The sequence below is a fragment of the Bacillus sp. CIS52 genome, assembly GCF_053545315.1.
Window position 1 is genome coordinate 57,672 of sequence record NZ_JBIUFR010000003.1, and the last position, 56,284, is coordinate 113,955.

At 46.1% G+C, this 56,284-nt stretch carries 65 protein-coding genes and 2 riboswitches (2 of these 67 only partly in view); of the genes, 59 read left to right on the top strand and 6 right to left on the bottom strand.

What is annotated here, in order from left to right; translation table 11 throughout:
• From ACH32G_RS13030 to lysA, 12 genes are all read left to right on the top strand, one after another.
• On the top strand, nt 1-807 hold the 3' portion of the coding sequence (locus ACH32G_RS13030; RefSeq protein ID WP_045925499.1) for a D-alanyl-D-alanine carboxypeptidase family protein. 363 nt of this gene lie to the left of the window's left edge; the window shows 807 of its 1,170 coding nt (coding positions 364-1,170); its start codon lies beyond the left edge, outside the window; it ends in the stop codon at nt 805-807.
• A 95-nt stretch (nt 808-902) separates the two neighbouring features.
• Nucleotides 903-1,256, top strand: coding sequence for an anti-sigma F factor antagonist (gene spoIIAA / locus ACH32G_RS13035; RefSeq protein ID WP_016939160.1), 354 nt, complete (start codon nt 903-905; stop codon nt 1,254-1,256).
• Nucleotides 1,253-1,693: an anti-sigma F factor gene (gene spoIIAB / locus ACH32G_RS13040; RefSeq protein WP_448814428.1), complete on the top strand. Its 441-nt coding sequence runs from the start codon at nt 1,253-1,255 to the stop codon at nt 1,691-1,693. Before spoIIAA ends, spoIIAB begins: the two co-directional genes overlap by 4 nt.
• A gap of 11 nt (nt 1,694-1,704) precedes the next feature.
• A complete protein-coding gene (sigF, locus tag ACH32G_RS13045; protein WP_003153348.1) occupies nt 1,705-2,472 on the top strand; it encodes an RNA polymerase sporulation sigma factor SigF in 768 nt (255 codons plus the stop codon).
• Between the two features lie 126 nt (nt 2,473-2,598).
• On the top strand, nt 2,599-3,219 hold the full coding sequence (locus ACH32G_RS13050) for a stage V sporulation protein AA (RefSeq protein ID WP_016939157.1): 621 nt from the start codon (nt 2,599-2,601) through the stop codon (nt 3,217-3,219).
• A complete protein-coding gene (locus ACH32G_RS13055) occupies nt 3,209-3,634 on the top strand; it encodes a stage V sporulation protein AB (protein ID WP_007409413.1) in 426 nt (141 codons plus the stop codon). Before ACH32G_RS13050 ends, ACH32G_RS13055 begins: the two co-directional genes overlap by 11 nt.
• Before the next feature lie 12 nt (nt 3,635-3,646).
• Nucleotides 3,647-4,099 carry a stage V sporulation protein AC gene (spoVAC, locus tag ACH32G_RS13060; RefSeq protein ID WP_007612334.1) on the top strand — a complete coding sequence of 151 codons (453 nt, stop codon included), beginning with the start codon at nt 3,647-3,649 and terminating at the stop codon, nt 4,097-4,099.
• Nucleotides 4,100-4,110: 11 nt separating this feature from the next.
• Nucleotides 4,111-5,127 carry a stage V sporulation protein AD gene (spoVAD, locus tag ACH32G_RS13065; RefSeq protein WP_016939156.1) on the top strand — a complete coding sequence of 339 codons (1,017 nt, stop codon included), beginning with the start codon at nt 4,111-4,113 and terminating at the stop codon, nt 5,125-5,127.
• Entirely contained in the window at nt 5,128-5,478 is a 351-nt protein-coding gene (gene spoVAE, locus ACH32G_RS13070; protein ID WP_007409415.1) for a stage V sporulation protein AE, read from the top strand. It abuts the gene before it with no gap.
• Nucleotides 5,479-5,481: 3 nt separating this feature from the next.
• Entirely contained in the window at nt 5,482-6,090 is a 609-nt protein-coding gene (locus ACH32G_RS13075) for a stage V sporulation protein AE (RefSeq protein ID WP_095241744.1), read from the top strand.
• Nucleotides 6,044-7,525 carry a spore germination protein gene (locus ACH32G_RS13080; protein WP_045925497.1) on the top strand — a complete coding sequence of 494 codons (1,482 nt, stop codon included), beginning with the start codon at nt 6,044-6,046 and terminating at the stop codon, nt 7,523-7,525. Before ACH32G_RS13075 ends, ACH32G_RS13080 begins: the two co-directional genes overlap by 47 nt.
• 124 nt (nt 7,526-7,649) lie before the next feature.
• Nucleotides 7,650-8,969, top strand: coding sequence for a diaminopimelate decarboxylase (lysA, locus tag ACH32G_RS13085; protein ID WP_047475694.1), 1,320 nt, complete (start codon nt 7,650-7,652; stop codon nt 8,967-8,969).
• 45 nt (nt 8,970-9,014) lie between these two features.
• Here the strand turns inward: lysA and ACH32G_RS13090 are convergent, their stop codons facing one another.
• Nucleotides 9,015-9,917 carry a DUF1002 domain-containing protein gene (locus ACH32G_RS13090; RefSeq protein ID WP_448814429.1) on the bottom strand — a complete coding sequence of 301 codons (903 nt, stop codon included), beginning with the start codon at nt 9,915-9,917 and terminating at the stop codon, nt 9,015-9,017.
• Between the two features lie 283 nt (nt 9,918-10,200).
• Here ACH32G_RS13090 and ACH32G_RS13095 point away from each other — a divergent pair, with 283 nt between their 5' ends.
• From ACH32G_RS13095 to ribT, 9 genes are all read left to right on the top strand, one after another.
• Nucleotides 10,201-10,632 (top strand): peptidylprolyl isomerase, encoded by a 432-nt coding sequence (locus ACH32G_RS13095; protein ID WP_038463262.1) that lies wholly within the window; start codon nt 10,201-10,203, stop codon nt 10,630-10,632.
• 150 nt (nt 10,633-10,782) lie between these two features.
• Complete coding sequence (locus ACH32G_RS13100; protein ID WP_016939148.1) at nt 10,783-11,274, top strand: CcdC protein domain-containing protein; 492 nt, start codon at nt 10,783-10,785, stop codon at nt 11,272-11,274.
• An 80-nt stretch (nt 11,275-11,354) separates the two neighbouring features.
• A complete protein-coding gene (gene lepB, locus ACH32G_RS13105) occupies nt 11,355-11,930 on the top strand; it encodes a signal peptidase I (RefSeq protein WP_032864909.1) in 576 nt (191 codons plus the stop codon).
• 245 nt (nt 11,931-12,175) lie between these two features.
• Nucleotides 12,176-12,520: a hypothetical protein gene (locus ACH32G_RS13110; RefSeq protein WP_016939146.1), complete on the top strand. Its 345-nt coding sequence runs from the start codon at nt 12,176-12,178 to the stop codon at nt 12,518-12,520.
• Between the two features lie 120 nt (nt 12,521-12,640).
• Nucleotides 12,641-12,787: riboswitch (FMN riboswitch) on the top strand.
• Between the two features lie 130 nt (nt 12,788-12,917).
• Nucleotides 12,918-14,033: a bifunctional diaminohydroxyphosphoribosylaminopyrimidine deaminase/5-amino-6-(5-phosphoribosylamino)uracil reductase RibD gene (gene ribD / locus ACH32G_RS13115; RefSeq protein WP_016939145.1), complete on the top strand. Its 1,116-nt coding sequence runs from the start codon at nt 12,918-12,920 to the stop codon at nt 14,031-14,033.
• Nucleotides 14,014-14,661, top strand: a complete 648-nt coding sequence (ribE, locus tag ACH32G_RS13120) for a riboflavin synthase (protein ID WP_045925494.1) — start codon at nt 14,014-14,016, stop codon at nt 14,659-14,661. Before ribD ends, ribE begins: the two co-directional genes overlap by 20 nt.
• 14 nt (nt 14,662-14,675) lie before the next feature.
• Nucleotides 14,676-15,872, top strand: coding sequence for a bifunctional 3,4-dihydroxy-2-butanone-4-phosphate synthase/GTP cyclohydrolase II (locus ACH32G_RS13125; protein ID WP_045925493.1), 1,197 nt, complete (start codon nt 14,676-14,678; stop codon nt 15,870-15,872).
• A gap of 32 nt (nt 15,873-15,904) precedes the next feature.
• Nucleotides 15,905-16,369: a 6,7-dimethyl-8-ribityllumazine synthase gene (ribH, locus tag ACH32G_RS13130; RefSeq protein ID WP_003153372.1), complete on the top strand. Its 465-nt coding sequence runs from the start codon at nt 15,905-15,907 to the stop codon at nt 16,367-16,369.
• 116 nt (nt 16,370-16,485) lie between these two features.
• On the top strand, nt 16,486-16,860 hold the full coding sequence (ribT, locus tag ACH32G_RS13135; protein ID WP_003153373.1) for a GNAT family N-acetyltransferase RibT: 375 nt from the start codon (nt 16,486-16,488) through the stop codon (nt 16,858-16,860).
• A 65-nt stretch (nt 16,861-16,925) separates the two neighbouring features.
• Here ribT and ACH32G_RS13140 read toward each other — a convergent pair whose 3' ends face one another.
• Together ACH32G_RS13140 and ACH32G_RS13145 are read right to left on the bottom strand one after the other, a co-directional pair.
• Nucleotides 16,926-17,447: a DUF309 domain-containing protein gene (locus ACH32G_RS13140; protein WP_045925492.1), complete on the bottom strand. Its 522-nt coding sequence runs from the start codon at nt 17,445-17,447 to the stop codon at nt 16,926-16,928.
• 86 nt (nt 17,448-17,533) lie between these two features.
• Entirely contained in the window at nt 17,534-17,623 is a 90-nt protein-coding gene (locus tag ACH32G_RS13145) for a YjcZ family sporulation protein (RefSeq protein ID WP_016939141.1), read from the bottom strand.
• A gap of 207 nt (nt 17,624-17,830) precedes the next feature.
• On the opposite strand from ACH32G_RS13145, the gene ACH32G_RS13150 reads away from it, so the two are divergent.
• The 14 genes from ACH32G_RS13150 to ACH32G_RS13215 all read left to right on the top strand — a co-directional run bounded on the left by ACH32G_RS13150 (nt 17,831) and on the right by ACH32G_RS13215 (nt 30,794).
• Nucleotides 17,831-18,586 (top strand): segregation/condensation protein A, encoded by a 756-nt coding sequence (locus ACH32G_RS13150; RefSeq protein WP_016939140.1) that lies wholly within the window; start codon nt 17,831-17,833, stop codon nt 18,584-18,586.
• Entirely contained in the window at nt 18,576-19,169 is a 594-nt protein-coding gene (scpB, locus tag ACH32G_RS13155; protein WP_016939139.1) for an SMC-Scp complex subunit ScpB, read from the top strand. Before ACH32G_RS13150 ends, scpB begins: the two co-directional genes overlap by 11 nt.
• Nucleotides 19,170-19,259: 90 nt before the next feature.
• Complete coding sequence (locus ACH32G_RS13160; protein ID WP_045925491.1) at nt 19,260-19,745, top strand: DUF3907 family protein; 486 nt, start codon at nt 19,260-19,262, stop codon at nt 19,743-19,745.
• Nucleotides 19,746-19,858: 113 nt separating this feature from the next.
• A complete protein-coding gene (locus ACH32G_RS13165; protein ID WP_448814430.1) occupies nt 19,859-21,010 on the top strand; it encodes a D-alanyl-D-alanine carboxypeptidase family protein in 1,152 nt (383 codons plus the stop codon).
• Nucleotides 20,998-21,588 (top strand): nucleoside recognition domain-containing protein, encoded by a 591-nt coding sequence (locus ACH32G_RS13170; protein ID WP_003153385.1) that lies wholly within the window; start codon nt 20,998-21,000, stop codon nt 21,586-21,588. The genes ACH32G_RS13165 and ACH32G_RS13170 overlap by 13 nt, the downstream gene beginning before the upstream one ends.
• Nucleotides 21,589-21,592: 4 nt before the next feature.
• Nucleotides 21,593-22,129, top strand: coding sequence for a spore maturation protein SpmB (gene spmB, locus ACH32G_RS13175; RefSeq protein WP_003153387.1), 537 nt, complete (start codon nt 21,593-21,595; stop codon nt 22,127-22,129).
• A gap of 92 nt (nt 22,130-22,221) precedes the next feature.
• Nucleotides 22,222-22,956 carry a 23S rRNA pseudouridine(2605) synthase RluB gene (gene rluB, locus ACH32G_RS13180; RefSeq protein ID WP_016939136.1) on the top strand — a complete coding sequence of 245 codons (735 nt, stop codon included), beginning with the start codon at nt 22,222-22,224 and terminating at the stop codon, nt 22,954-22,956.
• An 84-nt stretch (nt 22,957-23,040) separates the two neighbouring features.
• Nucleotides 23,041-23,580: a thiol-disulfide oxidoreductase ResA gene (gene resA / locus ACH32G_RS13185; RefSeq protein WP_448814431.1), complete on the top strand. Its 540-nt coding sequence runs from the start codon at nt 23,041-23,043 to the stop codon at nt 23,578-23,580.
• Nucleotides 23,577-25,205, top strand: coding sequence for a cytochrome c biogenesis protein ResB (gene resB / locus ACH32G_RS13190; RefSeq protein WP_448814432.1), 1,629 nt, complete (start codon nt 23,577-23,579; stop codon nt 25,203-25,205). Before resA ends, resB begins: the two co-directional genes overlap by 4 nt.
• 18 nt (nt 25,206-25,223) lie before the next feature.
• Nucleotides 25,224-26,399 (top strand): c-type cytochrome biogenesis protein CcsB, encoded by a 1,176-nt coding sequence (gene ccsB / locus ACH32G_RS13195; protein ID WP_049628712.1) that lies wholly within the window; start codon nt 25,224-25,226, stop codon nt 26,397-26,399.
• Between the two features lie 80 nt (nt 26,400-26,479).
• Nucleotides 26,480-27,202 carry a DNA-binding response regulator ResD gene (gene resD / locus ACH32G_RS13200; protein ID WP_003153397.1) on the top strand — a complete coding sequence of 241 codons (723 nt, stop codon included), beginning with the start codon at nt 26,480-26,482 and terminating at the stop codon, nt 27,200-27,202.
• Nucleotides 27,199-28,980 (top strand): ATP-binding protein, encoded by a 1,782-nt coding sequence (locus ACH32G_RS13205; RefSeq protein WP_016939132.1) that lies wholly within the window; start codon nt 27,199-27,201, stop codon nt 28,978-28,980. The genes resD and ACH32G_RS13205 overlap by 4 nt, the downstream gene beginning before the upstream one ends.
• Nucleotides 28,981-29,170: 190 nt before the next feature.
• Nucleotides 29,171-29,755 carry an RNA polymerase sigma factor SigX gene (sigX, locus tag ACH32G_RS13210; RefSeq protein ID WP_016939131.1) on the top strand — a complete coding sequence of 195 codons (585 nt, stop codon included), beginning with the start codon at nt 29,171-29,173 and terminating at the stop codon, nt 29,753-29,755.
• Nucleotides 29,730-30,794 (top strand): sugar dehydratase, encoded by a 1,065-nt coding sequence (locus ACH32G_RS13215; RefSeq protein ID WP_448814482.1) that lies wholly within the window; start codon nt 29,730-29,732, stop codon nt 30,792-30,794. Before sigX ends, ACH32G_RS13215 begins: the two co-directional genes overlap by 26 nt.
• A gap of 45 nt (nt 30,795-30,839) precedes the next feature.
• On the opposite strand, the gene serA is transcribed toward ACH32G_RS13215, so the two are convergent.
• Nucleotides 30,840-32,417 (bottom strand): phosphoglycerate dehydrogenase, encoded by a 1,578-nt coding sequence (gene serA / locus ACH32G_RS13220; protein WP_016939129.1) that lies wholly within the window; start codon nt 32,415-32,417, stop codon nt 30,840-30,842.
• Nucleotides 32,418-32,622: 205 nt separating this feature from the next.
• Nucleotides 32,623-32,757, top strand: a riboswitch (FMN riboswitch).
• A gap of 147 nt (nt 32,758-32,904) precedes the next feature.
• On the opposite strand from serA, the gene ACH32G_RS13225 reads away from it, so the two are divergent.
• Complete coding sequence (locus ACH32G_RS13225; protein WP_015240114.1) at nt 32,905-33,477, top strand: ECF transporter S component; 573 nt, start codon at nt 32,905-32,907, stop codon at nt 33,475-33,477.
• Between the two features lie 132 nt (nt 33,478-33,609).
• On the opposite strand, the gene ACH32G_RS13230 is transcribed toward ACH32G_RS13225, so the two are convergent.
• Nucleotides 33,610-33,858 (bottom strand): ferredoxin, encoded by a 249-nt coding sequence (locus ACH32G_RS13230; RefSeq protein WP_003153403.1) that lies wholly within the window; start codon nt 33,856-33,858, stop codon nt 33,610-33,612.
• A 269-nt stretch (nt 33,859-34,127) separates the two neighbouring features.
• Between ACH32G_RS13230 and ACH32G_RS13235 the strand changes: the two genes are divergently transcribed.
• The 17 genes from ACH32G_RS13235 to fni all read left to right on the top strand — a co-directional run bounded on the left by ACH32G_RS13235 (nt 34,128) and on the right by fni (nt 49,977).
• Entirely contained in the window at nt 34,128-35,186 is a 1,059-nt protein-coding gene (locus tag ACH32G_RS13235) for a helix-turn-helix domain-containing protein (RefSeq protein WP_327815354.1), read from the top strand.
• Nucleotides 35,179-36,669, top strand: a complete 1,491-nt coding sequence (locus ACH32G_RS13240; RefSeq protein WP_095241738.1) for a RecQ family ATP-dependent DNA helicase — start codon at nt 35,179-35,181, stop codon at nt 36,667-36,669. Before ACH32G_RS13235 ends, ACH32G_RS13240 begins: the two co-directional genes overlap by 8 nt.
• Before the next feature lie 14 nt (nt 36,670-36,683).
• Entirely contained in the window at nt 36,684-37,271 is a 588-nt protein-coding gene (locus tag ACH32G_RS13245) for a CPBP family intramembrane glutamic endopeptidase (RefSeq protein ID WP_047475711.1), read from the top strand.
• Nucleotides 37,249-38,037 (top strand): LysM peptidoglycan-binding domain-containing protein, encoded by a 789-nt coding sequence (locus ACH32G_RS13250; RefSeq protein WP_095241737.1) that lies wholly within the window; start codon nt 37,249-37,251, stop codon nt 38,035-38,037. The genes ACH32G_RS13245 and ACH32G_RS13250 overlap by 23 nt, the downstream gene beginning before the upstream one ends.
• A gap of 63 nt (nt 38,038-38,100) precedes the next feature.
• Complete coding sequence (locus ACH32G_RS13255) at nt 38,101-38,559, top strand: YpbF family protein (protein WP_327815358.1); 459 nt, start codon at nt 38,101-38,103, stop codon at nt 38,557-38,559.
• A gap of 86 nt (nt 38,560-38,645) precedes the next feature.
• A complete protein-coding gene (locus tag ACH32G_RS13260) occupies nt 38,646-39,434 on the top strand; it encodes a metallophosphoesterase (RefSeq protein WP_448814433.1) in 789 nt (262 codons plus the stop codon).
• A 151-nt stretch (nt 39,435-39,585) separates the two neighbouring features.
• A complete protein-coding gene (locus ACH32G_RS13265; protein ID WP_016939122.1) occupies nt 39,586-40,170 on the top strand; it encodes a genetic competence negative regulator in 585 nt (194 codons plus the stop codon).
• A gap of 158 nt (nt 40,171-40,328) precedes the next feature.
• Nucleotides 40,329-41,603 carry an NAD-specific glutamate dehydrogenase gene (gene gudB / locus ACH32G_RS13270; protein ID WP_016939121.1) on the top strand — a complete coding sequence of 425 codons (1,275 nt, stop codon included), beginning with the start codon at nt 40,329-40,331 and terminating at the stop codon, nt 41,601-41,603.
• Nucleotides 41,604-41,709: 106 nt separating this feature from the next.
• Nucleotides 41,710-42,693 (top strand): YpdA family putative bacillithiol disulfide reductase, encoded by a 984-nt coding sequence (locus ACH32G_RS13275; RefSeq protein WP_016939120.1) that lies wholly within the window; start codon nt 41,710-41,712, stop codon nt 42,691-42,693.
• 95 nt (nt 42,694-42,788) lie between these two features.
• Nucleotides 42,789-43,445 carry a glutamic-type intramembrane protease PrsW gene (gene prsW / locus ACH32G_RS13280; RefSeq protein WP_045925478.1) on the top strand — a complete coding sequence of 219 codons (657 nt, stop codon included), beginning with the start codon at nt 42,789-42,791 and terminating at the stop codon, nt 43,443-43,445.
• 130 nt (nt 43,446-43,575) lie between these two features.
• On the top strand, nt 43,576-44,442 hold the full coding sequence (gene sleB / locus ACH32G_RS13285; protein WP_016939118.1) for a spore cortex-lytic enzyme: 867 nt from the start codon (nt 43,576-43,578) through the stop codon (nt 44,440-44,442).
• A gap of 24 nt (nt 44,443-44,466) precedes the next feature.
• Entirely contained in the window at nt 44,467-45,816 is a 1,350-nt protein-coding gene (ypeB, locus tag ACH32G_RS13290) for a germination protein YpeB (RefSeq protein WP_016939117.1), read from the top strand.
• An 87-nt stretch (nt 45,817-45,903) separates the two neighbouring features.
• A complete protein-coding gene (locus ACH32G_RS13295) occupies nt 45,904-46,560 on the top strand; it encodes a flagellar brake protein (RefSeq protein WP_049628703.1) in 657 nt (218 codons plus the stop codon).
• A gap of 46 nt (nt 46,561-46,606) precedes the next feature.
• Nucleotides 46,607-46,783, top strand: a complete 177-nt coding sequence (locus ACH32G_RS13300; RefSeq protein WP_016939115.1) for a YpfB family protein — start codon at nt 46,607-46,609, stop codon at nt 46,781-46,783.
• Nucleotides 46,784-46,861: 78 nt separating this feature from the next.
• Nucleotides 46,862-47,536: a (d)CMP kinase gene (cmk, locus tag ACH32G_RS13305; RefSeq protein ID WP_448814434.1), complete on the top strand. Its 675-nt coding sequence runs from the start codon at nt 46,862-46,864 to the stop codon at nt 47,534-47,536.
• 228 nt (nt 47,537-47,764) lie between these two features.
• The gene (rpsA, locus tag ACH32G_RS13310; RefSeq protein WP_045925476.1) at nt 47,765-48,913 is read left to right on the top strand and encodes a 30S ribosomal protein S1; all 1,149 of its coding nucleotides are present in this window, start codon (nt 47,765-47,767) and stop codon (nt 48,911-48,913) included.
• A gap of 14 nt (nt 48,914-48,927) precedes the next feature.
• A complete protein-coding gene (gene fni / locus ACH32G_RS13315; protein WP_095241733.1) occupies nt 48,928-49,977 on the top strand; it encodes a type 2 isopentenyl-diphosphate Delta-isomerase in 1,050 nt (349 codons plus the stop codon).
• 30 nt (nt 49,978-50,007) lie between these two features.
• Here the strand turns inward: fni and ACH32G_RS13320 are convergent, their stop codons facing one another.
• The gene (locus ACH32G_RS13320) at nt 50,008-50,139 is read right to left on the bottom strand and encodes a YpzI family protein (protein ID WP_003153429.1); all 132 of its coding nucleotides are present in this window, start codon (nt 50,137-50,139) and stop codon (nt 50,008-50,010) included.
• Nucleotides 50,140-50,215: 76 nt separating this feature from the next.
• Between ACH32G_RS13320 and ACH32G_RS13325 the strand changes: the two genes are divergently transcribed.
• From ACH32G_RS13325 to spoIVA, 6 genes are all read left to right on the top strand, one after another.
• Nucleotides 50,216-50,818 carry a YphA family membrane protein gene (locus tag ACH32G_RS13325; RefSeq protein ID WP_045925474.1) on the top strand — a complete coding sequence of 201 codons (603 nt, stop codon included), beginning with the start codon at nt 50,216-50,218 and terminating at the stop codon, nt 50,816-50,818.
• 190 nt (nt 50,819-51,008) lie between these two features.
• Nucleotides 51,009-52,319: a ribosome biogenesis GTPase Der gene (der, locus tag ACH32G_RS13330; protein ID WP_016939109.1), complete on the top strand. Its 1,311-nt coding sequence runs from the start codon at nt 51,009-51,011 to the stop codon at nt 52,317-52,319.
• Between the two features lie 17 nt (nt 52,320-52,336).
• Nucleotides 52,337-53,374, top strand: coding sequence for an NAD(P)H-dependent glycerol-3-phosphate dehydrogenase (locus ACH32G_RS13335; protein WP_049628700.1), 1,038 nt, complete (start codon nt 52,337-52,339; stop codon nt 53,372-53,374).
• Between the two features lie 318 nt (nt 53,375-53,692).
• Nucleotides 53,693-53,896 (top strand): DUF2768 domain-containing protein, encoded by a 204-nt coding sequence (locus ACH32G_RS13340; protein ID WP_003153435.1) that lies wholly within the window; start codon nt 53,693-53,695, stop codon nt 53,894-53,896.
• Nucleotides 53,897-53,915: 19 nt separating this feature from the next.
• Nucleotides 53,916-54,650 carry a hypothetical protein gene (locus tag ACH32G_RS13345; protein WP_448814435.1) on the top strand — a complete coding sequence of 245 codons (735 nt, stop codon included), beginning with the start codon at nt 53,916-53,918 and terminating at the stop codon, nt 54,648-54,650.
• A 185-nt stretch (nt 54,651-54,835) separates the two neighbouring features.
• On the top strand, nt 54,836-56,284 hold the 5' portion of the coding sequence (spoIVA, locus tag ACH32G_RS13350) for a stage IV sporulation protein A (RefSeq protein ID WP_003153438.1). 30 nt of this gene lie beyond the right edge of the window; the window shows 1,449 of its 1,479 coding nt (coding positions 1-1,449); it begins with the start codon at nt 54,836-54,838; its stop codon lies off the right edge, out of view.

Sequence of the window (56,284 nt, forward strand, 5' to 3'; positions counted from 1 at the left end):
ATAGCTTCCGGAAATGACGCATCCGTCGCGATGGCAGAGTATATCGCCGGTTCGGAAGAGGATTTCGTCAATCAGATGAACAAAAAAGCAAAAGAATTGGGATTGAAAGATACCTCCTTCAAAAACCCGACGGGATTGCCTGAAAAAGGCCACTACAGCTCTGCTTATGACATGGCGAAAATGGCGAAGGAATTATTGAAGTATGATAAAATCACTCAATTTACGGGAACGTATGAAGATTATTTAAGAGAAAACACAGACAAAAAGTTCTGGCTCGTCAATACAAACCGGCTGATCAAATTTTATCCGGGTGTTGACGGTGTGAAAACGGGTTTTACAGGTGAAGCAAAGTATTGTTTAACCGCCACCGCTAAAAAAGGAAATATGAGGGTCATCGCAGTTGTTTTCGGAGCCAGCACTCCGAAAGAAAGAAATGCCCAAGTGACAAAAATGCTTGATTATGCTTTCAGCCAGTTCAAAACACACCCGCTGTATAAACGGAATCAAATCATCGGAACGGTAAAAGTGAAAAAAGGAAAACAGAAACTGATCAAGCTGACCACATCTGAACCGATTTCCCTCCTGGCCAAAAAGGGAGAGAACATGGACAAAGTAAAAAAAGAAGTGAAAATCAACAGCAATATAACGGCCCCGGTTAAAAAAGGGGAGGTGCTTGGCAGCCTCGTGCTGAAAAAAGACGGAAAAGTGCTCGTTGAAAGCCCGGTCACGGCAAAAGACGACATGGAAAAAGCGGGTTTTCTCACTTTTCTGAAGCGGACGATGGGAGATTGGACAAAATTTAAATAATCGTGGCGAACGGGCACTAGTTTTGTCATAGTGAAGGAATTGCATTCCCGAAAATCGAAACACTCATTATCCGATCATATCAAGGAGGAATGAGCATGAGCCTTGGAATTGACTTGCATGTCAAAGAATCCGTGCTTTGTATTCGATTAACTGGTGAACTCGACCACCATACGGCAGAATCATTAAAACAAAAGGTTGCTGAATCGCTGGAGGCTGACGGCATCCGTCACATCGTGCTGAACCTTGAAGATCTTTCCTTCATGGACAGCTCCGGCCTCGGCGTGATTTTAGGGCGTTATAAACAAATTAAACAGCTCGGCGGAGAGATGGTCGTGTGCGCGATTTCGCCTGCGGTGAGACGTCTGTTTGACATGTCGGGCCTGTTTAAAATCATCAGGTTCGAACAATCAGAACAAAAAGCGCTTTTAACGCTGGGGGTGGCATCATGAAAAACGAGATGCATCTTGAATTTTCAGCCCTCAGTCAGAATGAATCGTTTGCACGTGTAACGGTTGCTTCTTTTATCGCGCAGCTCGACCCGACGATGGACGAGCTGACAGAAATCAAAACCGTCGTATCAGAAGCGGTAACAAACGCAATCATCCACGGCTATGAAGAAAACTGCGACGGAAAGGTGTACATCTCCGTTACCCTGGAGGATCATGTCGTCTATCTGACCATACGTGACGAAGGCCTCGGGATCACGGATCTTGATGAAGCGCGCCAGCCGCTCTTTACGACAAAACCCGAGCTTGAGCGCTCCGGAATGGGCTTTACCATTATGGAAAACTTCATGGATGATGTCTCGATTGATTCCTCGCCAGAGATGGGGACGACGATACGCTTAACAAAACACCTATCAAAAAGCAAAGCGCTTTGTAATTAAGGAGATTTGTTATGGATGTGGAGGTTAAGAAAAACAGCAAAAACGCGCAGCTCAAGGACCATGAAGTCAAAGAATTGATCAAAAAGAGCCAAGAGGGCGACCAGCAGGCAAGAGACCTCCTCATAGAAAAAAACATGCGTCTTGTATGGTCCGTCGTGCAAAGGTTCTTAAACAGAGGCTATGAGCCGGACGATCTGTTTCAGATCGGCTGTATCGGGTTGTTAAAATCCGTTGATAAATTCGATTTGTCCTATGATGTCCGTTTTTCAACTTATGCCGTGCCGATGATTATCGGAGAAATCCAGCGCTTCATCCGGGATGACGGAACCGTCAAAGTATCAAGATCTTTGAAAGAGCTCGGCAATAAAATCCGCCGGGCGAAAGATGAACTGTCAAAAACATACGGAAGAGTGCCGACAGTCCAGGAAATCGCTGACCACCTGGAAATTGACGCGGAGGACGTGGTGCTTGCGCAGGAAGCAGTGCGGGCGCCTTCGTCCATTCATGAAACGGTGTATGAAAATGACGGAGACCCGATCACCCTGCTCGATCAGATCGCCGATCATTCAGAAGAGAAGTGGTTTGACAAAATCGCTCTCAAGGAAGCGATCAGTGATTTGGAAGAACGGGAAAAGCTCATTGTCTATCTGAGGTATTACAAGGATCAGACGCAGTCGGAAGTAGCCGAACGGCTCGGGATTTCACAAGTGCAGGTATCGAGGCTGGAGAAAAAAATATTAAAGCAGATTAAAGTGCAGATGGATCATACGGAAAGCTGACCTTTTACAGGCCGGCTTTTTTTATTTGCGCCTGAATGGTAATTTATGGTCTTTTGCTGCTGATGAATGAGAACAAAAGTGAACCACATACTACATATATAACCACCCGAAAGATGGTGATGCAAGATGGAAAGGCGAATATTTCTCAGACTTCGCCACCGCGTGAAGGCTCATACCGGAGATATCATCACAGTCGGTGACGCCGCCCAGATCGCAGGACAGCAAAAGCTGAAAAAAAAACTGTCGGCACTGCCGCTGTATCAGATCACGAAAAAAGACAAAAATATCGTCGTGCTGGACATCATAAAAGTGCTGAAGGCCATTCATACCGCTTTTCCCGCTCTTGATGTGCAGACCGTCGGCGGCGCTGAAACGATAGTGGAAATCCATTACCAGAAAAAGCAGCTGTCAGCCGTTTTGTTTGTCGGTGTCTGGCTGCTGCTTTTTATCGGTTCATGTCTCGCCATTATGAATTTTCATGAAGATGTCAGCATGAGAGAAGTTCATATTGCCTTATATGAAATCATCACGGGCAGGCGCAATGAGTATCCGTACCTGCTTCAGATTCCGTACAGCATCGGCCTCGGTCTCGGGATGATCGTCTTTTTTAATCACATCTTTAAAAAACGCCTGAATGAAGAGCCAAGTCCGCTGGAGGTCGAGATGTTTAATTATCAGCTTGATCTCGATCATTATGTCGCAATACACGAAAACGAAGAGACGATGAAAGATCTGCATGATCGTTAGCATTCTTTTCGTTATGTTTGTCGGGCTTGGCGGCGGGCTGACCGTGGGAGCGGGCTTTGTGGCTTTTTTAACCGTTATGGGAATCATCCCCCGCCTTATGCAGCTGACAAAAACCATGCGCTTTGTACAGGCCTACGAAGGGGCTGTTATTTCCGGGGCGGTGTTCGGCGGCTGGGAAACCTTAAATATGAATCATTTTTTTTTATCTGAATGGCTTGCCGTTCCGGTCGGGCTTCTGGCCGGCATGTTTGTCGGCATGCTGGCCGCGGCGCTTACAGAAGTGCTGAACGTGCTTCCCATTCTTGCCAAACGGATCGGTTTCGGGAGCAAAATCATCATTTTGCTGATGGCCATCGTGTTCGGCAAAATAGCCGGCTCATTATTTCATTGGCTGTATTTTATCCATCATTCATAAGGAGGAACAGACGTGACAAACTTAAAAGAAAATTACAAAACAAAAGTGAAAGACTATCAGCCGAAACCGCCATACGTCTGGAATTGTGTCAAAGCCTTTCTGATCGGCGGTTTGATTTGTCTGATCGGGCAGGCTCTTCAAGACTTTTACATCCATTTTTTTAATTTTAATGAAAAAACAGCGGGAAACCCGACGTCCGCCACTCTTATTTTAATTTCCGCCCTCTTGACCGGATTCGGCATTTATGACAGGCTCGGTCAGTTTGCCGGAGCGGGTTCAGCCGTGCCGGTGACGGGGTTTGCAAACAGTATGACAAGCGCGGCTCTGGAACACAGAAGTGAAGGGCTTGTGCTCGGTGTAGCGACAAACATGTTTAAACTGGCGGGAAACGTCATTGTATTCGGCGTCGTGGCGGCCTATATCGTAGGCCTGATACGGTTTGCTTGTGAAAAACTGTTTTCATAGGAGGAGAAAAAATGAAATTGACCGGAAAGCAAACCTGGGTGTTTGAAAACCCGTTATTTATAAATGCGGCGGGAACGGCAGCCGGACCGAAAGAAAAAGACGGCCCGCTCGGCTCGCTGTTTGATAAAACATACGATGAAATGCATTGCAATCAGAAAAACTGGGAAATGGCGGAACGTCAATTAATGGAAGATGCCATCAACTCCGCTTTGCAAAAACAGAATTTGAAAAAGAGCGACATCGATTTGTTACTTGCTGGCGATCTTTTAAATCAAAATGTGACGGCCAATTACGTCGCAAGACATCTGAAAATTCCGTTCCTCTGCCTGTTCGGCGCCTGCTCGACGTCAATGGAAACGGTCGCCGTCGCATCCGCGCTTATTGACGGCGGTTTTGCGAACCGGGCGATTGCAGCGACGAGCAGCCATAATGCGACGGCTGAAAGACAATTCCGTAATCCGACGGAGTATGGCGGGCAAAAGCCGGATACTGCCACTTCGACGGTCACGGGGGGCGGGGCGGTCATCATCAGCCAAAACCCTTCAGATATCCGGATTACAAGCGCGACAGTGGGAAAAGTAAGCGACCTCGGAATTACAGACCCGTTTGATATGGGCTCAGCCATGGCGCCCGCTGCCGCCGATACAATCAAACAGCACCTGAAGGATTTGAACCGCACGGCGGATGATTACGATCTGATTTTAACGGGAGATCTTTCAGGCGTAGGCTCGCCGATCTTAAAAGATTTGCTTAAGGAAGAAGGCTATCCCGCCGGAACGAAACACGATGACTGCGGTCTTCTCATCTATACGCCGGATCAGCAGGTGTTTGCGGGCGGAAGCGGCTGCGCCTGCTCCGCGCTCGTTACGTACACACATATCTTTAATCAACTGAAATCGGGCTCTCTTAACAGGGTTCTCGTTGTCGCGACAGGAGCACTTTTAAGTCCGACAATGATTCAGCAGAAGGAAACCATTCCGACCATCGCGCACGGTGTGGTATTTGAGCGGGCGGGAGGTGCATCATAAATGGAATATCTGTTGGCTTTTGTTTGCGGGGGAATCATATGCATTATCGGTCAGCTGCTGCTTGACATTTTTAAACTGACACCCGCCCATGTGATGACAACTTTTGTCGTCATCGGCGCCTTGTTGGATGGGTTCGGAATATATGACAAATTTATCGAATTCGCAGGTGCGGGCGCGACGGTGCCCATCGTCAGCTTCGGTCACAGCTTATTGCACGGCGCCATGCATCAGGCTCACGAGCATGGATTTATCGGGATCGCCATGGGGATTTTTGAACTGACCTCCGCCGGTATATCTTCAGCGATTTTATTCGCATTTCTTGTTGCCGTTATTTTTAAACCGAAAGGATAATGTCTGATGACGAAACGGAAGGTCATCCTTGTGACAGACGGAGACGTATACGCCGCTAAAACGATTGAATATGCCGCGGAAAAAGCAGGCGGACGATGTATTTCCCAATCAAAAGGCAATCCGTCAACCAGAACCGGCCCGGAACTCGTTCAGCTGATTAAAGCCGCGCCGCATGACCCGGTGTTTGTCATGTTTGACGATTCCGGCCTGCAAGGGGAAGGGCCGGGCGAAACGGCGCTGAAATATGTCGCCTCACATCAAGACATTGAAGTGCTTGGGGTGATTGCCGTCGCTTCTAAAACCCATCAGGCTGAATGGACAAAAGTCGATGTCTCCATTGACCGTGATGGAGAAGTGACGGAGTTTGGCGTCGATAAAACCGGAATGAGAGAAATGGATGAGCACAGAATGAACGGAGATACGGTGTATTGTCTTGACAAACTGGACGTTCCCCTCGTTGTGGGCATCGGCGATATAGGAAAAATGGGAAGAAAAGATGACATATCCAAAGGCTCGCCGATCACGATGAAGGCTGTCGAATTCATTTTAGAAAGGAGCGAATATCATGCCGGAAAAACCGGAAAACATGATAAAAGTATACCGGGATCCTAGAAAAAATGAACAATTTTTTAAAGACCGCGTCGGTATGGGGACGAGCTACGATATCGGAGTCCGCAAAGTTCAAGTATTAGACCGGGAAGTCCAGATTTACTTTGTCAATGGGTTAACCGATACATTGTTTATCATTCATTTAATAGAACAACTCGTCGATGTCAATAATTATGACGAGAACGCGGATGAAGCGCTTGATGTTGTTGAAAACAGGCTTGTGAACCAGCAGGTCCAAAAAGTCAAAACGCTCGACGAAGCGACGGATCAAGTGCTTTCCGGACTTGTGGCCGTTATCGTAGAAGACGCCGGTTTCGCCTTCGTCGTTGATGTCAGAAATTACCCCGGACGCACACCCGAAGAACCGGATACAGAGAAAGTCGTTCGCGGGGCAAGAGACGGATTTATCGAAAGTATCGTCATTAATACAGCGTTAATCAGAAGAAGGATCAGAGACGAAAGGCTCCGCGTCAAAATTACGAAAGTCGGCGAGCGTTCTAAAACGGATCTTGCCATTGTGTATATAGAGGACATCGCGGATCCGGACCTTGTCAGCATCGTTGAAAACGAAGTGAATGCGATTGACATTGACGGACTGACGATGGCGGATAAAACGGTGGAAGAATTTATCGTCAAACAAGGCTATAACCCGTTTCCGATGGTCAGATACACGGAGCGTCCTGATGTGGCCGCCAATCATATATTAGAAGGGCACGTCATTATCGTCGTTGATACGTCACCGAGCGTAATCATAACGCCCACAACGATTTTTCACCACGTTCAGCATGCGGAAGAATACAGACAGGCGCCTTCTGTCGGAACATTTTTAAGATGGATCAGGTTTTTCGGTATTATCGCTTCAACTGTTCTGCTTCCGATCTGGTTCCTCTTTGTTCTCGACCCGTCACTTTTGCCTGAAAGATTGGATTTTATCGGCTTAAATAAAAATACGCACATTCCGATCATTCTGCAGATCTTTCTGGCTGATTTGGGGATTGAGTTTCTCAGGATGGCCGCGATCCATACGCCGACCGCCTTATCGACTGCCATGGGCCTGATAGCGGCAGTGCTGATCGGACAAATTGCCATAGCGGTGGGGCTGTTTTCCGCCGAAGTCATTCTGTACGTATCGATCGCCGCCATCGGATCATTTACCACGCCGAGCTATGAACTCAGCCTCGCTAATAAAATGATACGTCTCATCTTAATGGTGCTCGTGGCCATTTTTAAAGTAAAAGGTTTTGTTATCGGCTTTACATTGCTGCTGATTTTAATGGCGGGTATCCGCTCGTTTCATACACCGTATTTATGGCCGTTTTTACCGTTTAACGGAAAGGCGCTGTGGCAGGTGCTCGTCAGGACGACAGTGCCGGGAGCGAAAGTCAGACCGAGCATTGTTCACCCGAAAGACCGTCAAAGACAGCCAAGCGGTTCATAATCGCATTGAAACCGACAGAAGATTATGATATTGTATGTCTTAACTTATGCGGGACTTGTATAAGGACAGCTCAAAAAAAGCTGTCCTTTTCACCCATATGCGGATCAGAAAGAGGGAATGAGCATTGTTCTTACATGGCACAAGCAGACAAAACAAACTAGGTCATCTGGAAATCGGAGGTGTGGATGCCCTGTATTTAGCTGAGCATTATGGCACGCCTCTTTATGTTTATGACGTGGCTTTAATACGTGAGCGCGCTAAAAGCTTTAAACAGGCATTCATTGACGCGGATTTAAAAGCGCAGGTCGCATACGCGAGCAAGGCGTTTTCCTCCGTTGCAATGATACAGCTTGCTGAGCAGGAGGGGCTCTCACTGGACGTTGTATCCGGCGGAGAGCTGTTTACGGCGGTTTCGGCTGGTTTTCCGGCTGAACGGATTCATTTTCACGGCAATAACAAAAGCAGAGAAGAATTGAAAATGGCGCTCGATCATCAAATCGGCTGCATCGTCGTTGATAATTTTTATGAAATATCCTTACTCGCGGAACTGTGCAGCAAATCAGGGCGCACCATGGATGTGCTTCTGCGGATCACCCCGGGGGTAGAGGCGCACACGCATGATTATATTACGACCGGACAGGAAGATTCCAAATTCGGCTTTGATCTGCATAACGGGCAAATAGAAAAGGCGATTGAGCAAGTGCTGCAGTCAGACCATATCCATCTTCTCGGTGTTCACTGCCACATCGGATCACAAATTTTTGATACGGCGGGCTTTGTGCTGGCCGCAGAAAAAATCTTCGCAAAACTGAGTGAATGGAGAGAATCTTTCGGCTTCGTCTCTGAAGTGCTGAATTTAGGGGGCGGCTTCGGCATCCGTTACACGGAAGAGGATGAACCTCTTCATCCTGCCGTCTACGTTGAAAAAATAATCGAAGCGGTAAAAGAAAACGCAGCGCTGCATGCTTTTGACATTCCGGAAATTTGGATTGAACCGGGGCGCTCGCTCGTCGGCGACGCCGGAACGACGCTTTATACCATCGGCTCGCAAAAAGAAGTTCCCGGCACCCGTAAATATGCAGCGGTTGACGGAGGCATGAGCGACAATATCCGTCCTGCGCTTTATCAGGCCAAATATGAAGCCGTTTCGGCAAACAGAATCGGAGAACACCACGACACGACGGTGTCCATTGCGGGTAAGTGCTGTGAAAGCGGGGATATGCTCATCTGGGATATAGATCTTCCGGAAGTGAAAGAAGGCGATCTTCTCGCCGTCTTCTGCACGGGGGCATACGGGTACAGCATGGCTAACAACTACAACCGCATTCCGCGGCCTGCCGTCGTATTTGTGGAAGACGGCGAAGCGCATCTTGTCATTAAAAGGGAAACTTATGAAGACATCGTAAAGCTGGATCTGCCGTTTAAGACGGGGGTCAAACAATAAATAGAAAAAGAGACCGGGACAATGGAGTCCGGTCTCTTTTTTGTCTCAGCTGTTTGAAGAACTTGATCCGCTGTCTCCTGTAAATACAGACACGATCGCATTCCAAATTGAAGCGAAGAAATCAATGACTTTTTGAATAAAGCTTTTGCCTTCATCGGATTGAATGAATTTTGTGATTTTGTCTTTTGCCTTATCGAGCTGATTGCCGACTTGGCCCCAATCAATCTTGGCATTTTTCATTTTATTAAACAATGAAACTAACTGGTCTTTTTGAGCGTCAGTCAGTGTAATGTTAAGGTTTGATGCCGCATCATCGACTTTTTTCTCGATTCCTTCTTTTGTATCGGGCACACCGTTTTTCGCGAAATCGTCTTTAATGTTTGCGATAAGCGCGGAGGCGTTTTTATCTCCGATTTTTTCCCCGAGATTTGAAGTTGTGACAAGCTCTTGGTTGGCGACCTGTTTTACGTCTTCTGAAATCGCTTTGTCTGATGACACTTCATACGCCTTAATGATTCCTGTCAATGCGGCGGTTCCTGATACCTCAAACGGCGCCGTCACGTATACTTTTGCATCTTTCACGCCTGCTGTCATCAGGGCGTTTAAGTACATCTCATCCGTAATGGAATCAATATTATGGGTTTGGACGTCAAGTCCGGACCCTTTCTTTTCCACCGTGATGGATGATGAAGAAATGGCTCTTGTGCCGATTTGGGCATTCGATATATATTTTCCCAGATATTCATGTTCTTCTTTATTCGTGACCGTCACCTTTGTCGCGTTATCAGGGACATTTAATTCGTCAAGCACTTTCTGACGGTCTGCGTTTGACAGATCTGCCCCCAGTGTGACGATAACATCTCCGACTGCGGCATCGGCCAGGCTGATTTTCGGTATTGTGCACAATACTGCGGCCGCCGCCAGCAATCCAATCCACATTTTTTTCAAAGCGGTTAACCTCCTTCTTTTCACAAATGCCGTTTTGAAGCGGTTTGTGAGGGACTGCGTGAAGCAGTTCCGTTACATAGACGGCTGTGATGCTGTTCTGGTTTCATTTTCTTTCTTTGGAAGCGGGGAGATTCGTTTTCCGGCTGAAGGTGTGGTATAATAGCCGCGAAAAGAAGAGCAGACGCATCTTCCTTCAAAAGAATATCAAAAAGAAAGCCGGCTTACAATTGAAATTCATATTGAAGAAGGCTTTGACAAAAAACATATGGAAGTAGGAATGAGAATGAAAACTGGTTACATCGAAATGGAGAACGGCAGCAGAATCGAATTTGAACTTTATCCGAATGAAGCGCCTAATACAGTCGCTAACTTTGAAAACCTGGCGAATACAGGCTTCTACGACGGCGTTATTTTCCACCGTGTGATTCCGGGCTTTGTCAGCCAAGGCGGAGATCCGACTGGGACAGGCATGGGAGGAAGCGGAAAAACGATCAAATGTGAAACAGAAGGCAATCCGCATAAGCACGAAGCCGGTTCTTTATCAATGGCGCATGCCGGTAAAGACACGGGTTCAAGCCAATTCTTCATCGTACATGAGCCGCAGCCGCATTTAAACGGCGTTCATACTGTATTTGGAAAAGTGACAAGCGGTTTAGAGCACGCGAAAAACATGTCTAACGGAGACAAAATGAAAGAAGTCCGTGTAGAAGGTTAATGACGGAAAAACCCGCCTTATGGAGGCGGGTTTTTTTATGTATATGAAAATTCTCATGTGTAAATCATGAAAAAATACATATATGAACTTCGGCAGTCACTCTGGTATAGTGTAAAAGACCGATTACAAGAATGAAAAGAGGTAAAAACGTTGGTTCAATTGGCAACCGTTTTATTTGTCATTATCATTATCGCACTTATTTTTTGGTTCAGGCTGAAAAAAGGAAACAGGCCGATTAAAGGCGGCGGCTTCGGCATCATTCTCCCGCTTTTGATTATCGCCGTCATTTTTTCATTGAGCATCAGCCAGCTCATGAATATCCCCGGAAAGCCGTTTCATCTTCCCGCTGTTTGGGAGCTCGCCATCGCCGGGCTGTTAGGCGCAGTATTTGGCTTCATCATGCTGTCGCAAACCGCATATGAAATCCGGGAAGACGGCTTTGTGTACTCTAAGCGGAATAAAAACTTTAAATATGTCATTATCGCGATTATTGCGATCCGTATCGTACTCAGTCAATATTTCAAAAACATTGACGCGACGGAATTTGCCGTTTTAACAATGGAGCTTGCTTTTGTGTATTTGTGCATTTGGCGGATCGGAAGCTTCGTAAAATACCGTAAAATCAGCAGATCCGGCTTATAAAATGAAAAAAATGGATGAGGTGCGGGGCTTATTTGCCCTCTGTGCAGGGATTCATGGTAAAATAAAAACGACCATGGCTAATGGGAGGAAATCACTTGAAATCAGAAAAAGAAAAAACTTCTAAAAAAAGCGCCGTACTTGATTGGGCGAAAGCCATTATCATCGCTGTCGTTCTCGCATTGCTCATCCGCAACTTTTTGTTTGCTCCTTATCTCGTTGACGGAAGATCAATGGAACCGACGCTGCATGACCGCGAGAGAATCTTTGTCAATATGACGGTCAAATACATAAGCGACTTCAAACGCGGCCAGATCGTCGTTCTGAACGGAGAAAACGAACACTATGTCAAACGGATTATCGGACTTCCCGGCGACACGGTGCAAATGAAAAACGACCAGCTGTACATCAACGGCAAAAAAGTGTCCGAACCGTATTTAGCGGCAAACAAGAAAAAAGCGAAGCAAGGCGGCTATGACCGGCTGACGGAAGACTTCGGCCCGGTGAAAGTGCCGGACGACAAATATTTCGTCATGGGTGATAACCGCAGAGAATCTATGGACAGCCGCAACGGCCTCGGTCTTTTTACGAAAAAACAAATCGCGGGCACATCAAAATTCGTCTTCTTCCCGTTTAACGAAATCCGCAAGACGAAATAAACCGTACGGCAGTTTTCTTTATGAGAAAACTGCTTTTTTTATATAAATTAATCTCCCTACCCACAAAAACAGAACATAAATTCGTATATCTATTTAATAGATAGAAAGTTTTACAGATACATGAAACATCTCCCCTTGACGAAACGTTATATGAATAACTCACGCAGGGAAGAACGGTTTTCTATTCATGAAAAAAAGGAATATGACATAGTAATGAATAGATTGATACGGCTGGAGGTAGAAAAATGGGAAGAATTAAAACAAAAGCAGCCATTTTACTTGTACTGCTGCTATTATTGGCGGGCGGTTTTATGGTCATAAACGATATTGAGCTGAAAGACGTGCCGACGGCTATCGGACAAACCCTGTCTCAGGAAAAAGAAGAATATACAGTGAAAACATATAAAATTACGAAAATAGAAGGAACCGAATACCACGGCACGGCAGCAAACGGCACAAAAATCATTTTTAACGGCGACAAGCTGAAGCAGGATCTCTCCGATGTGAAAAAAGGAGATAAGATTAAAGCGTATTTCAGCAAATCAAACCGGATTGACGGCTTATTGAAGGTTGTTAAAGTAAACGAATAAGTAAAGGCGCCTTTTTTGGGAAAGGGGCGCTTTTTATTTTTTCTGAAAAAGCAGGTGCAAATTCATTGCGCCTGCCGCAAAGGATGTTATAATAGCGGATAAGGACAAAAAAATATTGATTGTATCCTTCGGGGCTGGGTGAAAATCCCGACCGGCGGTAATAAGGCGTTTTGCGCTTTACAGCCCGTGACCCGTATGCATCTGTATACGGTGGATTCAGTGAAAAGCTGAAGCCGACAGTGAAAGTCTGGATGGGAGAAGGATGAGAGAAGCTATGCAAAAATAATCTTACTGTATAGTCTTATTTCCTATGGATTAAAACTGGCAAAGCCCCGAACTGTGTAAACATTCGGGGCTTTTTTGACGCCAAATTGCGTGGAAGAAGGGAGGGATAACGATGGAAGAATATTATATGAATACGGCAATAGAGCTTGCCAGACGCGGTGAAGGGCAGACGCAGTCCAATCCCCTTGTCGGTGCTGTCGTCGTCAAAAACGGCCAGATCGTCGGAATGGGCGCCCATTTACAATACGGAGAAGCCCATGCGGAAGTGCACGCGATCAATATGGCAGGCAGTCACGCAAAAGACGCAGATATGTATGTGACGCTGGAGCCTTGCAGCCATTACGGAAAAACACCGCCATGCGCCGAACTGATGATAAAGTCGGGGATAAAAAGGGTATTTGTCGCTATGACGGATCCAAATCCGCTAGTCGCCGGAAAAGGCATCAGAATGCTGGAAGCAGCGGGCATCGAAGTGAAAACGGGAATTCTCAGGCAGCAGGCAGAAGAGCTGAATAAAATGTTTCTTCACTTCATGAGGACCGGACTTCCGTATGTCACCTTGAAAGCGGCCGCAAGCCTTGACGGGAAAACAGCGACTGAAACCGGTGACAGCAAATGGATTACTTCAGAGGCGGCAAGGCTTGATGCCCAGCAATACAGGAAATCGCATCAAAGCATTCTTGTCGGAGCAGGCACAGTCAAAGCCGATAATCCGAGTCTGACTTGCAGGCTCCCCGATGCGGTCAAGCAGCCGGTCAGAGTCATTCTCGATACAAAGCTGACCATTCCGGAAACGGCAAATGTGGTCACTGACGGCGCCGCGCCGACATGGATATTTACGGCCAAAGACGTTGACGTGCAAAAGAAAGAGCGGCTGACCGCACTCGGAATAAAAGTCTTTTCGCTTGAAACAGACCGCATTCACATTCCTGAGGTGCTCAGCATTCTCGCTGAAAACGGCATAATGTCCGTTTATGTGGAAGGCGGCGCATCCGTACACGGAAGTTTTGTCAAGGAAGGCTGTTTCGAGGAGCTTCATTTCTATTTCGCCCCTAAATTAATCGGAGGAACGCTTGCTCCCAGCTTGATCTCCGGTGAAGGTTTTCAATCAATGAAAGATGTCCCCCATTTACAATTCACACAAATCACCCAAATCGGGCCGGATATAAAATTGACGGCCATACCTAAAGACGGAAAGGATGGTGACGATGTTTACAGGAATCGTTGAAGAAACAGGCACGATCCAAGCAATCAAAAAGACAGGCCTTTCCATGGCATTAACCATTGCCGCTTCAAAAGTGACAAGCGATGTGAAACTTGGCGACAGCATCGCGGTAAACGGCATCTGCCTGACCGTAACCGGATTTTCTGATAATCAATTTACGGTTGATGTCATGCCGGAAACCGTAAAAGCCACTTCGCTGAACGGCTTGTCAAAAGGCAGCAAAGTCAATCTGGAAAGAGCGATGTCCGCCAACGGACGCTTCGGCGGCCACTTTGTATCCGGGCATGTGGACGGAACGGCGGAAATTACCCGGATCGAGAAAAAAAGCAACGCGGTTTATTACGATCTGAAACTTTCGCCTGAATTGACGAAAACGCTCGTCTTGAAAGGTTCAATTACGGTAGACGGCGTGAGCCTGACGATTTTCGGTTTATCAGACGAAAGCGTGACGGTATCTGTTATTCCGCATACCATCTCAGAAACGATTTTTCAGACGAAAACAGTCGGCTCGACCGTAAATATTGAGTGTGACATGATCGGCAAATACTTATACCGCTTTTTGCACAAAACAGAACAAACGAAAAGCAATCAAACGATCACAGAAGCTTTTTTAAGCGAGAACGGCTTTTAGAAAGGAAGATCAATATGTTTCATCCAATAGAAGAGGCGTTAGAGGCGCTGAAAAAAGGTGAAGTCATCATCGTTGTCGATGATGAAGACAGAGAAAATGAAGGAGATTTCGTAGCGCTCGCTGAGCATGCCACACCTGAAGTGGTCAATTTTATGGCGACCCATGGGAGGGGCCTGATCTGCACGCCGCTTTCTGAAGATATTGCCGCCCGGCTGGATCTTCACCCGATGGTCGATCATAATACGGACTCACATGAAACCGCGTTTACGGTCAGCATTGACCACAGACTGACAAAAACAGGAATCAGCGCTCAAGAACGTTCTTTTACGATTCAGGCGCTGTTGAACGAGGAATCTGTGTCTGACGATTTTCAGCGTCCGGGCCACATTTTTCCCTTAATCGCAAAAAAAGGAGGCGTCCTGAAGCGGGCGGGCCACACGGAAGCAGCCGTTGACCTTGCAAAAGCATGCGGCTCTCAAGGAGCGGGCGTCATTTGTGAAATTATGAATGAAGACGGCACAATGGCCAGAGTGCCGGAGTTATCAGAAATCGCCAAACGCCACCGGCTGAAAATGATTACGATAAAAGACTTAATAGAATACCGTTACAACATTACGACACTTGTGAACCGAGAAGTTGACATTACGCTGCCGACTGACTTCGGCACGTTCCGGGTTTACGGATATACAAACGAGGTTGACGGAAAAGAACACCTCGCCTTTGTTATGGGCGATGTCCCGTTTAGCAGCGAACCCGTTCTTGTCAGAGTGCACTCAGAATGCCTGACGGGCGATGTGTTTGCATCCCACCGCTGTGATTGCGGGCCTCAGCTTCATGCCGCGCTTGCGCAAATTGCCGAAGCGGGCCGAGGCGTCTTATTGTATTTGCGTCAGGAAGGAAGAGGAATCGGTTTAATCAATAAGCTGAAAGCGTATCGATTGCAGGAAGAGGGGTATGACACGGTTGAAGCGAACGAAGCGCTCGGCTTTCTGCCTGACCTGCGCAACTACGGGATCGGCGCCCAGATTCTCCGCGATTTGGGGGTTCAGCATATGAAACTTTTAACCAATAACCCCCGGAAAATCGCCGGCCTTGAAGGATACGGACTGAGCATTTCAGAACGGGTGCCGCTTCAAATGGAGGCGGGTGAGCATAACAGGAATTATTTACAAACCAAAATGAACAAACTCGGACACTTGCTTCATTTCTAAAAACAAATCTCACAAAAAAGGATGGATAACATATGAATATCATACAAGGTAACTTAGTAGGAACAGGACTTAAAATCGGAATCGTCGTCGGCAGATTTAATGAATTTATTACGAGCAAGCTGTTAAGCGGAGCGGAAGATACATTGCTTCGCCACGGTGTAGAATCAAATGACATTGACGTTGCTTGGGTGCCGGGAGCGTTTGAAATCCCGTTTGCGGCAAAAAAAATGGCGGAAACGAAAAAATACGATGCCGTTATTACACTCGGCACGGTGATCAGAGGAGCGACAACGCATTATGACTATGTCTGCAACGAAGCGGCAAAAGGCATCGCTCAAGCGGGCACGGCGACGGGCGTCCCGGTTATCTTCGGTATCGTAACGACTGAAACCATTGAGCAGGCGATCGAACGCGCCGGAACAAAAGCCGGAAATAAGGGAGCGGATTGCGCAGTATCCGCCATTGAAATGGCGAATCTAAACCGTTCATTTGAATAATTTGTTGAAAAGCGTTTAAAACAGCGGCGAAAATGATATAATGTGAGGAAACGGATCGCCTTTATTCATCCGTTTGCTAGGACATGAATGGACATTTTGGATATAGAGGGGTTTTTATGTTAATTCGTTATAAAAAATCGTTTGAAAAGATTGCAATGGGTCTTCTGTCATTTATGCCGAATGAAAAAGATCTCAAGCAGCTTCAGCAGACAATAAAGGACTATGAAACGGATACTGGCCGCCAGCTCTTTCTTTGGAAAGAGGATGAAGATATCGTCGGAGCGATCGGAGTTGAAAAAAAAGACTCAGAGGTTGAAATCCGCCATATCAGCGTGAATCCTTCTCACCGCCATCAAGGAATCGGAAAGCAAATGATGGACGCCTTAAAACGTCTGTTCAAAACGGAGGCACTCGTTCCGAATGAATTAACGCAAAGCTTTTTTGAACGCTGTCAACATCAAAAAGATCAGGATATTTCATATAATAACTGACAAATGCTCCCGGAATCTTCACGGTTTCGGGAGCTGTTTTTATGCAGAAAAAGCAGGGCTGTCCGTCAGCCTCTGCTTTTTTTTCTTCTCTCCATTTCCCGTTCGCGTTCCTTAATGACATCCGTCCTGTCCCGCAGGCGGTGTTTATGAATAAGAAAGGTATCTGATACGCCGGCCTGCCCCCATGTATAGCCTTTGCGGCGGCATTCGGCAAGACACGCTTCTTTCAGAGTGTCATCTGTAATCGGCAGCATAACACTTTTGTAAGGCCGGCCGGCTTTTATATCGTCTGACAGCCACTCTATCAGCTCTATCAGCTTTGGATGGCTGAGGCCGAGAGAGCTGACAGCCTGTTTTTCAGCCCTCAGAATGCGTAAGCTGTTGGCGATCAGCCGTTTCGCCCCGGCTTCATTTCCCCTCCGCTGGTGATACAGAGCGACGGCTAGCTGAATCAGGCCGACCCAATGAATGCTCCGCTCCTCAGGCGGGCTTTCTTTCCAATATTCTTCTAACAGTTCATGACACTCAAAATAATCTCTTGATGCGTGAAATTCGGCCAAAAAGCCGATATAAGCTTTTGGATACAAGCCGCTTCCTCCTTTTGCTAAAACCAGTGTACCACAGCGTTATGAAAAGGAAAAAAAGAGCGGCTTGGTGCCTGAAACGTGAAGAACTAGCAGATATAAGATGCCCCTACGACAATAAGCAAAATAAACAGAACGACAATTAATGCAAAACCTCCGCCGAAACAAGCTCCGCCCATCTGAAATCAGCCTCCCTTTGTTTCATGTTTACACGGCTATCATATGTGCATCCGCCTTTAAAGGTATAGGCGTATACCTTCTTTTTCAGTATTTTCTAAATAACGGAGCACAATTAGAAAAGTATTGGACGAGAGCTTTTCGGTGGATTATACTAAAGGGTAGCCAGTTTTTCCGGCAATGAGAGTGATATTGAAAATGGTGAGATAATGGTAGAATATCAAGTGAAAATTGATACGTTTGAAGGCCCATTGGACCTGCTGCTTCATCTGATTAACCGTCTTGAAATCGACATATACGACATACCCGTGGCAACCATTACTGAACAATATTTATTATATGTACATACAATGCAAGTGCTTGAACTTGATGTCGCCAGTGAATATCTGGTCATGGCGGCGACGCTTCTCAGCATTAAAAGCAGAATGCTGCTTCCAAAACAAGAGGAAGAGCTGTTTGAAGATGAAATGCTTGAAGAGGAAGACCCTCGGGACGAACTGATTGAAAAGCTGATTGAGTATAGAAAATATAAAACCGCTGCGAAGGATTTAAAAGAGCGGGAAGAAGAAAGACAAAAGTCATTTACAAAGCCGCCGAGTGATTTAAGTGAGTATGCAAAAGAAATCAAACAGACGGAGCAGAGGCTGTCGGTGACCGTTTATGACATGATCGGTGCGTTTCAAAAGGTGCTTCAGCGTAAAAAAATCTCGCGGCCGAAAGAAACGACCATTACAAGACAGGAAATACCGATTGAAGACAGAATGAACGAAATCGTAAAAAGCTTAAAGACGGCGGGAAGAAGAATCAACTTTACGGAGCTTTTTCCTTCTCGGCAAAAAGACCATCTCGTCGTGACGTTTTTAGCCGTTCTGGAGCTGATGAAGAATCAGCAGATTATCATCGAACAGGAAGAAAACTTTTCAGATATATACATTACGGGGAGTGAATCCATTCATGGCGCTTGATATCGTGAATTGGAAAGCGATTGTGGAGGCCCTGCTGTACGCGGCGGGTGATGAAGGGCTGACCAAAAAGCAATTGGTGACGGTGCTTGAAATAGAAGAAGCGGAACTGGCCGGAATCATGGAAGAAGTGGCCGCCCAGTACAAGGAAGACGGCAGGGGCATTGAGCTGACCGAATATGCGGATACGTATATGCTTGCAACGAAAAAAGAATTCGTGCCTTATTTGAAAAAATTAATCGAGGTGCCGTCAAAGGGACTGTCACAGGCTTCTTTAGAAGTGCTGGCGATCGTTTCATACAAGCAGCCGATTACACGGGCGGAAATTGAAGATATCCGGGGCGTGAAGTCTGAGCGGATTCTGCACAGTCTCGTGTCAAAAGCGCTGCTGTGTGAGGTGGGACGCGCCGACGGTCCCGGCCGGGCGATTTTATACGGCACGACCCCGGTATTTCTTGAACAATTCGGCTTAAAAACTCTGGACGAGCTTCCGCCTCTTCCTGAAAATGCGGAAGAAGACGTTCTCCAGGAGGAAGCCGACTTATTCTTTGAAAACTTCAACCAAACTTTTGAGGATATTAAATAATAACGGTTTTTCATCATACGATAATAGGGAAAGGCCATTGATGAATAACGCAAATTGACGAAGTACAAGAGAGGAAGGAAACGGACGGAAATGGGAAATTCGATTGTGAGGGCCCATACTGAAGAAACTGGTGAATTTTTAGCCGAGGTTGTCACGATGGTCAACAGTTATTTAAATCATACGACATTACCGGAAATGCAGGCTTCTGGAAAGGCGGATGAGGCATACTGCCGCGACGTGCTCAGTGTGCTGAGAAGGATGACCGTCTTTTGCGAAGGCGCCCAGGAAGCCTGCCGCCGGCTCTTAATACAGGAGCCGTTTCATGAGTCGAGAGCGGAAAAAACGCTTTATAAAGTGTATCATCAGTGCGTGGAAGAATTTTTCATGCCGAAAAAGGATACGTGGTACGAAAACAGCCGCGCCGCTTATACAGGCCAAAGTGCGATTGAATTTTATCAGCATGTGCCCGATTCGCTGCGGAGCCTTCTGCTTTCACTGAGCAGTGAGTTTCTGCGCATGCGTGAAGAATTGGCGCAATATGAAGCATCAGGCTCGAATATGGTATCATCCAGATAAAAAACTCTCCCAAAAGGGAGAGTTTTTTTACGTAAAAGAGATGCATTTGGTATTCATAAGTCATGGACATGCGCATAAACTTGTACAAACCCACAACAAGGACGTGAGCATTCATGCGCTTTCTCAAAAAAGCTGCCGTATTTCTTTTGACTTTTGTTATTTTGTTTTCCATTACAGACGGAAATACGGCACATGCCCAAATACATGTCAGCGCAAAAAGCGCAATTATGATCGACGGTGCATCGGGCAGGGTGTTGTTTGCTAAGGACGAACACCATAAGCGGCGGATCGCGAGCATTACGAAAATCATGACGGCGGTGCTGGCGATTGAATCAGGGAAGATGGAAGAGATGGTGACGGTTTCGCCGAATGCCGTAAAAACGGAAGGCTCGGCCATTTATCTTCAGCCTGGACAAAAAGTGAAGCTGAAAGATCTCGTTTACGGGCTTATGCTGAGGTCGGGAAATGACGCCGCTGCGGCCATTGCTGAATATGTCGGCGGAAGTCTTGACGGTTTTGTATTTATGATGAACCACAAAGCCGAGCAAATCGGAATGGAAAATACAAAATTTCAAAACCCCCACGGGCTGGACGACCATGAAAATTTATATTCAACGGCGTATGATATGGCCCTTTTGACTAAATACGCGATGAAGATCAAGGAATACCGGACTGTTTCGGGCACCAAAGTGTATAAAGCGGAAACGATGGACCGGGTATGGAAAAATAAAAACAAGCTTCTGACAGGGCTTTATCGTTACAGCACAGGCGGAAAAACGGGTTACACAAAAATCGCGAAACGGACACTCGTTTCGACGGCTTCAAAAGACGGAACGGATCTTATCGCAGTCACCATAAATGATCCGGATGACTGGGATGACCATATGAATATGTTTAATTATGTCTTTGAGCACTATAAAACCTATATCGTCGCCAAAAAAGGCGGCATCCCGAAGCTGAAAAAGACGTTTTACGGAAAACACGCTTTTATTTCCCGGGATGTCAAGTATTTGTTAAAAGAGGATGAAATCGATGATGTGAAAATCAGCACAACCTTAATAAAGCCGAAAAAAGCCTGGAAAAAGGATGCTTCTCTCATTCCTGATGTCGTCGGCCGGATGACTGTTATGCATGCTGGGAAAGTGATCGCCAAGGTCCCCGTCTATTATGAAAACGAGCACCTTAAAAAACCGAAAAAGCATTTCATTGAAACGTTTACGAGCCTGTTTATGAGCGCGGCGGGCGGTTCAGCATGGTCAATTTAATCTGGGTCTGTCTGACGGTAATCGGACTGGTCTTTGCGATGTTTAACGGAACCTTGCAGGATGTGAATGAAGCGGTTTTTAAAGGAGCGAAAGAAGCGGTTACGATCTCGTTCGGATTAATGAGCGTCCTCGTGTTCTGGCTCGGCCTGATGAAAATAGCTGAGCAGTCCGGTCTTTTGGATATATTCAGCAGAATGTGCCGTCCGTTTATTTCTAAGCTGTTTCCTGATATCCCCCCTGATCATCCGGCAATGGGATACATCTTATCAAATCTCATGGCAAACTTTTTTGGATTGGGAAACGCGGCGACGCCCCTCGGCATTAAAGCCATGGAGCAGATGAAAAAGCTGAACGGAGGCAAGTCTGAGGCCAGCCGTTCCATGATTACCTTTTTGGCGGTAAATACTTCGAGCATTACATTGATACCGACAACCGTCATTGCCGTCCGCATGGCTTATTCGGCGAAATCACCGACCGATATCGTCGGACCGACCATCTTAGCGACTTTAATTTCGGGTATCGGCGCGATTTTCATTGACCGCTACTTCTGGTACCGCCGCAAAAGAAAAGGGAGGTAAGCGAATGGAAATGGTGAATTGGCTGTCTTTAGCCATGATTCCGATTATTATCGCCGGTATATTGATATACGGCACGATCAAAAAAGTGCCGACTTATGAATCATTCGTTGAAGGCGGAAAAGAAGGAATTGAGATTGCGTTTTCCATCATTCCGTATTTGGTCGGGATGCTTGTGGCGATAACCGTATTCCGGGCCTCGGGCGCGCTTGATTTTGTCATGGGGCTCTGCAAGCCTTTCTTTACGGCGCTCGGCATTCCCGCAGAGGTCGTGCCGCTTGCTCTGATCCGTCCGATTTCGGGTACGGCGGCGCTCGGCATGACGACGGATTTGATCGCCGTGTACGGGCCTGATTCATTTATCGGCAGACTGGCGTCGGTCATGCAGGGATCGACTGACACGACGCTGTATGTCCTGACTGTGTATTTCGGTGCGGTCGGCATCAAAAAAATGGGGGATGCTTTAAAGGTTGGTCTTCTTGCTGATTTGATCGGGGTGGTTGCATCAATCATCATAGTTACGTTATTATTTGGAAGCGCCTGATTGAGGCGCTTTTTATATATCAGAATAATGCTCCTTGAAAAAGCTTGTTTGTTCAAGGGGAAAAAAGTAAGATTATACTTGAGGTGAACGACATGGAAAGACTGCAAAAAGTTATTGCTCATGCTGGCGTGGCATCACGCAGGAAGGCAGAAGAGCTGATAAAAGAAGGAAAAGTAAAGGTGAATGGAAAAGTAATAACAGAGCTCGGCGTAAAAGTAACCGGTTCTGATCAGATTGAAGTAAACGGATTAAAGGTGGAGCGGGAAGAACCCGTGTACTTCCTGCTTTATAAACCGAGAGGAGTGATCTCAGCTTCTGATGACGATAAAGGGCGCAAAGTGGTAACCGACTTTTTCAAAGAAGTGCCTCAGCGTATTTATCCGATCGGCAGACTTGATTATGATACGAGCGGTCTTTTATTACTGACAAATGACGGCGAGTTTGCCAACAAACTCATGCACCCGAAATACGAAATTGATAAGACGTACGTCGCCAAAGTGAAGGGGATTCCTTCCAAGGAACTTCTGCGGAAGCTTGAGCGCGGCATTCAGCTTGAAGAAGGCAAGACAGCGCCGGCCAGAGCGAAAATGCTTTCTCTGGACAAAAGAAAGCAGACGAGCATTATTCAGCTGACAATTCATGAAGGACGGAACAGACAGGTCCGCCGCATGTTTGAGGCGATCGGTCATGACGTGCTGAAGCTCAAACGTGAAGAATACGCCTTTTTAGATTTAAGAGGCCTTCACACAGGAGACGCAAGAGAATTGACGCCGCATGAGGTGAAAAGGCTGCGGGCTTTAGCTGAACACGGTAAAAACGCTTTCTAATTTTCACATAACCTTCAAAAATTACAAAACGCGAAGATGATATAATTGAATGGATTTGCAGGCAGGGGAGGGGAGCAGTGTACAATGAACAAAAAACGGCGGCGTTTATTCATTCGGACCGGCATCCTTCTCATCTTACTCTGCGCGCTCGGATATACCGTCTATCATGCTGTTTACTCAAACGGCGAGCGTATATCTGAGGGGGCCAAAGCCCCGAATTTCGCGCTGAAAGATACAGAGGGCAGACTCATAGAACTGAGTCAGTTAAAAGGAAAAGGTGTTTTTCTGAATTTCTGGGGAACGTGGTGCGAGCCGTGCAAGCAGGAATTTCCCTATATGGAGAATCAATACAAGCATTTTAAAGACCTCGGTGTCGAGGTGATTGCGGTAAATGTCGGCGAATCAAAAATTGCAGTACATAATTTTATGAAAACATACGGCGTCAATTTCCCTGTTGCGCTTGATACTGACCGGCAAGTGCTGGACGCGTACGGCGTTTCGCCTATCCCGACGACATTTTTGATCAATCCCGACGGAAAAGTCGTGAAAGTGGTGACCGGCACGATGACAGAACGCATGGTTCATGACTATATGAATTTAATTAAGCCGGAGGCGTCTTCATGAAAAAGGTCAAATGTGAATGCGGCCACGTGAATCCAGCCGGGACGGTATTGTGCGAGTCATGCGGAAAGCCGCTTGATGATCAAAAGTCGCCGCTTGCCGATATGCGGTACGACGGCAGCGCAAGACGTTCGCAAACATATAACAAAACAATTGTAGATAAGGTATGGAATTTCTTTTCTTCCGTTAAAGTCGGAATATGGCTGATCGTCATTACTCTGGCGGCGTCGGCATTCGGCACGGTTTTTCCGCAGGAAGCTTATCTGCCGCCGGGCGCTCAGCCGGATACATATTATGAACAGCAGTACGGCACAATCGGCCAATTGTATTATCTGCTGGGGTTTCATCACCTGTACGGCTCATGGTGGTATATGCTTTTGATCGCATCAATCGGCGTATCACTTGTCATTTGCAGCCTGGATCGGGTGATTCCGTTGTACAGGGCGCTGAAAAACCAAGGCGTTCAGCGGAATCCGGTCTTTTTAAGGCGGCAGCGTCTATACAGCCGGACAGAAACTGAGCTGAGCAGGGATACGGCTGATGGCATCAGAACACGATTGAAAAAAAAGCATTATAGAGTGCGGGAACAAGAGGGAAGTATTCTCGCAGAAAAGGGCCGTTTTTCAAGGTGGGGCCCCTACGTTAATCATATCGGCCTGATCATTTTTCTGATCGGAGCCATGCTGAGATTTGTACCCGGTATGTACGTCGATGAAACACTCTGGGTCCGTGAAGGCGAAACCGCCCAGATCCCCGGCACTGACGGCCAATATTACTTAAAAAACAACCGGTTCACCATGGAGACGTATAATAAAAACACTGAGAAAAAAGTATTCGCCGATGCCATTGACAGAGCCGGAAACGGCAAAGTCGCAAAATCCTTCAAAACGGATGCGGTTTTGTACAAGAGAGAGGGCGACATCGTATTCGGTGAAAAGCCAAAGCTTAAAAGAGTCAAAGAAAACGATATCCGCGTCAATGAACCGCTGCGGTTTGACTCCTATTCTGTGTATCAGGTGGACTATAAAGAAAACCAGCTCGATCAGATGATATTCCAGCTGATCGACCAAAAAACAAAACGGTCATTCGGCAAACTGAAGATCAATCTTCTTGATCCCGACACGGACTATGATCTTGGTAACGGTTACAAAGTGCAGATCGCCAGTTATCTTCCCGATTTTTATTTTAATAAGGACGGAGAACCGAGCACGAAAACAAAGGTCCCAAACAATCCGGCTTTCGTCTTTAAAGTCACGGCTCCTGACAAGCCGAAAGGGGAGAAAAGCTTTGTTGCGATTCAGCAGACTGTTGAAGGTTCCGCAAATAACAAGTACAAATTAAAGTTCGACCATGTGGAAACGAAAAACATTACAGGCCTCACCGTCAGAAAAGATTTAACCTTATGGGTGCTTGCCGTCGGGGGCGCGATCTTTATGATCGGTGTCATTCAAGGGATGTACTGGCAGCACAGAAGGATCTGGATCAAAACCGGTGACAGCGAAGTGCTTGTGGCAGGACATACGAACAAAAACTGGTTCGGTTTGAAAAAGGATATCGGATATGTTCTTAGCGGGACGGAGATTAAAGAACCGGCCGATCAAAAAGAACTGGTCAAAAATCAGGCCTAATGAAAAAGGAGTGGTGTCATGGCGGAGCTGAGCGCAAATTTTCTTTATGCTGCCTTTTTGATTTATTTAATCGCCGTCCCGGTTTTCGGCGGCGCCATCCGGGGAACAAAAGGCGCAAAGGACAGTAAGGGCCGCTGGTCGGCTATCGGAATCACGTTAACCATTGTCGGATTTCTTTGCCATCTCGCCTACTTCATTGCGAGATGGTCGGCAAGCGGACATGCGCCTGTCAGCAATATGTTTGAATTTACAACGTCATTCGGCATGATGCTTGTACTCGCTTTTATTATTATTTACTTTATTTACAGACTGCCGTCTTTAGGCATGTTCACATTGTCTGTCGCGCTTTTGCTGATCGCGTACGCAAGCATGTTTCCCGCCGATATTACGCCGCTTATTCCGTCATTGCAGAGCAATTGGCTGTACATTCACGTCACGACGGCGGCGCTCGGGCAGGCGATTCTTGCGATCAGCTTTGTAGCTGGCGTCATTTTCCTGTTAAAGCATGTCGACCAGTCCAGACCGGGCAAAAAAACGTTCTGGCTCGAGTTCATCATGTTTATTATCGTGACGACCGTGGCATTTATCGCCGTCACCTCGGCATTCCGGCTGGCAGACTACAAAGCCGAATTTAATTGGGTGGATAAAAAAGACGCCAAAAGCGTCATGATATATGATATGCCTGCGCTTGTCGGCCCGCATGAGGGAGAACTGCTTACAGAAGGCGCGATGAAGCCGTTTATTGAGCTTCCGGCTATTTTTTCAGGCAGAAAGGTCAATACGGTGATCTGGTCGTTTGGCGCGGGTCTCGTCTTATACGGCGCCCTCAGACTGATATTCAGAAAGAGAATCAGCGCTCTTTTAAGCCCGCTCGTCAAAAATGTGAATCTGGACTTGGTAGATGAAGTCGGCTACCGCGCCGTTTCTATCGGCTTTCCGGTATTTACGCTCGGCGCGCTTGTGTTTGCGATGATCTGGGCGCAGCTTGCATGGACGCGTTTTTGGGGCTGGGACCCGAAAGAAGTATGGGCGCTGATCACCTTTTTATTTTACGCAGCGTACTTGCACTTGCGGCTGTCGAGAGGCTGGCATGGCGAAAAGTCCGCGTGGCTTGCCGTCATCGGTTTCGCCATTATTATGTTTAACTTAATTTTTGTGAATCTCGTGCTTGCCGGACTTCATTCGTACGCATAGAGCCGAAAGCCGATACAGTTCTCAAGCAGCCGTACAGTTTGTTAAAATGATAGTAACAGAAGGAAAGCAGGGGGAAAACGATGGATCAAACAAATGAAACTAAAATATTAGTAGTAGATGATGAAGCCAGAATTCGACGCCTTTTAAGAATGTACCTTGAACGGGAAAACTATGTGATTGAAGAAGCGGAAAACGGTGATGAGGCCATTAAAATGGGGTTGGCATCAGATTATGATCTGGTGCTTTTGGATTTAATGATGCCGGGAACGGACGGAATAGAAGTATGCCGGCAGCTCAGAGAAAAAAAAGCGACGCCGATTATCATGCTGACGGCAAAAGGGGAAGAAGCCAACCGCGTCCAAGGGTTTGAAGCTGGCACGGACGATTATATCGTGAAGCCTTTCAGCCCGAGAGAAGTGGTGCTCCGGGTAAAGGCGCTCTTAAGAAGAGCTTCCCAAACATCCTATCTGACAGCCAATACGCCGACAAAAAATGTGCTCGTCTTTTCACATCTTTCCATCGATCACGATGCTCACAGAGTGACCGCGGACGGCACAGAGGTGAGCCTGACGCCGAAGGAATATGAATTGCTGTACTTCCTGGCAAAAACACCGGACAAAGTGTATGACAGAGAAAAACTTTTAAAAGAAGTGTGGCAGTATGAATTCTTCGGTGACCTGAGAACGGTTGACACTCATGTCAAACGGCTCCGTGAAAAATTAAACAAAGTATCCCCGGGAGCGGCGAAAAAAATTGTCACCGTCTGGGGAGTCGGATACAAATTTGAGGTAGGCGCTGAATGAAGTTTTGGAAAAGCGTAGTAGGAAAGCTTTGGTTTACCATTCTTTCACTCGTATTAATTGTTTTATTTATTTTAACGGTGCTGCTTCTGGAGTTCATAGAGAATTACCATGTAGAAGAAGCGGAAAAAGATTTAACGCAGCTTGCCGATAAAATTGCGGTCATTATAGAAAATCATGAAGACCAGCCGCTTGCCAGATCCATCACGTGGGAGCTGGCGGACAATTTAACGAGCATCGCGATCATTCAGGATGATAAGCATGTCTGGTATTCGCCCAATGACGATAATCATTTATCCTCTATTACATTGGAACAGATCAAACACGACCGGGATCTGCACAAGGCGCTGACAGACCGCAAAAAAGTAAGCAAACGCGCGGTGCCCAACAATGCCGGTTCGGATAACGAACGGCTGATCGTCGGAGTGCCTTATGAAAAAGACGGCAAAAAAGGCATGGTCTTTTTATCTCAGTCGCTGCTTGCCGTCAAAGATACGACGAAACATACGACACGCTATATTTTTCTTGCGGCGGGCATCGCCATCGTATTAACAACGTTTTTCGCCTTCTTCTTGTCCAGCAGGGTGACGTACCCGCTTCGGAAAATGCGGGAAGGCGCCCAGGATTTGGCGAAAGGAAAGTTTGATACAAAGATTCCGATTCTTACTCAAGATGAAATCGGGGAGCTTGCCATCGCCTTTAATCAGATGGGCCGGCAGCTCAATTTTCATATCAACGCGCTGAATCAGGAAAAAGAACAGCTGTCCAATATTTTAAGCAGTATGGCAGACGGAGTTATCACCATTAATATCGACGGCACCATTTTGGTGACTAACCCGCCGGCTGAACGCTTTCTGCAGGCCTGGTATTATGAGCAGAATATGAATATTAAAGAAGGCGATAACCTTCCGCCTGAGGCGAAAGAGCTTTTCCAAAATGCCGTGAGCACAGAAAAAGAGCAAATGATTGAGATGACGCTTCAAGGAAGGTCATGGGTTTTATTAATGTCGCCTCTTTATGCGGAATCACACGTCCGCGGCGCCGTAGCCGTGCTCCGTGATATGACCGAAGAGCGCAGGCTTGATAAGCTGCGTGAAGATTTCATTGCCAATGTCAGTCATGAACTCAGAACCCCGATTTCTATGCTGCAGGGATACAGCGAAGCAATAGTGGACGACATTGCAAGCACCGAAGAGGAGAAAAAAGAAATCGCGCAGATCATTTATGATGAATCCCTTCGCATGGGCCGGCTCGTCAATGATTTGCTGGATTTGGCCAGAATGGAATCCGGACATACGGGCCTGCATTATGAGACGGTGAATCTGCATGAATTTCTGGAGAAGATCTCCCGGAAATTCTCCGGTGTAGCGAAAGAAAAAGAGGTTTCGCTTACAGAAGACATTGCCGTGTCTCAGCCGGAGTGTGTTTTTGACGAAGACAAAATGGAGCAGGTGTTTACCAACCTTATAGATAATGCGCTGCGTCACACAGAGTCAGGCGGAAACGTTCATATCGCGGTTCAGACCGTGAAAGACGGTTTGAAAATCGATATTAAAGATTCCGGCTCGGGAATACCTGAAGAGGACCTGCCTTTTATTTTTGAACGTTTTTATAAAGCGGACAAGGCGAGAACAAGGGGCAGGGCAGGAACCGGACTAGGACTTGCCATCGTAAAAAATATTGTGGAAGCCCACGGCGGCTCAATTGCGGTGCACAGCAGCATTGACAAAGGAACGACATTTACATTTTATATTCCGACAAAAGTGCAGGATGGCGTCTGAAATTGACGAACAATCTTGTTCCATACGAAACACCCGCAGAACATGCGGGTGTTTTTGTTTATTTCTTCTTTAAAAAATTTAAGAATATGTTAATATAAATTCCCTTCCAAATTCCAGTTTCTCGTAATATAGTTGTAATGTAACTTTTCAACGCATTTTTACGACAAAAAAGTGAACGGAGGGGCTTCCCATGGAAGAAACCTTTCAGATATTATATGATTCATACCATCAAGATTTATACCAATTTTTATTTTATATGGTGAAAGATAAGACACAGGCTGAGGATCTGGCGCAGGAAGTGTATATCCGCGTCTTAAATTCTTATCATACTTTTGAAGGAAGAAGCAGTGAAAAAACATGGCTGTTGTCCATCGCGCGCCATGTGGCGATTGACTGGTTCCGCAAGCAGCAGACGATCAGACAGCGTATTATGGGTACGTTTGATTGGGATACACAAGATGTCAGAGATCAGCATTTGCTTCCGGACGAACTCGCCGTACAGCATGAAAATGTCCGGGAAATTTATACCGCGCTTGATCATTGCACTATAGATCAAAGAGCTGTTATTATCCTGAGATTTATTCAGGGATATTCCATTCAGGAAACAGCCGCCGCTCTTGGCTTCTCGGAAAGCAAAGTCAAAACGACCCAACACAGAGGGCTCAAAATACTTCGGAAACAGATGGAGCTTTTGAGGGAGGAGCTAATGGATGATGAAGTCATATTGGAACGAAGAAAGGGTAGAGGAGTTGTTAAGACAACTTCCGGCGGTTAGAGATCATCGTTCACCAGAGGCCATTTACCGGAATGTTGAAACGGGTAGACAGTACAGAAAAAAACCGGCCCGAAGCTGGGTTGGCCCCGCCGCCGCCGGCATCTGCGCATTGTGCATCGCTCTTATTATATCTCCTCACCTGATGACAAAAAACGAATCTGCCGGTGATCTTACAGCTGACAGCGGTCAAGCTGAAAAAGCCAGTCAGTCAGCTGCTGTTAAGCCGGATCAGAAGACGTTTGTCGTTTCTAACGAAAACAAAAACAATTACATTACTTTGGCGTTTGCCGATTCAGATACATCCGCCGTCATTCCGGTCAGTTTTGAAAAAAAGAAGCCTGACGAATCGGTTTCAGAGGCATTCTCTGATGCAGAAAACTTAGAAGTGCCCGAATCTTTCCTCTCTGTTCCTCAGCTTTTGGACGGTGTGCAAGTAACCGCGGTTAAGAAAGATTTGCTTGTGCAGGTAAACGGGCGGTTTTCAATCGAATCAGCTGCCGAAGCTGATTTATTGAAAAAGATGCTGAAAGAGACTTTGACCTGGAGTCCTTACGACCGAATAAAATTGACAAAGATTCAAAACGGAGACGGTCAGGATTTTTTAAAAGCTTCCGGCCTTTCGGCTGAGATGTCCGTATATAAGCAGGCCAACCGGGCGTATTTTTCTTACCGCGACAGTCTGGGACAAGAGTATCTCATCCCGTCTGCACAAACCTATCATTCAGTTTATCAGGCCATTGACGGGATGAAAAGAACAGACGGAGACTCACAGACCGCGAGCGTTATAGAAGCAGATGCGATTGCATCGGTATCGGAAAGGGAATACGGCGAGCAGCTGCGGATCCAATTGTCCGAAAAACATAAAATTGAAGATTCGTTGGAAGGCATTTTAATGATTGAAGGGCTTCTGTTAACTGCGAAGGAATTCGGTTATTCTGAGGTGCTGTTCACACATGCACACGCAAAGAAAATCGGTAATTATGATGTGACAAAACCGATCGCTGTGCCTGCCGCGCCTAATCCGCTTCCAAACCATTAAATGTAAAAAACCCAAAACATATGAATGTTTTGGGTTTTTTGTTTGTTACGGAAGGTCAATCAATTTAACTGAGACAATATCCTGAATTGAGGTCAGCTCATCGACGACTTTATCATCTAAATGTTTATCAAAAGAAAGCATCATAATGGCTTCTCCGCCTTTTTCTTTACGGCCTACCTGCATGGTAGCAATATTGATATCGTTATCGCCGAGGATGCGTCCGACGCGTCCGATTACACCAGTCGTATCCTGATGCTGGATATAAACGAGGTGGCCGGCAGGATTTAAGTCAATATTAAAGCCGTTCAGTTCAACGATTCGTTCACCGAAGTGAGGGATATACGTAGCTGTTAACGTAAAGGTGCTCCGGTCTCCGGTCACTTTTACGCTGATGCAGTTATCATATCCTGTTTCATTGGAGGAAATCTTTTCGCTGAAGCTGATTCCGCGTTCTTTTGCTACACCGCCGGCGTTCACTTCATTGACAGTTGAGTCTACACGCGGTTTTAAAAAACCGGACAGCAGGCTTTTTGTAATAAATGATGTTTCAAGTTTCGCGATGGTGCCTTCATATTGAATGGCAACATCCTTGACGGGTTCCTTCATACATTGTGACACGAGACTTCCGATTTTATCGGCAATTTGGTGATAAGGCTGAATTTTTTTGAATTCATCCTTCGTCATCGCAGGCAGATTGATCGCCGACATGACAGGCAGACCTTTAGCAAACTGCAGCACTTCTTCAGAAACCTGCGCCGCGACATTCAGCTGTGCTTCTTTCGTTGATGCGCCTAAGTGAGGTGTGGCGATCACTAACGGATGATCTGGGAGTTTTGACTCAACAGGAGGCTCCACTTCAAACACATCAAGCGCAGCGCCTGCGACATGCCCGCTTTCCAGCGCTTCCAAAAGCGCAGCTTCATCAATAATTCCGCCTCTTGCACAGTTGACCAGGCGGACGCCTTTTTTTGTTTTGGCAATGGTTTCTCTGTTAAGCAGACCTTTTGTTTCCTTTGTTAAAGGCGTGTGAACGGTAATGATATCCGCGCTTTCAAGCACTTCTTCGAATGTCCGGCTGTTCACGCCGATTTTGCCGGCTCTCTCCTCGGTTAAGAACGGATCGAATACATGGACAGTCATACCGAATGCTCTGGCGCGCTGGGCGATTTCGCTTCCGATCCGGCCCAGACCGATAATACCTAAAGTCTTTCCGTAAAGTTCCGCTCCGACAAAAGCCGTCCGGTTCCATTCCCTTGATTTGACTGAAATATTAGCTTGCGGAATGTGTCTCATTAATGAAGAAATCATCGCGAATGTATGCTCTGCCGTTGAAATGGTGTTTCCGTTCGGCGCATTTATCACGATAACTCCATGTTTTGTGGCCTCATCAATGTCGATGTTGTCTACGCCGACACCGGCTCTGCCGACGATTTTTAAAGAAGTCATCTTTTTAAACAATTCTTCGGTTACTTTTGTGGCACTGCGGACTAACAGGGCATCAAAGGTATGTAATTCATCTTCTGCATCCGCGACGTTTTTTTGAACAATTTCTATAAAGTCTGATTCCATCAGCGGCTTTAAGCCGTCATTGCTCATCTTATCTGAGACCAAAACTCGAAACATTGTTAGATTTCCTCCTAGTTTAGCTGACTAAATATCTGATAATTTATCATATTCTTAATTGAGTGTCAATGTGTATTGACGCAGTAAAGGAGAAAAGGAAGCCGATAATTCAGTTAAAATGGGCTTTATCAATATTTTATATAAAATTGAGCAGTTCTCTATACAATTACAATTTGATCATATATAATGTGAATAAATTCATAAGATCAATCTTCGGGGCAGGGTGAAATTCCCTACCGGCGGTGATGAGCGTCATGCTCTAAGCCCGCGAGCTGCTTCGGCGGCAGGATCCGGTGAGATTCCGGAGCCGACAGTATAGTCTGGATGGGAGAAGATGGAGGTTCAGCAGACGTTTTGATGCTTATATCAAACGTTTCTTTGCCAAGCCTTAGTAAGCTCCCGCTTTTTAATAAAAGCGGTTTTTTTATTGAGGTGCAAAAGAACCTTTCCTCTTTTCGAGAGATTTGATCGAAAAGGAGAGAGCATTGTGAAAGTAAAAAAATTAGTTGTCATCAGTATGCTTAGCAGCATTGCGTTTGTGCTTATGCTGTTAAATTTCCCGTTTCCGGGTCTGCCGGATTACTTGAAAATTGATTTCAGTGACGTTCCTGCAATTATTGCCATTTTGGTTTACGGGCCTGCGGCGGGGATTGCGGTTGAAGCGATTAAAAATATTCTGCAGTATATCATTCAAGGAAGCATGGCCGGCGTGCCTGTCGGGCAGGCAGCCAATTTTATCGCGGGGACGCTGTTTATTCTGCCGACGGCGTTTATGTTTAAAAAGCTCAAATCTGCTAAAGGACTTGCAGTGAGCCTGCTGGCCGGAACCGCAGCAATGACCGTGCTGATGAGTATTTTGAACTATATTCTCATCCTGCCAGCGTATACTTGGTTTTTACATTCGCCGGCATTGTCAAACAGCCAACTAAAAACGGCGGTTGTGGCAGGAATTCTGCCGTTTAACATTGTAAAAGGCGTTATCATCACCATCGTCTTTACGTTCATCTTTACGAAGCTTAAACCTTGGATTGAACAAAAACGCAGCATCCAGACACAATAACCGCTCCAAAGCGTCCGCTCTGTAAAACACAGACCGGGCGCTTTTTTGATCACGCAAAAAAATAAGACTCCGGCCGATAACAGCCGGAGTCTTATTCAAGAACTAAAAGCTCCTCTCACGGGGAGGGCTTTTTTATTCGTATTTCAGCGGGTCGCCTTCGAACGGCTCATCCGCAACTTTGATTGAATCAGTAGGGCATCCTTCAAATGCGTCAATCATATCTTCTTCCAGCACTTCCGGAACTTCGACGACACCTTTATTTTCGTCAAGTGTAACGAATGCAATGCCTTCATCATCATAATCATAAATGTCTGGTGCCGCAGCTCCGCAGGCGCCGCATGCAATACACGTATCTTTATCTACGATTGTGTACTTTGCCATGAAAAAAAACCTCCCAGATTGTTCGTGTTGGAACAAATGGTTTACCTTATATATTTTTTAATATAACACCTATTCCTCTTACTTATTGTAATGATGTTAGTGTCAAATTTCAACAGAAAAATGATTGAGAATGCTTATCACATAAGGGATTCTCTTTAGCACTTCCCCCCAAAAGATGACTTTAAACGTCAAATTTATATGAAAATCTGTTAAAATAAAAAGAACCAAAAAACGAAACTTGTCACAGAAGAAATGTAGGTGTGTTTAGATTGGCGATAAACTACTTTGATACCGTGGTTCTCGACTGTCTGGACAAAATAGACGGCGAACGGACTCCGAGTGCTGTGTTTCATTTATTAAAAGGAAAAAAGTCGTCTCAAACCATTCAGGATGCCGGCTTGTTTCAGATTGCTAAATATTTCGGCATGGCTTCTCAGTGTGAACGCGGCGACATTGCGGATTCTATGCATAAACTCGCCGGGGACTCATACATTACAGCCGGAAAAGAAGAGGGAACGTGTAAAGTGACTGCACGCGGCGTTCAAAAGCTCGAACGGGCATTTGCCGAGCGGCCTTGGCCGAAGCACTGTCACGGCGCGAATTATCAAACGCCGGCCGTTACCTTGTGGAAGCGGCTTTCCCTGCTCATTCAAGTCCTGTCAAACAAAGAGCGCCAATGCACTCAATATATCCCGGTTACAAACGATGTGCAGACGCTGAGATGGGTCAAACGGTTCATGCGCAAAAACAGAGACGCCAAAGGGCTCTCCGTTCAAATGCATGACGCGCTGTTTCAGCTTCTGCAAGGCGTAAGTGAGCGGCAGGCCCTTATTTTTGTCTATTCTTTAACATCTTTCGACAGAATCGGCAAAACGAATAAGCAGCTCGCTTCTCAGCTGAACGAAGATGAATGGTATGTGTCCGTCCAGTTTTGGGGAGCGGTACATTATGTTATTCAATCCCTTCCGCAATGTGCACATCCGGCTTTAGGCGAGCTGTTGTCCGATTTGCGGGCGGAAAGCGCGCTGACACAGTCTGCCAGAAAAACCTTGGAGCTTTTGGAAAAAGGGTTTCCGATTGAAAGAATCGCAGCGGTCAGAAATTTAAAAACCGCCACCATCGAAGATCATATTGTAGAAATATCACTGCATCAGCCTGCATTTTTTATTGAACAGTACATTTCTGAAGAGGACCAGCGTATGATAACGGCATTTGCAAAACAGCATCAAACGAATAAAATTAAACGGATTCGCGAAGGAATGCAGATGCGCTTCAGCTATTTTCAGATCAGGCTGGCGCTGGCAAAGACGGTGAAACAGCATGACTGAGCTCCATAAAGCTTTGTACCGGCACTTTGGTTTGCGTTCGTTTAAAAAAGGGCAGGAAGAGATTATGACTAGTGTGCTCCAGAAAAAGGATACGATCGCCATGCTTCCGACCGGCGGGGGAAAATCATTATGCTATCAGCTTCCGGGTTACATAATGGACGGGCTCGTGCTGATTATTTCGCCGCTCCTTTCATTAATGGAAGATCAGGTGCAGCAGCTGAAAGCGAAAGGAGAAAAACGGGTTGCGGCATTAAACAGCATGCTGAATGCTGCCGAGCGGCATTTTATTCTCAGCAACATCAGCAGGTACAAATTTCTTTATATGTCCCCTGAAGCTCTCTCGTCACCTTATGTGCTGAACCGTTTGAAAAACGTCCCGGTCAGTTTGTTTGTCATTGATGAGGCTCATTGCATATCAGAATGGGGGCATGATTTCAGGCCTGATTATTCAAAGCTCGGCCCCTTCAGGCAAGCACTCGGCAAGCCGCCTGTATTGGCGCTGACCGCAACAGCGACAAAAGAAACGCTCAGTGATGTGACGGACGTGCTAGGACTTGAGCATGCAGTGCGCCATCTATATTCTGTCAACCGGCCGAATATTCTTTTGACGGTTGAACATTTGGCTGATAATGCCGAAAAAATAAGCAGGATTATTGAGCTTGCCGAAAAGCTTGAAGGCCCGGGCATCGTGTATTGTCCGACCAGAAAGTGGGCGGAAGAGCTTGCGGCTGAGCTGAACGAAAAAACGGGAAAGCGGACGGATTATTATCATGGAGGGATGGACACAGGCGACAGAATTTTAATCCAGCAGCAATTTATCCATAACCAGCTTGATTGCATTTGCTGCACCAATGCGTTCGGCATGGGTGTGGACAAGTCTGATATCCGCTTTGTCATTCACTTTTATCCTCCACAAACGGCTGAGGCCTTTATGCAGGAAATCGGCAGAGCGGGACGCGACGGCAGCCCGAGTGTCAGTATTTTGCTGAGAGCGCCTGGCGATACAGAGCTTCAGCAGCAGATTATTCAGACAGAAAGCTTGTCTGATTATGATCTGGAAGGCATTCTGGCCATCATCCGGGACGCCGGTACGAGCGATGAGCGAAAGCTTCGGGACGTTCTTAAAAGTAAGGGCGTTCAGGAAACGCAGGCGCGAACGGCCATCCACCTGTATCTGCAGGGAAAAACCACAAAAGAGCAGCTGCAGGAAGAACTGACATACCGCGTGGAAAAGAAGCTGCATAAAATGAACCGCTTTTCGGCGTTATTGGAGCGGAAAGAATGTATAAGAAAAGCGCTGTTGGCATACTTTGATGAATCGTATGAGCCTGAAGATCAAACAGGACAATGCTGCAGCAGCTGCGGAGTTGATCTGGCCCCGTACGAGCAAAAAGGAGAACGAAAAAACATGGAGCGGTTTGAAGATTGGAAGATGGAATTAGGCCGGATTTTCGGTTTAGAGTCTGCGGGTGAGTTGAGCTGAGACGGCAAAGCGAATTGATCCATCAGCTCTCAGACCGGGAGATTGTCATACAGCTTTATGTTACCCAATTGCTCATATTGGCGGCTTCAGCGGTTATTGGCTTTTTCTTTTTCACCGATGTTCACGATTTTTTAAAGCTTTGGCATATACGTGACGATAAAATCATATGGTACGGTGTAACTCTTGCCGTCCTTGTCATTTTTGCCGATCTGGCGGTGATGAAATGGTGTCCTTCGCATTTATATGATGACGGCGGTATTAATACACTGCTTTTTAAGAACAGGCCGGTTTTGCACATTTTGTTTTTGACGCTTCTCATTTCGTTCAGCGAAGAGATTTTATTCAGAGGCGTCCTGCAGACACATATCGGTTTATGGGCCGCCAGCTTGATTTTCACCGTGCTTCATTTCAGATACTTGGCGAAGTGGCTTCTGTTTATTATGGTTGCGGGCATCAGTCTTTTGCTGGGACTTATTTATGAATGGACCGGCAATTTATTCGTTCCGGTTACAGCGCATTTTATTATTGATGCGGTATTTGCCTGTCAAATCCGTTTTCAATATGTGAGGAGGGGTTTGCATGACGGAAATGTCAAGAGTTGAAAGAAGAAAAGCTCAGCTGCGTGCCGAGCAGCAGGTTGCCGCGGCCGCGGATGAACAAATTGAATATCTTGAAGACAGCCTCCCGACAAGACAATCTGTAAAAGAGGAGCGTAAAAAAAAGGAAGAGCAGGTGAAGGAAAAAACCAAAACAAAAACACCGCTGTTCACCTTCCTGACCGTCCTGTTTATTATTGTGACAATCGGTGTCTTTTTCGGTCTTCTGTATATGACGAACAGCAGCAGATTTGACCCGAAGGATTATGAAGATGTCTTCATAGATCACAGTGAAAGCGCGCCTGCCGTTACTCCGAAAGCGGACGTTCAGAAAGAAACATCCGAAACCGCTCTTTTAAAAGAGCCGGAAAAAAAGTCTGAGGCCAAAGAAAAAAAAGAAACGGCCGCATCTGAAAAAACGAAAGAAAAAACGAAAGAAAAACCGATTGAAAAAACACCGAAAAAAACGGAAACGGCTTCAGAAAAACAGGTGGTGAAGCCGACAGAAACCGAATACGCGGAGGCTAAACAGCAGTCTCCGCCGGCTGTCCGTGAAAAAGCGGTTCCGGCTGCCGGCAGTGATCAAGCCGGAACCGTCCGGCAAAAAGTGCGAACCGTCCAGCATACTGTACAGCCGAAAGAAACGCTTTACCGCATTTCAATGAAATATTATAAAAGCCGGGCGGGCGAAGAAAAAATCCGCAGCTACAACGGGTTAAACGGAAACGACGTGTATACCGGCCAGGTTCTGAACATTCCGCTGTCCGAATAAATACATATTTTCACCGCGGCTTTCATATAGTGTACCAATGAAAACGGACAAGGTGTGAAGCGCATGGATTCTTTATGGAAGCAATTAGACCGATTTGCTGACGGACCGACGAAACAAATGCTTCAGGCACTGGTGAAAAGGAAATTAAAATACGAAAATTATGCCGCGCAATGCCGAAGATGGCAGTGGGCGTCCCTCGTTTGCTTTTCCCTGATGTGCGTACTGCTGATGTTTAAAAGCTTTAATGCCCCTCAAGCTTCTCCGCAGCTGATTCTGCAGGAAATATTAGGCCATACGGTTTATTTGTGCTGGATTATGGCTTCCGCTTTTGCGTATTGCACTTCTTATTATTTTAAAAAAAAGGAAGAAAAAGCTGAGGGTGAATTTCATAAACTGAGATGTGAAATTATCCAAAAAAGCACGGATTTATGGCCTCAGCCGGAAAAATGGCGGGCGAGAGAATCCGTTTTTCACTTGATGAAACATCGGTATGATATCAATCTTTATTTTGAAAGCAAATAAAAAGAGGCGTTTTCCGGAAAGGATAGAAACGTCTTTTTTTGTTTGTCCGTCTAATGTAAGACAATGACAGAATGGAGAGTGCATTTATGAAGCTTACAGCGGGAATTCTCGGCTCATTGGCGGGAGCGGCTGCAGTTATGGCGGCCGCCATGTACAAAACGGCAAACGGCAGCCATCTGAAAACACATACATTTACGCTTGATAAAATGAAAGGGATGAAGCCGCTCACCATCTTCTTTATATCTGACGTGCACCGCCGTTTAATTGATGAAAAGCTTCTCTGGGAAGCATCGGTTTATAAGCCGGATGCGGTTTTGCTCGGCGGTGATTTGGCGGAGGGCGGAGTTCCTTACGCCAGAATTGAAGAAAACATCAAGCGTCTGACGGCTCTTGCGCCTGTCATTTATGTGTGGGGAAATAATGATTACGAGGTCAGCCAGCAAAAATTGCTCTCTCTTTTAAGGGCATATAAAGTGATTCCGCTGAGAAATGAATCGGTTCAGTTTACTTATAAAGGGGAAACCGTTACGATCTGCGGCGTGGATGATATCCGGATGATGATGGATGATTACGAATCTGCGGTCAGACATACGGATGCAAACCAATTAAATCTCCTGCTTTGCCATAACCCGGAAATCCATGAGCAGATGAATGAGTCTGACGGAATTGATGCTGTGTTCAGCGGCCATACGCACGGCGGCCAAATCCGTTTCGGCCGGTTCGGGCCGTATGAGTTGGGCGGGACGGGAACGGTAAAGAAAGCGCATTACCTGATCAGCAACGGCTACGGCACGACAAAAGTTCCGCTGAGGCTCGGAGCGAAACCGGAGACGCATATTATTACACTGTGCGGACCTGATGAGCCGTTTTCCTGAAACAAACCCGGCCGTTCCGATAAAAAACGGCATTCTGCTTGTCTTCCCGCTGTACACGGTGTAAACTGATAACAAATTAAGAACCTATGACTCATTTATTCATATACTGTGTTATATGATTTGTGTGCAAGAAGAGGCAGGAGGGAACATTATGCGGCTTGAGCGTCTGAACTACAATAAGATTAAAATCTTTTTAACCCTCGACGATCTCACTGATCGGGGATTGACAAAAGAAGACCTCTGGAAGGACTCGTTTAAAGTCCACCAGTTATTTAAAGATATGATGAATGAAGCAAATACAGAGCTCGGCTTTGAAGCGAATGGTCCGATCGCGGTGGAAGTATATTCTCTTCAGGCACAAGGCATGGTTGTGATTGTAACGAAAAATCATGACGCGGACGCAGAAGATGACGAATATGACGATGATTATATCGAGATGCAGGTCAAACTTGACGAAAGCCCGGATATTATTTATCAGTTCCATTCGTTTGAAGATATCATTCAGCTTGCCGGGAGCCTTCATCGCATCGGGATTACCGGCGGAACCGTCTACCACTATGAGAACCAGTACTATGTAAGTCTTGAAGACCTCGGCTCCCGTTCTGCCGAAGGCGTTGTCGCGGTGCTGGCCGAATACGGGCATCCGGCGACGATCACGATTTACCGGCTCCATGAATACGGAAAACTCATCATGGACGGCAATGCTGTAGAGACCATCCAGAAACATTTTTCATAAAAAAGATATGAAGCGGCCGCTGTTTTCAGCGGCCGTTTTTTTTAGCGAAATAATGGAAAAATCATTGTCTTTCTTCTATGCACGGAGATATTGAAGGTGTATACTAGTCACTGAAAGGGAGCATGAGAGAAACAGAAGATTTTAGGAGGTTAACTCAAATGGCAGCCGATCGATTCACCGGTCATAATGAAGAAGACAAACATGATGTATTAAAATCAACCCAAACCGTAATACATAAAGCTCTGGAAAAATTGGGGTATCCAGAAGAAGTGTATGAACTGCTGAAAGAGCCGCTCAGATTATTAACGGTTAAAATTCCGGTTCGGATGGATGACGGGTCTGTGAAAATATTTACAGGCTATCGTGCACAGCACAATGATTCCGTAGGTCCGACAAAAGGCGGTATTCGTTTTCACCCGAATGTAACTGAAAAAGAGGTGAAAGCACTTTCCATCTGGATGAGTTTAAAATGCGGAATTATTGATCTTCCTTATGGCGGTGGTAAAGGCGGAATTGTTTGTGATCCGAGAAATATGTCATTCAGAGAGCTTGAAAGACTGAGCAGAGGATATGTCAGAGCAATCAGTCAGATTGTCGGACCGACTAAAGACGTCCCGGCACCTGACGTATTTACAAACTCGCAGATTATGGCTTGGATGATGGATGAATATTCAAGAATTGATGAATTTAACTCACCCGGCTTTATTACGGGAAAACCGCTTGTACTCGGCGGATCCCACGGCAGGGAATCAGCTACGGCAAAAGGCGTCACCATCTGCATTAAAGAAGCGGCCAAGAAAAAAGGCCTCGATATTCAGAACGCGCGCGTCGTCGTACAAGGTTTCGGAAACGCGGGCAGCTATCTGGCAAAATTCATGCATGACGCCGGCGCGAAAGTTGTCGGAATTTCTGACGCGTACGGAGGTCTTTACGATCCGGACGGTCTTGATATTGATTACCTGCTTGACCGCAGAGACAGCTTCGGAACAGTGACGAAGCTCTTCAATGATACCATTACGAATCAGGAGCTGCTTGAGCTTGACTGTGATATACTGGTCCCGGCAGCGATCGAAAACCAAATTACAGAAGAAAATGCTGACCGCATCAAAGCGAAAATCGTAGTAGAAGCGGCAAACGGACCGACGACACTGGAAGGAACGAAAATCCTGACAGACAAAGGAACGCTGCTGGTTCCCGATGTTCTGGCGAGTGCCGGCGGTGTGACGGTTTCTTATTTCGAATGGGTTCAAAATAACCAGGGCTTCTACTGGAGTGAAGAAGAAGTCGAAGAAAAACTGGAAAATATGATGGTAAAATCGTTTAATAATATTTATGAAATGTCCCAAAACCGCCGGATTGACATGAGGCTTGCGGCTTACATGGTCGGCGTGCGGAAAATGGCGGAGGCTTCGCGTTTCAGAGGCTGGATATAAACCAATCGTTTGCATAAACAAAAAAAATCTCCTATGATAATATAGGAGATTTTTTATATGAGTGGAAACTTATGATGGAAATGCCAAATCGCAGGAGTTGAAGGACATGACAGAAGAAAAAGCAATTATAATAGGCGGAGGTCCTTGCGGATTATCGGCGGCTATACATCTGAAGCAAATTGGCGTAAACGCCCTTGTGATCGAAAAAGGAAATGTCGTAAACAGCATTTATCACTATCCGACACATCAAACTTTTTTCAGTTCAAGTGAAAAACTGGAGATCGGCGATGTCGCCTTTATAACGGAAAATAGAAAACCGGTCCGAATACAGGCTCTCTCGTACTACAGAGAGGTTGTCAGAAGAAAAGAGCTTCGTGTAAACGCCTTTGAAACGGTGGAGCGCGTCACGAAACAAGAAGACGGCCGTTTTCTTGTTGAAACGTCAAAAGACCGCTATCTCACTCCGTTTTGTATTATCGCGACAGGATATTATGATCATCCGAATTATATGAACATACCGGGTGAAGAGCTTCCTAAGGTATTTCATTACTTTAAAGAAGGCCATCCTTATTTTGATAAAGATGTCGCGGTGATCGGCGGGAAAAACTCAAGTGTAGATGCGGCTTTGGAATTGGTGAAGTCCGGCGCGCGCGTTACGGTGCTTTACAGAGGAAATGAGTACTCCCCGAGCATCAAGCCGTGGATTCTGCCTGAGTTTGAGGCCCTCGTCAGAAACGGAACAATCCGGATGGAATTCGGCGCTTGTCTTGAAGAAGTGACGGAAGATGAGATCATTTTCCGCTCCGGCCGGAATGAGACGGTCAGGCTGAAAAACGATTTCGTATTTGCCATGACAGGATATCATCCCGATCACGGATTTCTTGAAAAAATCGGTGTGCAGATTGATGCAGAATCAGGCCGGCCGTTTTTCCGGGAAGAAACGATGGAAACAAATGTTGATGGTGTTTTTATTGCCGGGGTTATTGCAGCGGGAAATAACGCTAATGAAATTTTTATCGAGAACGGCCGTTTTCACGGCGGCTTGATCGCAAATGAAATTTCAAAACGGCTTGGTGCAGAGAGCATATGATCATTCATATGCTCTTTTTTTAGAAATTGGAAGATGTAAAAATATGAACAACATGGTACGATAGATATAGGAATATAAAGGAAAGAGGTTGCCTGATGTTTGCAATCATCTCTGCAGGAATTGCTCCCGGCATTGCGCTGTTAAGCTATTTTTATTTAAAAGATCAATATGACAATGAACCCGTACATATGGTGCTGAGGTCTTTTTTTCTCGGAGTTGTACTTGTGTTTCCGACCATGTTCATCCAGTATGTTCTTGAAAAAGAGCATGTAGGGGGAGGAAGCTTTTTCGTTTCGTTTTTGTCTTCGGGCTTCTTGGAAGAATCGGTGAAATGGTTTGTTCTGATGATCAGTGTGTACCCGCATGCTCATTTTGATGAGCATTATGACGGAATCGTTTACGGGGCCAGTGTGTCATTAGGCTTTGCGACGCTTGAAAATATCCTTTATTTATTCGGCCACGGTGTTGAGCATGCTTTCATCAGGGCGATTCTGCCAGTCTCCTGCCATGCGCTGATCGGGGTAATCATGGGGTTTTATCTCGGAAAAGCCCGCTTTTCGCAGAAAAAAGCCCGTGTGAAGTGGCTTGTGATTTCACTGGTCGTGCCTTCATGTCTGCACGGTTCTTACGATTTTATTCTTACCGCCCTCAATCATTGGGTATATTATATGCTGCCGTTTATGCTGTTTTTATGGTGGTTCGGGCTGAGGAAGGCAAAAAAAGCACGTTCCGTCAATATAATCCAAGTGTGAAGAAACCGCGCATCGCGTGCGGTTTCTTTTTTATGCCTTGACAGGGGATAAGAAGGAAACGTGCATAAAAATAACCTCGTGACAGACAATACGGATACACTTTAAATTTTGCTGGAGGAGGCTTGAAAAGATGAAGTGTAAAGGAGCGTTTATGGCTTGTCTTATTCTATTTTCATTCGCCGCCGCTATCTTCGATCATGAAACGGCCCATGCGTTTTCAAATCAAGTGATTCAAAGAGGCGCAACGGGTGATGATGTTATAGAATTGCAGGCCCGTCTGCAATATAACGGATTTTATAACGGGAAAATCGATGGTGTTTACGGCTGGACGACATACTGGGCCGTACGGAATTTTCAGGAGAAATTCGGCATGAAGCCGGTTGACGGCCTCGTCGGCGCGAAAACCAAGCAGGTGCTGATTTCAAAATCAAAATACTACCGCGAATATGTAATGGAGCAGATTCAAAAAGGGAATACATTCACCCATTATGGCAACGTTCCTTTAAAAAACCAAACGAAACCGTCAGCCGGCGCCCAGAAGTCTGCTGGAACGAATAAGCCCGCTCAAAAACCGCAAAACAATACAGGCGGTCAGTCAAATCAAAAGCAAAATACGACAGCGGCCAATATGCCGGGCGGTTTCTCAAACAACGACATCAATCTTCTGGCGCAGGCTGTGTACGGGGAAGCGCGCGGTGAGCCATTTGAAGGACAGGTTGCCATCGCCGCTGTTATTTTAAACCGTATTAAAAGCCCGTTATTTCCGAATACGGTGGCCGGCGTCATTTTCGAACCGCTCGCGTTTACCGCTGTTGCCGACGGCCAAATATATATGCAGCCGAATGAAAGAGCAAAAGAAGCAGTTCTTGATGCGATTAACGGCTGGGACCCTTCTGAAAACGCGCTTTATTATTTCAATCCTGATACGGCGACAAGCAAATGGATTTGGGGACGTCCGCAGATTAAACAGATCGGAAAACACATTTTCTGTGAGTAAAAGTACGAAAAATGAGGTGTTAACATGATTAGAGGAATCATTATCGCTGTTCTCGGTGTCGCGATCGCCGCAACCGGGTATTGGGGATATAAAGAGCATCAGGAAAAAGATGCGGTCCTTCTGCATGCGGAAAATAATTATCAGAGGGCATTTCATGAACTGACGTACCATGTAGATCAGCTTCACGACAAAATCGGGACGACGCTTGCAATGAACAGTAAAAAATCTTTGTCTCCGGCGCTCATTGATGTATGGAGAATAACATCTGAAGCTCATAACAATGTGAGCCAGCTGCCGCTGACTCTCATGCCTTTTAATAAGACGGAGGAGTTTTTATCCAATATAGGAGATTTCAGCTATAAAACATCGGTCCGGGATTTAGATCAAAAACCGCTTGATAAGAAAGAGTATACAACACTGAACAGCCTGTACAAACAGGCGGAGAACATTCAAAACCAGCTGCGCAGCGTCCAGCATCTCGTCATGAGCAAAAATCTGCGGTGGATGGATGTTGAGATGGCGCTCGCCTCTGACAAAAAACAAAGCGATAATACGATCGTCGACAGCTTTAAAACTGTCGAAAAAAATGTAGGCGCTTTTTCTGAAGACAGCACCAGCCCTACGTTTACAAGCGCAAACACAGAACGAAAAGGTTTTACGCACCTGAAAGGAAAACAAATTACAGAAAAAGAAGCAGTCAAAATCGCGCAACGGTTTGCGCCTGATCATAATTATTCCATTAAAGTGGTAAAAAGCGGCCGGAAGACGAATCGGGACGTATACAGCATCCGCATGAAAGACGCCGACAGCAAGTCTTTTATCTATATGGATATTACCCAAAAAGGCGGACATCCGGTCTATTTAATTCAAAAGCGGGCCGTGAAGAAACAAAAGATCAGCCTCAATGAAGCATCTAACCGGGCCGTCGCGTTTTTAAAGAAAAACGGTTATGAAACAAAAAATCTCGAAATTGATGAAAGCGCGCAATATAATAACATCGGCGTCTTTTCTTTTATTCCCGTTGAGAAAAACGTCCGTATTTATCCGGAAGCCATCCGGATGAAGGTGGCGCTGGATGACGGTGAAGTCGTCGGTTTCTCCGCGCGTGATTATTTGGCGGCGCACCGCACGAGAACAATTCCGGCTCCGGCTTTATCGGCTGATGAAGCGAAAGCGAAGCTGAATAAAAATGTTGAAGTCCGGGAGACGCGGCAGGCACTGATCACGAATGAACTTGGCCAGGAAGTGCTTTGCTATGAAATGCTCGGGACGATCGGGAAAGACACATATCAAATGTTCATCAATGCGGACGACGGAAAAGAAGAAAAAATAGAAAAATTAAAAAGTGCAGAACCTATATATAAAGACCTATAAAAATAAAGGAGGAAAGGACTAAAAGTCTTTTCCTTTTTTTCATTACATGCTTTAATAAAAGCATAAATAATGAAAGAGTGAAGGCCCATGATAGCTGTCGGAGATTATATTTGGATTGAATACATAGAGAACAATGAGTTCAAAAAAGCGAGGAGCAAAGCAGTCAGTATTGAAAGCGGTGAACTGTACATCTCATATCCCGTCGATCTGGATACGGGACGGACGGTCTTTTTGCACAAAGGGTTGGAGATAACAGCTGAATTTATGGGGAACGGCCAAGTGCCTTATCAATTTAAAACCATAATCAAAGGGAAGAAAAAAGATCCCATCCCGATGATCGGACTGGATATTCCCCCTAAGGAAGAAATGAAGCGGATTCAAAGACGCCGGTACGTCCGTGCAGACGCTGTATTGGATGTAGCCGTCAAAATGGAAGCGGAAAAAACCGCCTTTCAAACGGTTTCTTCTAATATGAGCGCCGGCGGAATTGCAGTTGTGCTGCCTGAACATATTTCCGCGGAACCGGGTGAAAAGCTGCATGTTTCGTTTTCTCTTTCCGAAAAGGAAAATACAGCGGATATAACGGCCGAGGCTGTTACCCAGCGGGTTTTTTATGATGAAAAGGCGGCGAAACGAAAAATGACGCTTGAATTTACAGACATCGACCCCGCGTCTCAGCAGCATATACTCCGATACTGTATGCGCGCGCAGCTGCAGCAGAGAAGAAACCGTCAGCCGGAATAAACTGCAGCGCACTTTTCCATACTAATCCTAATGGAGGTGCGCGTGTATGAAAACATTTGAACGTCTGCTGGTCAAATTGGTCTGCATTCAGCTCGTTATTTTGGGCGCGGTACAGTTTTTGCTTCATTATCAGCCTATTGAACCTTATATTTCGAAAGCTGTGAAATATGAAGGAGTGGATAAAATGGAGAAAAAAGAATGGATTGAAACGGTAAAGCGGTAAATCGTCTCAATTTTTTCGCCCCTTTTCGGACAGTTCATGATACAATCCATAGAGGAGTAAAGAGCAAGGAGAGAGATTATGGACAAGAAATTATCAATTGCAATCGACGGTCCGGCGGCTGCCGGAAAAAGCACCGTTGCTAAAATAGTGGCTGAGAAAAAATCATATGTGTACATTGACACGGGAGCAATGTATCGTGCCATTACATATACGGCGCTCAAGCAAAATGCCGATTTAACGGATGAAGCCACGCTCACAGAGCTTTTGAAGCGTACGGAAATTGAGCTTGTATCCGCTCCGGAAGGACAAATCGTTCTGGTAAACGGAGAAGATGTAACAGAAGAAATCCGAAAAGACGAAGTCAGCAACCAAGTATCTATCGCCGCCAAGCATAAAGGCGTCAGAGAAGAAATGGTGAAAAGACAGCAGCAGCTCGGAGAAAAAGGCGGCGTCGTCATGGACGGCCGTGATATCGGAACTCACGTGCTGCCTGATGCGGAAGTGAAAATTTTCCTTTTGGCGTCCGTAGAAGAAAGAGCGAAGCGCCGATATGAAGAGAATAAGAAAAAGGGCTATGACGTGAATTACGAGACGCTCATTGAAGAAATTGCAAGACGCGATAAACTCGATTCAGAGAGGGAAGTTTCCCCGCTGCGCAAAGCGGATGACGCGGTTGAGATTGATACGACGTCACTGAGCATTCCCGAGGTCGCAGGAAAAATTCTGGAGATTGTTGAACAGAAATCACGTTAACATCGGGCGGAGCTCATTTTAATTTTTTTCAAAAGACAAGATGTTATTGCTTGACAAACCAGTCCTTTTATTAGAAGTTAATACTAATAAAACTTTTTATTGATCATTCAAAATCTTTTTTTGGATGATTCTTTAATACATATTCGGCTGGAAAGCGGACATTCACATGTTCAGCTTTCAAACCGTTTTAATTAAGCTGTGTAGGTTTGGACCAAGGAGGTTATTCAAATGACAGAGGAAATGAATCAAATTGATGTTCAAGTGCCAGAGGTTGGAGATGTAGTAAAAGGGATTGTGACAAAGGTAGAGGACAAGCATGTAGATGTCGAAATTATCAATGTCAAACAATCCGGGATCATTCCAATCAGTGAATTATCAAGTCTTCATGTAGAGAAAGCATCGGATGTCGTAAAAGTTGACGACGAGCTTGACCTGAAAGTAACAAAAGTGGAAGACGATGCTTTGATTTTATCTAAACGTGCCGTTGATGCTGACCGCGCTTGGGAAGACCTTGAAAAAAAATTCGAAACAAAAGAAGTGTTTGAAGCTGAAGTGAAAGATGTGGTGAAAGGCGGTCTCGTCGTTGATATCGGCGTTCGCGGCTTTATTCCCGCATCACTTGTCGAAGCTCATTTCGTCGAGGATTTCACTGACTATAAAGGGAAAACTCTCTCTCTTATCGTCGTTGAACTTGACCGTGATAAAAACCGGGTGATTCTGTCACACCGGGCTGTAGTGGAAAAAGAACAGACAGCCAAAAAGCATGATTTTCTCCAAACGCTTGAAGTTGGAAGCGTGCTTGAAGGAAAAGTGCAGCGCCTGACTGATTTCGGCGCGTTTGTCGACATCGGCGGAATCGACGGACTTGTTCATATTTCGCAGCTGTCTCATTCACACGTCGAAAAACCGTCTGACGTCGTGGAAGAAGGACAGGACGTAAAAGTGAAAGTATTGTCCGTAGACCGCGATAACGAGCGCATTTCTTTATCTATTAAAGAAACGCTGCCGGGACCTTGGAGCCAGATCGGCGAAAAGGTGAAGCAGGGAGATGTTCTTGAAGGAAAAGTGCAGCGCCTTGTAAGCTTCGGCGCCTTTGTGGAAATTCTTCCCGGCGTGGAAGGACTTGTGCACATTTCGCAAATTTCCAATAAACATATCGGAACGCCGCATGAAGTGCTTGAAGAAGGACAGACTGTTAAAGTGAAAGTCCTGGACGTTAACGAAAGCGAAGAACGCATCTCCTTAAGCATGCGTGAGCTTGAAGAAGCGCCGAAAGCCGATCAGGAGGACTTCCGTCAATACCAGGCGAAAGAAGAGCCGAGCACAGGCTTCCAGCTTGGCGATTTAATCGGAGACAAGCTTAATAAATTAAAATAAATTGGTGATAAAACGTGACACGAGCAGAACGCAAAAGAGAACATATAAATCATGCGCTGTCTACCGGCCAGAGCCGGGAAACGGGGTTTGATGATATTACGTTTGTTCATGTCAGCCTGCCAGACCTTGCATTGGAAAAAGTGGATATCTCAACGAAAATCGGCGGACTCACAAGCAGTTCGCCGATTTTTATCAATGCGATGACAGGCGGCGGCGGACAGCTTACATACGAAATTAACAGGTCACTGGCAAGAGCCGCGCGCAAAGCCGGCATGCCGCTGGCTGTCGGTTCGCAAATGTCGGCACTGAAAGATCCCGCTGAACGGTATTCCTACGAAATCGTCAGAAAAGAGAATCCTGACGGTTTAATATTTGCGAATTTAGGCAGCGAGGCGGACGCCGAGCAGGCGAAAAGGGCAGTTGATATGATTGAAGCAGACGCCCTCCAGATTCATTTGAATGTGATTCAGGAGATCGTCATGCCTGAGGGAGACAGAAGCTTTACGGGCGCCCTCAGCCGCATTGAGCGGATTTCCGATGGAGCGGGAGTGCCCGTTTTTGTCAAAGAAGTCGGCTTCGGCATGAGCAGGGAATCGGCACGGCGGTTATTTGATGCCGGGGCGGCGGCCGTTGATGCCGGCGGATACGGCGGGACAAATTTCTCTAAAATTGAAAATCTGCGCAGAGAGAAGGCGCTTCAATTTTTTAACACGTGGGGAATTTCTACAGCCGCAAGTTTAGCTGAAATCCGTTCGCTTTCCGCTGATCAATCCGTTATCGCCTCAGGAGGGCTGCAAAGTGCGCTGGATGTCGCCAAATCGATTGCTCTCGGCGCATGCTGCGCGGGAATGGCGGGCACATTCCTGAAAGCTCTCACCTCAAAAGGAGAAGAGGGTCTTTTTGACGAGATGACGGCGCTTTTACAAGAGCTGAAAATGATTATGACCGTCCTTGGGTGTCAAACAGTCGCCCAATTGCAAAAGGCGCCTTTGGTTATAAAAGGTGACACACATCACTGGCTTTCTGAACGGGGAATTGACACATCCCGTTTCAGCCGACGTTAAAAGGCATGCGACCCGCATGCCTTTTTTGCTTTACGATTTTCTTTTTCGGAATTCCCCGTTTTGCTCGAGGCTTGTCGCTCCTTTATGGTGAATCGAATCGTCGCGGTCCGATTCCACTCGGCGGGAGGCTTTCAGTTTTTTCTCCTGTCTGTCTTTTCCCATCATCATCCGCTCCTTTCAGGATAATTGGTTTAAAAAATACGTTCCCGCTCCATACTGATCAAAGGAGGAGCGATTTATGGAACCGTTTTATTATTACTGGTCGATGTGGTTTTTATGGATACTTGCGACTTTTATTTTTGCCAAAACGAAAAGCCGTTTTTACGTATCAGTCTTTATTTTGACTAATATGATGGCAAGCATACATCAGATGACCGCTTATTTTACACTGAACGCGGCATATGTCATGTTTTTTGCTGCGGCATTTGTTTACGCGGGGAGCCTCGGCATGCATAAGCGGCTCCGTAATGTCCTGATTCATCTGACGGCTGCTGCAGCGTACGGCTTTATCTTTCTTTTTGCATTATATGATCCCGTTTGGTTTATCATAAAACCTGAGTGGGCGGCTGTCATACTGCTTACCGTTATTACGGTTTCTGTTGAGGGGCGATTTCCTGAGAGGCTTTGTCTTTTTGTTCTCGGCATGTGCCAGGGAGAGTTATTGTATTCGGCGGTCATTCACAAAATTGCAGGCGCGGCAGCCGTCGGCGGCTATCAATGGCTTTCAGGCTGCTCGGCGGGAGTGATTCTGCTTATCGGGCTGACTACCTATGAACAGCTTGCGGCACGCATCAGCCAAAAAAGCAAAAAGCAGGGCAAAGGGGCCACCAAAATGTCTTGAAAACGGACGGAGACTGTTGCATGAATGCGAAACATTTCGAAGAATACATTGTGATCTCGGTGAAAACTGATATAATAAATGAGTTAAGCCCTTCTGTTTGAAGGGTTCTTTTCATAGCGAAGATGATTTTAATAACCGGTTGAACAATTTTTGTGAAAATGTAAGCGGCTGGATTGAAAGGAAGGGTACTATGGGTAAACCTGTCGTAGCCATTGTCGGAAGACCGAATGTGGGAAAATCCACAATCTTTAACCGGATTGCGGGTGAAAGAATTTCAATAGTAGAAGATACCCCCGGAGTGACGCGGGACCGGATATACAGTTCGGCGGAATGGCTGAATTATGATTTTAACCTGATTGACACGGGCGGAATTGACATCGGAGACGAACCGTTTCTGACACAGATCCGCCAGCAGGCCGAAATCGCCATGGACGAGGCTGATGTGATCATCTTTATGGTGAACGGCCGCGAAGGTGTGACGTCTGCGGATGAAGAAGTGGCAAAAATATTGTACCGGACGAAAAAACCGGTCGTATTAGCCGTTAATAAATTAGATAATACCGAAATGAGAGCGAACATCTATGACTTTTACGCGCTCGGTTTTGGAGAGCCTTATCCGATTTCCGGTACTCACGGTTTGGGATTGGGAGATTTGCTTGATGCTTGTGCCGAGCATTTTAAAAACATTCCCGAAACGAAGTATAATGATGATGTCGTTCAATTCTGTCTGATCGGCCGTCCGAATGTCGGAAAATCCTCTCTTGTCAATGCGATGCTCGGCGAAGAGCGGGTTATCGTGAGCAACGTGGCGGGAACGACGAGAGACGCTGTGGATACGGCATTCACTTATAACCAGCAGGAATTTGTGATTGTTGACACGGCGGGCATGAGAAAAAAGGGAAAAGTATATGAAACAACAGAAAAATACAGCGTGCTTCGGGCATTAAAAGCCATTGACCGCTCAGACGTCGTCGGCGTGGTACTGAACGCTGAAGAAGGCATCCTTGAGCAGGACAAGCGGATCGCCGGATATGCCCATGAAGCAGGAAAAGCCGTCGTCATCGTCGTAAACAAATGGGATGCCGTTGATAAAGACGAACGCACGATGAAAGAATTTGAACAGAATATACGTGAGCATTTCCAATTTCTCGATTATGCGCCGGTACTGTTCATGTCGGCACTGACGACAAAGCGGATTCATACACTCATGCCTGCGATTATTAAAGCGAGTGAAAACCACTCTCTCCGCGTGCAGACAAATGTCTTAAATGACGTCATCATGGATGCGGTCGCCATGAATCCGACTCCGACGCACAATGGGTCCCGTCTGAAAATTTATTATGCGACTCAAGTCGCTGTTAAGCCGCCGAGCTTCGTTGTTTTTGTCAACGATCCGGAACTGATGCATTTTTCTTATGAACGCTTTTTAGAAAACCGAATCCGTGATGCTTTCGGATTTGAAGGTACGCCAATTAAAATATTTGCAAGAGCAAGAAAATAAAAAGGTGTGATACAGAGATGAAAAAAGTGGCAATGCTTGGAGCGGGAAGCTGGGGCACTGCACTTTCTTTAGTGCTGGCTGATAACGGACATCAGGTCATGATGTGGGGGCACCGTGCCGAATTGATCGATCAAATCAACGGGCTGCATGAAAACAAAGATTATCTGCCGGGGGTGGAGCTGTCAAGCTCTATCATCGGCACAGCTGATTTAAGCGAGGCTTTAAAAGGAGCTGACTTCATCATTGTGGCGGTTCCGACAAAAGCCATTCGGGAAGTGCTGAAAAAGGCTCTGCCTTACATCCCGAAACAGTCGATCTTTGTTCATGTCAGCAAAGGAATTGAGCCGGATTCGCTTCTCCGCATTTCTGAATTAATGGAAGAGGAGCTGCCTGAGGAGTACAGAAAAGACATCGTTGTGCTTTCAGGGCCGAGCCACGCTGAGGAAGTCGGATTGAGACACCCGACGACTGTTACATCATCTTCAAAAAATATCGAGGCTGCAGAAGCGGTTCAGGATCTATTTATGAACCAGCATTTCCGTGTCTATACCAATCCGGATATGATCGGTGTTGAAATAGGGGGAGCGTTAAAGAACATCATCGCTCTGGCAGCGGGAATTACAGACGGATTGGGATACGGAGATAACGCAAAAGCGGCCCTGATCACCCGCGGTCTTGCTGAAATCGCCAGACTCGGCACAAAGATGGGCGGAAACCCTCTCACCTTTTCCGGCCTGACCGGCGTAGGCGACTTAATCGTGACGTGTACGAGCGTCCATTCCCGCAATTGGCGCGCCGGCAACCTGCTCGGCAAAGGGTACAAGCTGGAGGCTGTCCTTGACAAGATGGGAATGGTTGTTGAAGGCGTGCGGACGACGAAAGCGGCGTATCAGCTTTCTCAAAAATACCAAGTGAAAATGCCGATTACAGAGGCGTTGCACCAAGTGTTATTTAACGGGCAGAAGGTAGAAACGGCTGTAGAATCTTTAATGGCCAGAGTGAAAACCCATGAGATGGAAGACTTGGTCAACACATTCGAAAACAGGGTGAAGTGACAATAACATGCCGTCTGCATATTCTGAAATGACGAAAGTCCAAAACGCGGAACTCTCCGGCTGAAATCGCTTAAAACATTTGCTGATTTAGGCAGAAGAGGATGCAGACGTACGCATCTACGCATACTATAGCATCGAAGTCCAAGAGAGTGTATCTCAGACGTATAGGTGAATATAGTCAACTTGACTGAAGCAAAGTCCCCCTCTTTGCTTCAGTTTTTTTGTTTTTTCAATAGATGGAAAACCTGTTGATCTTTTCAACATTTGTATATTAAAATGAAATATAACGCTTACAATGATGGGACGGGGGGCACGGACGTGAGTGTGGCATTGATGAAAATGTGGTTTGCGCTTGGTGCTATGGGATTAATGTTTGTTGCGGTGGCCTCTATTTATGTCAGCAGGTACAAAGTGAAAAACAAGCTGATCAAAGCAGCAGTTTCTTCGCTCGCTTATGCCTGTATGGTCATCTCGGGATTGATCGTGTTAATGGTCGTTTTCAGCGGGCCTGTCAATGAATAAGCAAAAAAGGGGGCGCGGAATGCATAAGATGAAAATGGCCGTCATAACGGCATTTGCGGTGCTTCTGCTGTCCGGCTGTCTGTATCCTGAAGCCGAAAAAACTGAAAATAAAGTATCTTACAAGCATCAGCTTCAGCAGGTTCAAGCGGCAGTGGATGAGTTTAAAAAGGCGAACGGCGGACTTCTGCCGATTCAGACCAAAGATATGAAAACACCGATCTATCAAAAATATCCGATAGATTTTAAGCGGCTCGCGCCCAGATATATAGAGGAGCCGCCGGCATCAGCTTTTGAAAGCGGAGGAATGTACCAATACGTGCTTGTCGATGTGGAAAATAAGCCTACCGTGAAGCTGATCGATCTCCAAATGGCGGAGGCAATCCGCGATATGAAGATGCGTGTTAAAATGTATCAGGAAAAACATACATATCCGCCCTATGAGGATGCCGTTTCAAAAGGGCTGTTCACTTTAAATAAAAAGAAGCTCGGCATGAAAGACACTCCTTCAGTCAAAAGTCCGGTTTCAGGCACGTCTCTGCCGCTTTTAATCGGCGCTGACGGAGAAATCTATGCCGACTATCGCCTCGATCTCGCCCGCTGCCTGAAAGAAAACAAAAAGAAAATCAGACCGGGCGCGGAAATTCAGGATATTTTATGGAAAGAGACGCCTTTCGTCCCGGCCTTTTCAGTCACATACACCGTAAATGAAAAACAGGAACCCGTTTTTTTAGAAAGTAAAACGAAACAGGAATGAACCTTTCTCCCGCGCATACAAATAGGGAGAAAGGTTTTTTTGATTCCGATAGAAAAGATTGCCTGAAAATTTTCTAAAGATGTCATATTGAAATAGGACAACGTCATACACATATAGTGTCCTGTATTTGATTGAAGAATGGTGAATGAAAAATGATAAGGATAGGAAGTCCGGGAGGGGATCACTTGGAAAAGGTCGATATTTTCAAGGATATCGCTGAACGAACAGGAGGCGATATATACTTAGGAGTCGTCGGCGCTGTCCGTACAGGGAAATCTACATTTATTAAAAAATTTATGGAGCTTGTGGTGCTCCCGAATATCAGCAATGAAGCCGACCGAGCGCGGGCGCAGGATGAGCTTCCGCAAAGCGCAGCAGGAAAAACGATAATGACCACAGAACCAAAATTTGTTCCGAATCAAGCCATGTCCGTACATGTGGCGGAAGGGCTTGACGTCAATATCCGTCTTGTGGATTGTGTGGGATACACGGTTCCCGGTGCGAAGGGATATGAAGATGAAAACGGCCCGAGAATGATTAATACACCATGGTACGAAGAACCGATTCCCTTTCATGAAGCGGCGGAGATCGGTACGAGAAAAGTCATCCAGGAACATTCCACAATCGGGGTCGTCATTACGACGGACGGCTCAATCGGTGATATTGCGCGGGGCGATTACGTAGAAGCGGAAGAAAGAGTCATTGACGAGCTGAAGGAAGTCGGCAAACCGTTTATTATGGTCATCAACTCGGTGAAGCCGTACCACCCGGAAACAGAAGCGCTCAGAGCTGAATTAAGCGCGAAATATGATATCCCCGTTCTCGCCATGAGTGTTGAAAGCATGAGGGAAACAGATGTGTTAAGCGTTCTCAGAGAAGCGCTTTACGAGTTCCCAGTGCTGGAAGTGAATGTCAACCTTCCGAGCTGGGTCATGGTGCTGAAAGAAAATCACTGGCTCAGAGAGAGTTACCAGGAATCAGTGAAAGAAACCGTAAAAGATATCAAACGACTACGCGACGTCGACCGGGTTGTCGGCCACTTCAGTGAATTTGAGTTTATCGAAAGCGCCGGATTGGCCGGAATTGAACTTGGCCAGGGTGTCGCAGAAATTGATTTATACGCGCCGGATCATTTATACGACCAGATTTTAAAAGAAGTAGTGGGCGTCGAAATCCGCGGGAAAGACCACCTGCTTGAATTAATGCAGGACTTCGCCCACGCGAAAAAGGAATATGATCAGGTTTCAGACGCGCTGAAAATGGTGAAACAGACCGGCTACGGCATTGCAGCCCCGGCCTTAACGGATATGAGCCTTGATGAACCGGAAATCATCAGACAGGGATCAAGATTCGGAGTAAGGCTGAAAGCGGTCGCCCCGTCCATTCATATGATCAAAGTGGATGTGGAAAGTGAATTCGCGCCGATCATCGGGACGGAAAAGCAAAGCGAAGAGCTTGTCCGCTACTTAATGCAGGACTTTGAGGATGATCCGCTTTCGATCTGGAACTCCGATATTTTCGGAAGATCATTGAGCTCGATCGTGAGAGAAGGAATCTCGGCGAAACTGTCGCTTATGCCGGAAAATGCGAGATATAAACTGAAAGAAACGCTTGAGAGAATTATAAACGAAGGC

Bases quoted from the DNA above. Each gene is read 5' to 3' on its own strand.
- ACH32G_RS13295 (WP_049628703.1), top strand. From the start codon at position 45,904: ATGATAGCTGTCGGAGATTATATTTGGATTGAATACATAGAGAACAAT.
- ACH32G_RS13080 (WP_045925497.1), top strand. From the start codon at position 6,044: ATGCCGGAAAAACCGGAAAACATGATAAAAGTATACCGGGATCCTAGA.
- ACH32G_RS13095 (WP_038463262.1), top strand. From the start codon at position 10,201: ATGAAAACTGGTTACATCGAAATGGAGAACGGCAGCAGAATCGAATTT.
- ribT (WP_003153373.1), top strand. From the start codon at position 16,486: ATGTTAATTCGTTATAAAAAATCGTTTGAAAAGATTGCAATGGGTCTT.
- ACH32G_RS13255 (WP_327815358.1), top strand. From the start codon at position 38,101: ATGGATTCTTTATGGAAGCAATTAGACCGATTTGCTGACGGACCGACG.
- ACH32G_RS13275 (WP_016939120.1), top strand. From the start codon at position 41,710: ATGACAGAAGAAAAAGCAATTATAATAGGCGGAGGTCCTTGCGGATTA.
- rluB (WP_016939136.1), top strand. From the start codon at position 22,222: ATGGAAAGACTGCAAAAAGTTATTGCTCATGCTGGCGTGGCATCACGC.
- ACH32G_RS13050 (WP_016939157.1), top strand. From the start codon at position 2,599: ATGGAAAGGCGAATATTTCTCAGACTTCGCCACCGCGTGAAGGCTCAT.
- resB (WP_448814432.1), top strand. From the start codon at position 23,577: ATGAAAAAGGTCAAATGTGAATGCGGCCACGTGAATCCAGCCGGGACG.
- ACH32G_RS13230 (WP_003153403.1), bottom strand. From the start codon at position 33,858: ATGGCAAAGTACACAATCGTAGATAAAGATACGTGTATTGCATGCGGC.
- spoIIAA (WP_016939160.1), top strand. From the start codon at position 903: ATGAGCCTTGGAATTGACTTGCATGTCAAAGAATCCGTGCTTTGTATT.
- ACH32G_RS13160 (WP_045925491.1), top strand. From the start codon at position 19,260: ATGGGAAATTCGATTGTGAGGGCCCATACTGAAGAAACTGGTGAATTT.
- sigX (WP_016939131.1), top strand. From the start codon at position 29,171: ATGGAAGAAACCTTTCAGATATTATATGATTCATACCATCAAGATTTA.
- gudB (WP_016939121.1), top strand. From the start codon at position 40,329: ATGGCAGCCGATCGATTCACCGGTCATAATGAAGAAGACAAACATGAT.
- ccsB (WP_049628712.1), top strand. From the start codon at position 25,224: ATGGCGGAGCTGAGCGCAAATTTTCTTTATGCTGCCTTTTTGATTTAT.
- ACH32G_RS13110 (WP_016939146.1), top strand. From the start codon at position 12,176: ATGGGAAGAATTAAAACAAAAGCAGCCATTTTACTTGTACTGCTGCTA.
- ACH32G_RS13145 (WP_016939141.1), bottom strand. From the start codon at position 17,623: ATGGGCGGAGCTTGTTTCGGCGGAGGTTTTGCATTAATTGTCGTTCTG.
- spoIIAB (WP_448814428.1), top strand. From the start codon at position 1,253: ATGAAAAACGAGATGCATCTTGAATTTTCAGCCCTCAGTCAGAATGAA.
- prsW (WP_045925478.1), top strand. From the start codon at position 42,789: ATGTTTGCAATCATCTCTGCAGGAATTGCTCCCGGCATTGCGCTGTTA.
- ACH32G_RS13170 (WP_003153385.1), top strand. From the start codon at position 20,998: ATGGTCAATTTAATCTGGGTCTGTCTGACGGTAATCGGACTGGTCTTT.
- lepB (WP_032864909.1), top strand. From the start codon at position 11,355: ATGGGAGGAAATCACTTGAAATCAGAAAAAGAAAAAACTTCTAAAAAA.
- ACH32G_RS13165 (WP_448814430.1), top strand. From the start codon at position 19,859: ATGCGCTTTCTCAAAAAAGCTGCCGTATTTCTTTTGACTTTTGTTATT.
- ACH32G_RS13260 (WP_448814433.1), top strand. From the start codon at position 38,646: ATGAAGCTTACAGCGGGAATTCTCGGCTCATTGGCGGGAGCGGCTGCA.
- spoVAE (WP_007409415.1), top strand. From the start codon at position 5,128: ATGGAATATCTGTTGGCTTTTGTTTGCGGGGGAATCATATGCATTATC.
- ribD (WP_016939145.1), top strand. From the start codon at position 12,918: ATGGAAGAATATTATATGAATACGGCAATAGAGCTTGCCAGACGCGGT.
- sleB (WP_016939118.1), top strand. From the start codon at position 43,576: ATGAAGTGTAAAGGAGCGTTTATGGCTTGTCTTATTCTATTTTCATTC.
- ACH32G_RS13345 (WP_448814435.1), top strand. From the start codon at position 53,916: ATGCATAAGATGAAAATGGCCGTCATAACGGCATTTGCGGTGCTTCTG.
- ACH32G_RS13325 (WP_045925474.1), top strand. From the start codon at position 50,216: ATGGAACCGTTTTATTATTACTGGTCGATGTGGTTTTTATGGATACTT.
- ACH32G_RS13150 (WP_016939140.1), top strand. From the start codon at position 17,831: ATGGTAGAATATCAAGTGAAAATTGATACGTTTGAAGGCCCATTGGAC.
- rpsA (WP_045925476.1), top strand. From the start codon at position 47,765: ATGACAGAGGAAATGAATCAAATTGATGTTCAAGTGCCAGAGGTTGGA.
- ribH (WP_003153372.1), top strand. From the start codon at position 15,905: ATGAATATCATACAAGGTAACTTAGTAGGAACAGGACTTAAAATCGGA.
- ACH32G_RS13320 (WP_003153429.1), bottom strand. From the start codon at position 50,139: ATGGGAAAAGACAGACAGGAGAAAAAACTGAAAGCCTCCCGCCGAGTG.
- der (WP_016939109.1), top strand. From the start codon at position 51,009: ATGGGTAAACCTGTCGTAGCCATTGTCGGAAGACCGAATGTGGGAAAA.
- ACH32G_RS13125 (WP_045925493.1), top strand. From the start codon at position 14,676: ATGTTTCATCCAATAGAAGAGGCGTTAGAGGCGCTGAAAAAAGGTGAA.
- ACH32G_RS13250 (WP_095241737.1), top strand. From the start codon at position 37,249: ATGACGGAAATGTCAAGAGTTGAAAGAAGAAAAGCTCAGCTGCGTGCC.
- ACH32G_RS13300 (WP_016939115.1), top strand. From the start codon at position 46,607: ATGAAAACATTTGAACGTCTGCTGGTCAAATTGGTCTGCATTCAGCTC.
- spmB (WP_003153387.1), top strand. From the start codon at position 21,593: ATGGAAATGGTGAATTGGCTGTCTTTAGCCATGATTCCGATTATTATC.
- ACH32G_RS13240 (WP_095241738.1), top strand. From the start codon at position 35,179: ATGACTGAGCTCCATAAAGCTTTGTACCGGCACTTTGGTTTGCGTTCG.
- serA (WP_016939129.1), bottom strand. From the start codon at position 32,417: ATGTTTCGAGTTTTGGTCTCAGATAAGATGAGCAATGACGGCTTAAAG.
- ACH32G_RS13205 (WP_016939132.1), top strand. From the start codon at position 27,199: ATGAAGTTTTGGAAAAGCGTAGTAGGAAAGCTTTGGTTTACCATTCTT.
- ACH32G_RS13055 (WP_007409413.1), top strand. From the start codon at position 3,209: ATGATCGTTAGCATTCTTTTCGTTATGTTTGTCGGGCTTGGCGGCGGG.
- spoVAD (WP_016939156.1), top strand. From the start codon at position 4,111: ATGAAATTGACCGGAAAGCAAACCTGGGTGTTTGAAAACCCGTTATTT.
- cmk (WP_448814434.1), top strand. From the start codon at position 46,862: ATGGACAAGAAATTATCAATTGCAATCGACGGTCCGGCGGCTGCCGGA.
- ypeB (WP_016939117.1), top strand. From the start codon at position 44,467: ATGATTAGAGGAATCATTATCGCTGTTCTCGGTGTCGCGATCGCCGCA.
- resD (WP_003153397.1), top strand. From the start codon at position 26,480: ATGGATCAAACAAATGAAACTAAAATATTAGTAGTAGATGATGAAGCC.
- scpB (WP_016939139.1), top strand. From the start codon at position 18,576: ATGGCGCTTGATATCGTGAATTGGAAAGCGATTGTGGAGGCCCTGCTG.
- ACH32G_RS13335 (WP_049628700.1), top strand. From the start codon at position 52,337: ATGAAAAAAGTGGCAATGCTTGGAGCGGGAAGCTGGGGCACTGCACTT.
- ribE (WP_045925494.1), top strand. From the start codon at position 14,014: ATGTTTACAGGAATCGTTGAAGAAACAGGCACGATCCAAGCAATCAAA.
- sigF (WP_003153348.1), top strand. From the start codon at position 1,705: ATGGATGTGGAGGTTAAGAAAAACAGCAAAAACGCGCAGCTCAAGGAC.
- resA (WP_448814431.1), top strand. From the start codon at position 23,041: ATGAACAAAAAACGGCGGCGTTTATTCATTCGGACCGGCATCCTTCTC.
- ACH32G_RS13265 (WP_016939122.1), top strand. From the start codon at position 39,586: ATGCGGCTTGAGCGTCTGAACTACAATAAGATTAAAATCTTTTTAACC.